A 55942-nucleotide genomic window follows, 5' to 3' on the forward strand; every position below is an offset into this window, starting at 1 on the left:
CTGCAGCGCCAACCCCAAGGCCAGCACCAGTGCCACAAGCCCCAGCGCCGCCCGCACCACCGGTTTGCGCCAGAAGGCCTTGCGCCGCGCGGCGACCACGAAGCTGACCTCCTGCCCGGCACCATGGGCCTCTTCGTCATCCTGCTCATCCTGTTCATCCGGATGCGCCCGGTCGGATGCAGGCGTGCGCGCACGGGCCAACAGCACGGCAGCCGGGGAATCATCTGCCGCAAGATCCAATGCGGCAGGCGGCACCACCTCCTCCTCCCCAGGCGGCTGCACAAAATCCACCGAAGGCAGGGGCTCCGGCACGGGCTCCACAGCCGGGAGCGGAGCTGGAAGGGGACCGTCTAACGGCGCGGAAGGCGCGACGGGGGCCAGCTCTTGCACCAGAGCATCCCCTTCGGCTTCTGGCAGGGCCATGGCGGCCTGCGCCACAGCACCCCCATCCTCGGCAGCCTCTGCGGCCGCCAGATCTGCGGGCCAGCCGGAGTCCTGCACATCGGCCGCAGGAAGCTCATACCCGCCCCGCAAGGCCTCCGTCGCCTTGGCCGCATCGGCGGCCCCAGGCGGCCCTGCAGACAAGGGCAGATCCTCGGCAAACCACACCGACGCAGCATCCCCCGCGCCCGAAGCCGCGACCTCCCGCCCCAGCGGCGGCGGGTTGGGGGGCGCCGCCTCCGCAAGCAATGGAGAGGGGGCAGGCCGCCAGGCAAACGGCACCGCCGGTGCAAGGCTCAACGTGTTTTCATGGGCGGCCGCAGCCCCTGCGGCCAAGAACGCAGGCACGGTCGGGGCGGGAATCTCCAGCACTGGCGTTGTTGCCAAGGGCGCCGACACCATGGGCGAGGCAGCACCCGCGTGGCCTTCTGCGTCAGCGTGCACCGTGGTGCGCAGCGCGCCTCCAACCCCCGCCGCCCCAAGGGCCAGGCCCTCCCCCGACACGGGCCCAGGCACAACGCCGCCGCCCCATGCGCGCGCGGTATCGGCCCTACGGGCCACGGGCGCAGGCGGAGGCCGCACGTCCGTCAGGGACACATCGGGCAAGAGCGCCTGCGGGGCCACAGGCAGCAAATGTGCAGAGGCATCAAACACCTCCTTGCATTGGCCGCACCGCACCCATCCTTCCGAGATGCGCAATTGGTCTGCCACCACCTTGAAAGAGGTGGCGCAGGACGGGCAGCGAGTGATCTGGCTCATCAGCGGTGGATTGTAGGGGCCATGCCGCCTGGGCCCGGGCAGGACAGGCGCAGGCTCAGGCTCAGCGCTGGGCGGTCATCAAGATCCAGCCGTCTTCGGCATCCGCCACTTCCAGCCGAACCCATGGCGCATAGGCTTCTTTCAGCTCGTCGGCCTGGCGCTCCAGAATGCCCGCGAGCACCAGGTGGCCACCAGGCGCCACGTGGTTGCACAGCAGCGGCGCGAGCACGCGCAGTGGGGTGGCCAGGATGTTGGCCAGCACCGTCTGGTACTCACCCCGGGCCTTGTCGGGCAGGCCGGCACTCAGCTGCACGCTGTTGGCCTGCGCGTTCTGTGCCGTCGATTCCACCGCAGCGGGGTCGATGTCCACCGCATCGATGTCCGTGGCGCCAAACTTGGCGGCACCGATGGCCAGGATGCCCGAGCCACAGCCATAGTCCAGCACCCGGCCCAGCGGATTGCCCGCCCCGGGCTGCACCGCCCCGTTGCGCGCAATCCAGCGCAGGCACATGCGCGTCGTCGGGTGGGTGCCCGTCCCAAAGGCCAGGCCGGGGTCCAGGCGGATGCTGCGCACCGCCTGGGCGGGCATCTCGTGCCAAGTCGGCACGATCCAGAAATCCGGCGTGATGTCCACGGGCGCAAATTGCGACTGCGTGAGCCGCACCCAGTCCTGCTCGGCCACCTGCGCCACACCCAGCACCTGGCAGCCCACAAAGAAGTCCTGCACCACCAGCAATTGCTGCGCTTCGCGCGCCGCCACCTCGGACGGGAACAACGCGACCACGCGGCTGCGCTGCCAGCCATCCTTGGGCGGCGGCATGCCCGGCTCGCCGAACAGCGCCTGCTCGGCATCGGTCTGGGCATCGGCATCCTCCACGGACACGGAGAGCGCATCGAGCGCATCCAGCGCATCGCTGACCGGCTCGATACAGTCCTCAGGGCACATCAGACTCAGCTCAAACATAGACGCCTCTCAGAAAAATGAAATGCTGACCCCCGTTGCCAAGGGCCAGCATATGTAACCGCCGAATGCTGTCTTCAGCGCTTGTGCTGCGACAGCCACTCTTCCAGGTAGTGGATGTTGGTGCCACCGGCCATGAACTTGGCATCCACCATCAGCTCACGGTGCAGCGGCACATTGGTGTTGATGCCTTCGATCACGGTCTCGGACAGCGCCGTGCGCATGCGGGCCAGGGCCTGCTCGCGCGTGTCGCCGTGCACGATGATCTTGCCGATCATCGAGTCGTAGTTGGGCGGCACGAAGTAATTGGTGTAGGCGTGCGAATCCACGCGCACGCCCGGGCCGCCTGGGGGATGCCAGGTGGTGATGCGCCCCGGCGACGGGATGAACTTGTAAGGGTCTTCCGCGTTCACCCGGCACTCGATGGCATGGCCCCGGATTTCGATCTGGCGCTGGGTGAAGGGCAGCTTTTCGCCCGCCGCCACCATGATCTGCGTCTTCACGATGTCCACGCCGGTGATCCATTCGGTCACCGGGTGCTCCACCTGCACGCGGGTGTTCATCTCGATGAAGTAGAACTCGCCATTTTCGTACAGGAACTCGAACGTGCCCGCACCGCGGTAGCCGATCTTCTTGCAGGCGGCCACGCAGCGCTCGCCGATCTTCTCGATCAGCTTGCGGGGGATGCCCGGGGCCGGCGCCTCTTCGATCACCTTCTGGTGGCGGCGCTGCATGGAGCAGTCGCGCTCGCCCAAGTACACCGCGTTGCGGTGCTTGTCGGCCAGCACCTGGATTTCGATGTGGCGGGGGTTCTGGAGGAACTTCTCCATGTACACCGCAGGATTGCCAAACGCAGCGCCCGCTTCGGCCTTGGTCATCTGCACGGCATTGACCAGCGCGGCTTCGGTGTGCACCACACGCATGCCACGGCCACCGCCGCCGCCAGCGGCCTTGATGATCACGGGGTAGCCCACGGCCTTGGCGATGCGGCGGATCTGCACCGGATCATCGGGCAGCTCGCCCTCAGAGCCCGGCACGCAAGGCACGCCCGCCTTGATCATGGCTTGCTTGGCCGACACCTTGTCGCCCATGGTGCGGATGTTGTCGGGTGTGGGGCCGATGAACTGGAAGCCGCTCTTTTCCACGCGCTCGGCAAAGTCGGCGTTCTCCGACAGGAAACCGTAGCCAGGGTGGATGGCCTCGGCGTCGGTCACCTCGGCGGCCGAGATGATGGCCGGCATGTTGAGATAGGACAGCGGCGAGGGCGCGGGGCCAATGCACACGGCCTCTTCGGCCAGCTTGACGTACTTGGCGTCGCGGTCGGCTTCGGAGTAGACCATCACGGCCTTCACACCCAGCTCATGGCACGCGCGCTGGATGCGCAGAGCGATCTCTCCGCGATTCGCAACGAGAATCTTCTTGAACATGGGTGCCTTATTCGATGACGAACAGCGGCTGTCCGTATTCCACGGCCTGGCCGTTCTCGCCCATGATGCGGGTGACCGTGCCCGACTTGTCGGCCTCGATCTCGTTGAGGATCTTCATGGCCTCGATGATGCAGATGGTCTCGCCTTCCTTGACCTGGCTGCCGACTTCGACAAACGCCTTGGCGCCGGGGCTGGACGAGCGGTAGAAGGTGCCGACCATGGGCGATTTGACGACATGGCCTGCAGGAACCGCTGGCGGAGCCGGCAGCTCTGCCACAGGGGCCGCGGCTGCTGGTGCGGCCGCTACTGGGGCTTGCATGGGGGCCGGGACATACTGCTGAACCACGGCACCGCCGCTCTTGACGATGCGGACTTTGCCCTCGGCCTCCGTGATTTCGAGTTCGGACACATTCGACTCGGACACGAGATCGATGAGGGTTTTGAGTTTTCGCAGATCCATGGAAGCTCCAACGGCTATAAAACTGAATAGGGCGCGAATTTACTCCAATTTCACCCTACCGCAGTCTTCCACATGCTTTTTCCATGAACTTCATCATGGAAATAGGGGCCAGCGCCACCCAAAATCACGGCGCCATCGCTGTGCCAACCAGGCAAACAGCGGCCACAGGCCTCAACGCAAGGAGGCCCACAGTTGCAGATCCTGCGGGGTTACCTGCCCCATTTTACGATGCAGCACCCGCCCCACCCCGCCCAACACCACGGTGAAGGGCAGTCCACCGGTCAGGTTGCCCAGCGAGCGCCCCAAGTCCGTGCCCCCCAACCCCGCCAGCCCGACGGGAAACTCCAGCGGAATGCGCGCCAGGAACTTGCGCACCGCCGAAGGCTGGTCAATCGCCAGCCCCAGAACTTGCCAGCCTTTGGCGGCATGTTCGCGGTAGAAAGCGTTGAGCATCGGCAACTCCTCCACACAGGGCGGACACCAGGTGGCCCAGAAGTTGAGCAGCAGCGGCTTGCCGGCAAAAGCCTTCAGAACCACCGCACCACCGTCAGGCTTTTCAAACTCCATGCCCCACAGCGCCTGCTCCGCCCCCGCCTCCATGGCATGCGGCTGAAACTTCCACCACGCCAAGCCCGCCCCACCCAAAGCCGCAGCCCCAGCCACACCGGCATACAGCAGGCGGCGGCGCGCGGGCGATGGGGCCATGGACTCAGGCGCAGATTCGGGCAAGTTGGAGGGGGTCTTCGTCGTCATGGGGCACTGGTTTCCTGGAGCAGGCGGCGCACGGCCGTCATGTCGCCGCGCGGGGTGCGGCCTTTGGCATCGGGCTTCAAGGCGCCCCGCAGATCGTCAAGGTCGTAAATCAGCAGATGCACCCCGATCATCTCATTGAGCTCCGGCGACTTGCTGCCCAGGCTAAGGGCCTCGACCGATTCCCCATGAAAACCCGTCACCGTGCGGGGCTCATAGTCCACATGGTGGTCAATCAGCGCGATCTCCGCAGATTTGGAGTCATCACAAAACAACTGCAAATAAATATCCGACAAGCGCGTGGCGGTACCATGCCAAACCGCCCCCGCCAAATGCGGACGAAATGCCGCCATGCGCTCCATCCAGACCAGCGCCAGCTGGCGCAGGGCCCGCAACTCGCGCGGCTGCGTATCGGCGCAGAAGAGCTGGATGTATTCGCGCACGGCCGCCTCGACCTGGTCGTTGTCGGGCAACGGGGTGCGTGCCGGCAGCCCCATCTGGCGCAAGGCCCGGCGCTTGGCAGGCCCCCATTCAAGCCCTTCCTCGACCACCAGGCGTGCCGTGGTGTGGGCGATTTCGTCGCTCAAAGGTGTGTGCATGGCAGTGGAAGACAACGGAGGAGCCCGCATTGTGCGCGTGATCCATGGGCGCGGCCCCGCCCCCGCACAACACCCACGATCACTCCATGCATTGCGCCACAGAGAATGCTACATATTCAATAGCACATAGCGCTTATGGAGCGCGCGTGAATAGGCATTTTCAGCAAGAAAAACCGACCTTGCGGCGGCCTTAGAATCAGCGCCCATGCACATACACATACTAGGGATCTGCGGCACATTCATGGGAGGCCTTGCTGCGCTGGCCCGCGAAGCAGGCCACAAGGTGACCGGTTGCGACGCCGGCGTCTACCCTCCCATGAGCGACCAGCTCCGGGCACTGGGCATCGACCTGATTGAGGGTTTTGGTGCCGACCAGATGGCGCTGCAGCCCGACGTCTTTGTGATCGGCAACGTGGTCAGCCGCGCCCGTCTACCCGATGGCACCCCCAAGTTTCCCCTGATGGAGGCCATTCTGGACGCCGGCCTGCCCTACACCAGCGGCCCCCAGTGGCTGGCCGAACATGTGCTGCAGGGGCGCCATGTGCTGGCCGTGGCAGGCACCCATGGCAAGACCACCACGACTTCGATGCTGGCCTGGATCCTGGACAGCGCAGGCCAGCAGCCTGGCTTTCTGATTGGTGGCGTGCCGCTGAACTTCGGTCTGTCCGCCCGGCTGGGGGCGGCCCAACGCCCCGCACCAGCATCCACGCCGCTGGGCGCGGCACCGCTGTTTGTGATCGAGGCGGACGAATACGACACCGCCTTCTTCGACAAGCGCAGCAAGTTCGTGCACTACCGGCCCCGCACCGCCGTGCTCAACAACCTCGAATTCGACCACGCCGACATCTTTGACGACCTGGCCGCCATCGAACGCCAGTTCCACCACCTGGTACGCACCGTGCCCCCTTCGGGCCGCGTGGTGGCCAACGGGTTGGAGGAAAGCCTGGCCCGGGTGCTGCATACCGGATGCTGGAGTGAAGTGACCAGCTTCGGCGCGGCCGTGAGCGATTTCTACAGCGTGGGCAACCCCCAGGCGTTTGATGTCATGCACCAGGGCCGCGCCGTGGCCCGCGTGGAATGGGCGCTCACGGGCGTACACAACCAGCTCAACGCGCTGGCAGCCATCGCGGCCGCCCACCATGTCGGTGTGCCCCCTGAGCAGGCCGCCAGCGCCCTCGCCACCTTCCAGAACGTCAAACGGCGCATGGAACTGCGTGGCACCGTCGGCGGCGTGGCCGTGTACGACGACTTTGCACACCACCCGACGGCACTGCGCACCACCCTGGACGGCCTGCGCCGCAGCCTGGGCAGCAGCGCGCGAATCCTCGCCGTGTTCGAGCCCCGCAGCAACACCATGAAACTGGGCGCCATGAAAAGCCAACTGCCCTGGGCCCTGGAACCCGCCGATCTGGCGTTCTGCCACACGGCGGGGCTGGACTGGGATGCCGCGCTGGCCCTGGCCCCCATGGGCGTGGGCCCAGGCCAGCGCGCGCAAACCGCTGCCGACATCGACACCCTGGTGGCCCAGGTCGTGCAGTCAGCCCGGCCGGGGGATCACGTGGTGTGCATGAGCAATGGCGGGTTTGGGGGCATCCACGCCAAATTGCTGCAGGCCCTCTCAAAGTAACTGCGACAGGCGCTACCTCATTCCATCAGCGCCTTGCCACCCCAACCGACCTGCGACGGCAAGCTCAAAACGTCACGGCCATGCCCGGCACATCCACGCGCACGATGGATTTGGCCAGCGCGGCGCTGGCGGCGCGTGCAAAGTCGCGCGACCAGGCCGGGTCTTGCATCAGCGGGGCACCGGCGGCGCGGGCCACGGTGAGCACCTTGTCGGCCAGCAGCACCTTGCCGCTGGCGCGCAGGGGTTCGCAGTCCAGGGTGACGAATTGCTCATCCAGCCAGCGCCGCCCGGCCTCGTGGCCCATGGGCTCGACGCCCTCCAGGTCAAAACGGAATTCTTGATTCCCGGTCAACTTGACCGACACTTCGCTGTGCATGGTGACTCGCCTTTCTTCTGAAATCCACGGGCCTGTTCCACAGGCCCATCCCAAAGGCCTGCTGAAGCCCGGAACTGCACGGGATGTGCAGTTTCCACAGGCCTCAGTTTAGGGCCAGTCGCGGCGCTGGGGCTCAGCGTGCGCGGCGCGCCTTCACGGCGTCGGACAGCTCTGCAAGCGCCTGCAGCGAATCGTCCCATCCCAGGCAGGCGTCGGTGATGCTCTTGCCGTATTCCAGCTTGCCAGCGTCGTCCTTGCCTGGCGTGAATTTCTGGGCGCCGGCCGTGAGGTGGCTTTCGATCATGAGGCCGAAAACACTGCGCGAGCCGCCCGACAGCTGCGCCGCGATGTCGCGGGCCACCTCCAGTTGCTTCTCGTGCTGCTTGCTGCTGTTGGCGTGGCTGCAGTCCACCATCAGCGTGGCGGGCAGCTTGGCGGCTTCGAGGTCCTTGCACGCTGCGGCGACGCTGGCAGCGTCGTAGTTGGGCGTCTTGCCGCCGCGCAGGATCACGTGGCAGTCCTTGTTGCCCTTGGTGTTGACGATGGCCACCTGGCCGTTCTTGTGCACCGACAGGAAATGGTGGCCGCGGCTGGCCGACTGGATGGCATCCGTAGCGATGCGGATGTTGCCGTCGGTGCCGTTCTTGAAACCAATGGGGGCCGAGATGCCGGACGCCAGCTCGCGGTGCACCTGGCTTTCGGTGGTGCGTGCGCCAATCGCGCCCCAGCTGATGAGGTCGCCGATGTACTGGGGCGAGATCACGTCGAGGAACTCGCTGCCGGCGGGCATGCCCAGGCGGTTGATCTCGATGAGCAGCTGGCGCGCAATGCGCAGGCCTTCGTCGATGCGGTAGCTCTCGTCCAGGTAGGGGTCGTTGATGAGGCCCTTCCAGCCCACGGTGGTGCGGGGCTTCTCGAAGTACACGCGCATCACGATTTCCAGGGTGTCAGCGTACTGGGTGCGCGCGGCCATCAAGCGGCGTGCGTACTCAACGGCAGCGGCCGGGTCGTGGATGGAGCAGGGGCCGATGATGACCAGCAGGCGGTCATCCTTGCCGGCCATGATGTTGTGGATGTTCTTGCGGGTCTGGGTGATCAGCGTCTCGACCGGCGTGCCACCGATGGGGAAAAAGCGGATCAGATGCTCGGGAGGAGGCAACACGGTGATGTCCTTGATACGTTCGTCGTCGGTCTGGCTGGTTTTCTCGACGCTGCGGTACCAGGCATCGCTGGTGGGGGTGTTGGAGACCGTCATGGTTGCTTCCTCGTGGAGTAGATGGTGTGGTGAATGAAGAAAAACGGGAGGGCAGAAAAACAAAAACCGCCGGGCTTTGCAGCGTCGGCGGTTGGTATGGGGAGGTTGTGTTTGCTTGCGCGTTTTCCTCTCATCCGCCGGGGACCGAGATAAAAAACCAAAAATAAAACGCGCTGCGAACTTGCATGACAGCCAATGTAGCACAGGTGTGCGGCAGTGCAGCAACCCCGCACTGTTGCGATTGCACGACAAACAGGCGGCAAACCGGCCATCGCAGGCGGGCCTGTGGATGGGCTCAGCCCCGCAGGCGATGCAACCAGGCGCGCACGCGCTGCAGCGCGGAGACCTTGCGCGGCGGCGCATCCTGCAGGTCGCTGGGGGGATCGCTCTGGTGCTCGTACATGTCCACCAGCAACAGCGCCTCGCCCAGCGTGCGCCAGGCCAGGAGTTCGAAGTGGTCAAAACTCGCGCTTTCGCGGGTGCTGCGGCGCTCCAGCATCTGCTGCCAGTCGGCAATGGCGCTGCGCAGGTCCCGCAGTGCGCGCTGGTAGGCGCCAAACTCGTACAGCGCATGCCAGGCAGACCCCAGGCCGGTGAGGAACAACTGGTGTTCGCGCGCGCAGTGCGACAGGGTGACGACGCGGCGCGTGATGTCGGCGGTGTCCGTGCTGGTGCGGCGGGCGCGGACCGCCTCGTCGATCTGCATGGACAGGGCGCCCAGGCTGTCGCGCAGCTGGCGCGAATCCTCGTCGGCCACACCTTCGCGCAAAAACCGGCTGATGTCCCCAAACGACTGGAGCGTCAGCAGTTGGCTGGGGCGGGTGGCGGGCATGGTGCTCTCATTTTGCGCCGCCTGCGGGCCTGCGCAGCGCTTTCAGCGCCTGGCCGGCCACAGTTGGTGGGAGCGCGCAACACCTGGGCGCGCCGAGATCGGCGCTGCGAGGTGCAAGGGCCTCAGGCCGTGCCGCCCACCGTCAGTCCCTCGATGCGCAGCGTGGGCTGGCCCACGCCCACGGGCACGCTCTGGCCTTCCTTGCCGCAGGTGCCCACGCCGCTATCGAGGCGCATGTCGTTGCCGATCATGGTGACCTTCTTGAGCGACTCGGGGCCGCTGCCCACGATGGTGGCGCCCTTCACGGGGTACTGGATCTTGCCGTTCTCCACCCAGTAGGCCTCGCTGGCCGAGAACACGAATTTTCCGGAGGTGATGTCCACCTGGCCGCCGCCAAAGTTGGAGGCGTACAGCCCCTTCTTGATGCTGGCAATGATCTCTTGCGGGTCCTTGTCGCCGCCCAGCATGTAGGTGTTGGTCATGCGCGGCATGGGGATGTGGGCATAGCTCTCGCGCCGGCCATTGCCCGTGGGCGCCACGCCCATGAGACGCGCATTGAGACTGTCCTGGATGTAGCCCTTGAGGATGCCGTCCTCGATCAGCACGTTGCGCTGGCTGGCGTGGCCCTCGTCGTCCACGTTGAGCGAGCCGCGCCGGTCGGCGATGGTGCCGTCATCCAGCACCGTGACGCCCTTGGCCGCCACGCGCTGGCCGATGCGGCCGCTGAAGGCGGACGAGCCCTTGCGGTTGAAGTCGCCCTCCAGCCCGTGGCCCACGGCCTCGTGCAGCAGGATGCCGGGCCAGCCCGAGCCCAGCACCACGGTCATCTCACCCGCGGGCGCAGGGCGCGACTCCAGGTTGACCAGGGCCGCATTCACGGCCTCATCCACATACTTGCCCATTTGCTCGTCGTCGAAATAGGCCAGGCCGAAGCGGCCGCCGCCGCCGGCCGAGCCCATCTCGCGGCGTCCGTTCTGCTCGGCGATCACTGTGACCGACAGGCGCACCAGCGGGCGCACATCGGCAGCCAGGGTGCCGTCGGCACGGGCCACCAGCACCACGTCGTATTCGCTGGCCAGGCCGGCCATGACCTGGGCCACGCGCGGGTCCTTGGCGCGGGCACGTTGTTCCAGCCGCTCCAGCAGCGCCACCTTGGCCGTGCTGTCCAACGAGGCAATGGGGTCCACACCGGGGTACAGGCTGCGGCCAGGCGCTACTTTTTTAGGAGCAACTCGGACTTTACCAATCTGCGCTGCAGCCGAAATTGACCGCACCGTGCGGGCCGCATCCAGCAGCGAGGCCTCGGAAATGTCGTCCGAGTACGCAAAAGCCGTCTTCTCGCCACTGACTGCGCGCACGCCCACGCCCTGGTCGATGCTGAAGGACCCCGTCTTGACGATGCCTTCCTCCAGGCTCCAGCCCTCGCTGCGCGTGTACTGGAAGTACAGATCGGCATCGTCCACCTGGTGAGTTCGGATTTCAGCCAGGGCCCGGGACAGGTGGCCTTCGTCGAGGCCGAACGGGGTCAGCAGCAGTTCACGGGCAACATCGATGCGCTGGCTGGTTGCCGCGCGCTGGGGGGCGGCAGTGGGGGTGCGGAAAGTCATCAAGGCATTTTAGGCGCCTGGCCATCCCCGCCGGGGTGCAGGGGCACGCCGGGGCACGGCGCCACCCCATGGGTTACGCCGGTCAGCCTGCGTCCGTGAGGTCGCTGGTCGCCGCGCCGGGCGCGTTGTGCTGCACGGACTCGATGCCCGCATCCCGCGCCTTGGCGCCGGAATACATCTGGCTTTGCCCGATCACCTGGCCGTTGGCCGCCTTGAGGGTGAAGTACGGCGAGCCGTCCTTGGCGCTGAGCCGGCCATACCGGCCATCGTTGGGGGCATTCTTCCTGACGGATTCGATGCCGTTGAGCGCGCTCGCCTTGGAGTCATACATCTCGCTGGTCAGGATGACCTGCCCATTGCCCGCCAGAAGGTTGAACACAAACTTGTCGTTTCTGGACTTCTTCAGCTCGAACTTCGACGCCATGGGAGCACCTCCAGAGGTTGCCAAAGCAGGGTTGGCAGCCGCTTTGTAACCGGAAGCCCCGGCGCACGCAACGCCGCACAAACCCCTGCCGGGCTGCAGAGCCTGTTGACGATCTCGCAGGGGATCGTCAACAGGCTCTTGGGGCTACAGCGCCGGGCGCGGGTCCTTGGTGTCCTGCTTCTGCGCCCGCGCCACCGACATCAGAATGCCCAGCGCCAGCCCCAGCGTGACCATGGCCGTGCCGCCGTAGCTGATGAAGGGCAGCGGCACCCCCACCACCGGCAGGATGCCGCTGACCATGCCCATGTTCACGAAGGCGTAGGTGAAAAAGATCATCGACACGGCCCCCGCCATCAGGCGCCCGAACAGGGTGGTGGCGCCCACGGCAATCGCCAGGCCCCGCCAGACCAGCAGCAGAAAGCAGACGATCAGGAACAGGTTGCCCGCCAGCCCGAACTCCTCGGAAAAGGCGGCGAAGATGAAGTCGGTGGTGCGCTCGGGGATGAATTCCAGGTGCGTCTGCGTACCGGCCATGAAGCCCTTGCCCCACAGGCCTCCCGAGCCGATGGCGATCATGCCCTGGATGATGTGAAACCCCTTGCCCAGCGGGTCGCGGGTCGGGTCCAGCAGCGTGCAGATGCGCTGCTGCTGGTAATCATGCAGCACGGGCCAGCGCACCCCGTCTGCGCACCAGGCGTCGCCCATGACCACCAGGATGGCAATGCCCAGGCCGCCGACCAGCACCGGCGGCAGCACCAGCTTCCAGGGCAGGCCCGCAAAAAAGATCACCGACAGCCCCGCCGCCAGCACCAGGAGCGACGTGCCCAGGTCGGGCTGCTTCATGATGAGCCCCACCGGCACGACCAGCAGCGCACCGGCCGCCGCAAAGTCCAGCGGGCGCAGCGCGCCTTCGCGCTTCTGGAACCACCAGGCCAGCATCAGCGGCATGGCGATCTTGAGGATTTCGCTGGGCTGGATGACGATGCCCACGTTGATCCAGCGGGTCGCCCCCTTCTTGGTGATACCGAACAGCGCCACGGCCACCAAAAGCGCCACGCCCGCCGCGTACAGCGGCACGGCCGAGGCCATGATCTTCTGCGGCGGCACCTGGGCCACCAGGAACAGGATGGTGCCCGCAATCAGCATGTTGCGCCCATGGTCCACAAAACGCGTGCCATGGTCGAACCCCGATGAGTACATGGCCAGCAAACCCGCGCAGGCCAGCAGCACCACCAGCAGGATGAGCGGAAGGTCGAACCCGCGAAACAGGGGAACGAGGCGCTGGGAGAGCGTGGGCTTTTCAAATACGACGGCCATCCCCCGATTATCGGATGGCCGTCACCCCGCCTGCCGGAAAGCCATCACCGCCTGGTTGCGCAGGGTGCGCAGCAGGCCCAGGGCCTTGTCGTCCACCACGATGCCGCCTGCCACCGACTGGTCGGCATAGATCAAGGCAAAAGGCTGGCCCTTGATCTGCAGCGGCAGCAGCAGGAACGAGGGGGCATTGAGCCCCGTGCGGTACCACGGCGGCAGGCGAGCCTGCATGCGCGGCTCGGTGGCGTCGTTGATCAGCGTGTCGGCGCCACGCAGGCACACGGCGGCAAACAGGTCGCCCTGGGCCTTGAGAGGTACCTTCATGGCGCGCACGGCGGCCTCGCTGCCCTCGCCCAGGCCAAAACGGCCGGTCAGCACCTCCGTCTTGGCATCGCGCAGGCAAAACACCATGCGCCGAAAACCCAGCGCACGGAACATGGTCTCCAGGATCATGCGCAGCACGTCGTTGAGCTGGAAGCTCTCGACCATGGCATTCGTGATGTCCTGGATGCCCGCCGCCAGCACTTCGTTGACCTGCGCCACCGACACCGCGCCCCCCGCCTGGGATTCGAGCACGGCGGGCAGGGGCGGGGTTTCGCTGGCGCGCAGCTCGTGCGAGCCCAGGGCATCCTCGGGCGCCGCCGGGATGCCGGCCGGCTGCGGCAGCCGCAGCAGCCGCGCGGCGGGGGTGTCGGGCGCCACCCGCAGGTCCAGCGCCTCGGCCAGCGCCACCAGCTTGTGGCGCGCACGCAGGGTGGCCTCGGCAATGGCGTCGGCCGACAGGGCCAGCGTGCGCGCGTACCGGGTGCCGACCTGGCCCAACTGGGCCTCCATCTGGGCGGGCTCGCCAAACAGCAGCGTGCTGGCCACCTCGTTGGCGGCCATGGCGGCCCAGCGCAGGCGCTCCACGCCCTGCTCGGGCGCGTGCTGCGTGGGCGAACCCAGCGGCTTGCGCATGCAGCGCTGCAGGCTCTCGGGCAAGCCCCAGACGCGGGCCACGCCCACGCCCAGGTCCTCGAACCCCAGCCCCAGCACCTGCAGGGCGGCCGATTCCTCGCCCCCCTCCATGCGCCCCGAGGCCAACAGGCTGCGCACCTGCCGGGCCTCCTCGGGAAAATAGAACTCGCACAGCATGCGCCCCAGGTTCTGGAACATGGCGCCGATGAAGGCCTCTTCGGTGGACTGGCCCGCCCCGCACAACTCGGCCGCCACCGAGCCGGCCATCATGGCGCGCAGAAACTCCTCGCGCATCTGGCTCGCGTGCTGCCTGTCCTGCATGTGGTCCAGCAGCACCAGGCTCAGCGCCATGTTGCGCACCGCGTTGAAGCCCACCAGGCTCACCGCGCGCGACACCGTGCTGATGGTGCCCCGGCTGGCATGCGCGAAATGCACGCTGTTGACCAGGCGCAGCAGCTTGTTGGTCAGCGCCACGTCCTTGAGGATCTCGTGCGTGAGGTCGCTGATGCTGTCGTCTTCCGAGTTGGCCACATGCTGGATGCGGGCCACCGAGTCCGACAGCGCCGGGAAATCGCTCTTGTGGCGCATGCGCCGCAGCAAGAAATCCAGCGTGGCATTGCTCGCCGCCGTGGGGGCGCTCGCCGGGGCCGCCCAGGCGCGCAGCGCATCCCGGAACTCTGCCGCCGACGCAAAGCGCTGGCCGGGGTCGCGCGCCATGCCCCGCTGCAGGATGGCGCGCAGGCCGTCGTCCACGCCCGGCCCCAGGTCATCGGGCAGCGCCAGGCCCTCGTTGGCAATGCGGTACAGCGCCTGCCAGGTGTCCTTCTGGTGAATGAGCGGCCGCCCCGTGAGCAGCTCGATCAGCACCAGCGCCGCGGAATACACATCCATCGCCGGGGCGGGCGCGGCGCCTGCGGCGGCCTCCGGGGCCATGTAGGCGGGCGTGCCGCTGGCCAGTTGCGCATCGGGTTCGGCCTGCACGGGGGCGGCCAGGCCAAAGTCCATCACCCGCGCGTGGCGGTGGGCATCGACCATGATGTTGGAGGGCTTGAGGTCGCGGTGCACGATGCCCGCCTGGTGGGCCGCCTGCAGGCCGTCGAGCACATCCACCATCAGCGCCACGGCATCGTGCGGCGTGCACCGCCCCTGCTGGGCCAGGTGCTCGGCCAGCGTGCGGCCGGGCACGTACTCGAACACGATGTAGGGCTGCAGGCCCTGCACGTCGGCCTCGAACACCGGCACGATGTATGGGTGGGCCAGGCGCCCCACGTGGCGCGCCTCGCGCAGCCACTGCTCCAGCACCGACGGGTCCTGGTCCTGCAGCGGACGCATGAGCTTGATGGCCACCTCGCGCTGCAGGCGCGGGTCCACCGCCAGCCAGACCGTGGCCTGGGCGCCCCGGCCCAGCTGCTTTTTCAGCTCAAACCGGCCCAGCGTGGCGGGAGGCTTGTCGCCCGGTCCGAGCGCCCAACGTCGGGTGGTGGAGAGCGGGGCAAAATCGGGCATGGTGCAGGTGGCAAATCAAGGCGCCGTGCGGCATGGCGCCTTGTGGTTACGATTTGATACCACATATCTTATGCCTGCAAAGCCCTCTCTGGAGCAGTGATTCCCCTGCCCCGCGTTTTTCCCCTGTCCGATGACCACCACCCACCTTCTGTACCTGCACGGCTTTCGGTCCTCGCCCCTGTCGGCCAAGGCCCGCCTGATGGCGGCCCATGTGGCCCGGCACCACCCGGCCGCCACCTTCTGGTGCCCGCAATTGCCCCCCTCCCCGCAGGCGGCTATGGCGCTGGTGGCGCAAGGCATTGCCGACTGGCCCCGCGCGGCCATGGCCGTGGTCGGGTCGTCGCTGGGCGGGTTCTACGCCAGCTGGGTGGCCCAGCAGGCGCGCTGCCCCAGCGTGATGCTGAACCCCGCCGTGGACCCGGCCCGCGACCTGGCCCGCTACATCGGCGAGCAGACCACCTGGCAGAACCCGGAGGAGCGTTTCTTTTTTCTGCCCGAATACATCGCTGAACTGCAGGCCCTGGACATGCGTGGCCGCCCACCGGCCGCCCCGGAGCTGGCCATCATCGCCCAGGGCGACGAAGTGCTCGACTGGCGCGAGATGGCGGCGCGCTACCCCGAGGCCCGGCAGATCGTGCAGGAGGACGGGGACCATGCGCTCGGCAATTTTGCGGACTACCTGCCGCAGGTGGCGGCGTTCCTGGACCTGGCCTGAACACCGGCCTCCGGCAGAAAACACCTACGGCGCCCGCGAAGCCCCTGCGCGGCCAGCCCCCTTCCAGCGCTCGTATTCCCCCGGGTAGGCAATGCGGTAGCGCTTCATGTGGAAGGCGGCCTCGTCGTCCCGGCCCAGCAGCACGGCGCTTTCGATCATGGCCTCGATGACGCGGGGCTCGGGCGAGAAGTGCAGCAGCGCCGTGGCCAGGACATGCACCTGCGGCGCCGTCTCGCGCGTGATCGGGGTGGTGGTCAAGAGCGCAAAGTCCACCTGGTCCGAGAAGAACACGGTGTTGGAGACCTTGGCCGCCGTGTCGTCCCGGTAGGCGGCGGGCCGCAGCGGCAGGGGCCGGTACAGCAGGCTGACCCGGTAGTAGTCCCAGGCCACCGCCCCGCCCAGCGCCACCGCGCCCGCCAAAGCGATGGCCGCGGCCGCTTTCACGGCCGGCAGCGCCGCCCAGCGCGGCAGCGCGCCCTGCCACAGCAGGGCCACGGCCAGTACGGTGACCACCTGGAAAGGGCCGTACCACAGGGGAAACTCCAGCAGGCTGTGCACACCGACGATGGCCAGGATGCCCCAGGCGAGCTGGCGCACCGGGTCCGTTTCGCGCCAGGGTTTGGCACGCGCCACCCAGACGCCCAGCGTGGCGCACACCAGCCCCGCCACCGGCAGGCCCAGTTCCACGGCCAGTTGCAGGGGCAGGTTGTGGGCGTTGTCGAGCAGCACGCAAAACCGCTCACCGGGGAACAGGGTGACGTAGTGCGCATAGTCCAGCTCGCCCCAGCCCCAGCCCAGCCACGGCTTTTGTGCGATCAGGTAGAGCACATTCGTCCAGAGAACGCGGCGGCTGTTGCACCCCTGCTCGTCGCCCAGGATGCGCGTGAACAGGCCATCGGTGGTGAACCCGGTCCAGTCCAGCAGCAGGCGGGGCAGCAGCCAGGCGGCGGCGGCGTACAGCAAGACCCCCGCCAGCGAGAGCCCCAGCGCCACGCGGCCGCTACTGCCCCGCCAGAGCACCAGCAGGCCCACCACCAGCAGCCACTGCGCGGCCCCCGTGCGCGAGGCCGTGGCCGCGCTGGCCGTGGCCAGCAGCGTGAGCCCCCAGGCCAGCAGCAGCCCCACCAGCCACGAGGGCCAGGGCCGCCCCCCGCCCAGCAAGACCTCTTGCACCAGCGCGGACTTGCCCCCGGCATCCAGCCGCGCCTGGATCTGCGCCAGGATCCACAGCAGGGCCCAGACCCCCAGGCTCAGCAACGATGCCTGCTGGTTGCGCTGGCGCAGGTTGCCAATCGCCTGGCCCGGCGTGGACGCCTGCACCCAGGGCGACAGCCCCACATCCCCCGCAAAATACTGCACCAGCCCGATGACGCTGCCCAGCAGCCCCGCCAGCAACAGCCCGGCAGCCAGTTGGGTGCCGATGAACACGCGCCCGTCCGCCCCGCCCACAGGCTGTTGCGCCACGCCACCACCCGCACGCCGGCTGCGCCACCACCACAGCAGCAGCATGACCAGGCCGCAGGCCCAGGAGGCCATCACGGGCCAGAAGTTGGAGCTGGGGGGCTGGGTGTAGCCGAACACAAACGGCAGCGTCAGGGCCACCAGAAACAGCGGTGCGGCAACGGCATCAAAAAGCATGGGGCTCACTCAATCGGTACGGATGCATGCAGCGGTTGGGCAGCGCCGCCAGGGTGCTGCGCATCATAGGGGCTGGCTGTGCCGGCACGGCGGGGCCAGGAGCCCGAGGGCAGCGCCGGGGTGTACCGGGAGGGGCCGTGGCTCCATGGGACAATCCCCGCCATGCATGCACTGTTTGAAGAAGCCGGCAAATTCATGGCCGGCCGTATCCTGTCGGAAGCCGACACATCCGCCCAGGTCGAGCTCGATTCGGGCAAGCGGGTCAAGGTCAAGGCCGCCCACATCCTTCTGAAGTTCGAAAAACCCGCCCCGGCCGAACTCATCGCCCAGGCCCAGGCCGTGGCCGAGACCATCGAGCTGGACCTGGCCTGGGAGTTCGCGCCCGAAGACGAATTCGGCTTTGCCGACCTGGCGCGCGACTACTTCTCCGACAACGCCACGCTGGCCCAGCAGGCGGGCGCGCTGTTCCGCCTGTACGACGCGCCGCACTACTTCCGCCGCGCGGGCAAGGGCCGCTTCAAGAAGGCCTCGGCCGAGATCCTGCAGCAGGCGCTGGCCGCCATCGAGAAGAAAAAGGCCCTCCTCGCGCAGATCGACGAGTGGGCCGCGCAACTGGGCCGGGGCGAATGCCCGCAGCCCATCCGCGACCAGCTCTACAAGATCCTGTTCAAGCCCGACAAGAACGCGCCCGAATACAAGGCCGTGGTCGACGCCAGCCGCGCCACGCACACCGCGCCGCTGGACCTGCTGCAAAAGGCCGGCGCCATCGACTCGGCCTACCAGTTCCACTGGAAACGCTTCCTGTTCGAGAACTTCCCCAAGGGCACGGGCTTCCCGGCCGTCACGGCGCCCGTCATTGCCGACGAGCTGCCGCTGTCCACCGCGCAGGCGTACTCCATCGACGACTCGCAGACCACTGAAATCGACGATGCGCTGTCCGTCCAGGGCCTGGGCACCGGCACCGTGGTGCTGGGCATCCACATCGCGGCGCCCGGCCTGGCCATCCAGCCCGGCAGCGCCATCGACCAGTTGGGCCGTGCGCGCCTGTCCACGGTGTACATGCCGGGCTACAAGATCACCATGCTGCCCGACGACGTGGTGCAGACCTACACGCTGGACGAAGGCCGTGCCAACCCAGCCGTGTCGCTGTATGTGACCATCGACGAAGCCACGCTGGAGTTCAAGGGCTCCGAGACCAAGCTCGAGCGCGTGCACGTGGCGGCCAACCTGCGCCACGACCAGCTCGACAGCGTGGTGACGGAGGAATGGCTCAGCAACCCGGCGTTTGAGCATCAAAACGACCCGCAGCGCCTGTCTGACCTGCGCCCCCAGCTATCCCTTTTGCACCGCCTGGCCAAGGACCTCAAGGCCCGCCGCGAAGTCGTGCGCGGCAAGCCCGAGAACTTCAACCGGCCGGACTACAACTTCCGCCTCGTGGGCAACAACGGCGCCGAGCCCACGGGCGGCGAGCAGGTGCAGATCAGCGTGCGCCAGCGCGGCGCGCCGCTTGACCTGATCGTGGCCGAGGCCATGATCGTGGCCAACAGCACCTGGGGCAGCTGGATGGCCGAGCTGGGCGTGCCCGGCATCTACCGCAGCCAGGCCAGCATGGCGCCGGGCGTGAAGGTGCGCATGGGCACCAAGGCGCTGCCGCATGCGGGCATCGGCGTCAAAGCCTATTCGTGGGCCACCTCGCCCCTGCGCCGCTACACCGACCTGGTCAACCAGTGGCAGATCATTGCCTGCGCGCGCCACGGCAAGACGGCCGCGCTGGCCGCGCCCTTCAAGCCCAAGGACGCCGACCTGTTCTCCATCATCAGCAGCTTTGACGCCGCCTACAGCGCCTACAACGGCTACCAGGCCGGCATGGAACGCTTCTGGACGCTCAAATACGTGGAGCAAAACGGCATCACCGAGCTGAACGCCACCGTGTTCAAGGAAGGCCCGGGCGGCAGCTTTTTGGTGCGGGCGGACGACATTCCGCTGGTCTTCCCCGTGCTGGGCGCGCAGAACCTGCCGCGCGGCGCGCGCCTGAAGGTGAAACTGGGCGAGGTGGACGAGATCACGCTGGACATCCACGGCACCGTGATCGAGCGCCTGGACGACCCGGCCGACAGCAGCGACGACGGGCCGGTGGAGGACGCCGAGGAAGACGACGACACCGTGGCCGGGCCGATTGCCATTGCGGTGGACGTGAACGAAGCGCCCGCCGAAACCGCTGCGGCCGCCCCCGCACCCTGATCCAGCCCCTGATAATCACCGGCGATGAAACTCCCCGCCTTCCTCCGCACCTTCAGCACGCTGCAGCTCGCGCTGGGCGTTTCGGTGGCTGTGCACGCCGCACTCATCTCGGTGCGTTTTATCGACCCCGAGGGCTTCAACCGCGTGTTCCAGGACACGCCGCTCGAAGTCATCCTGGTCAACGCCAAATCGAACGAGCGCCCCGACAAGGCCCAGGCGATTGCCCAGGCCAACCTGGCGGGCGGCGGCGATGCCGAGAAGGGCCGCGCCACCAGCCCCTTGCCCTACACGGCCCTCACGGCCGTGGGTGACGATTACGAAGACGCGCAGCGCAAGATGGACGCGATGCAGGAGCAGCAGGCCCAGATGCTGGCCCAGTTGCGCAAGCAGCTGGCCACCATGCCCGAGCCCGACCCGCGCAAGGCGAGCCAGAGCGCCGACCAGGCCAACGAACAGGAAAAGCGCCGCCAGCTCGTCAAGCTGCTGGCCGAGATCGAAAAGCGCATCAACGAAGAAAACTCGCGCCCCAAGAAGCGCTACATCAGCCCCGCCACGCGCGAAGAGGCCTATGCCGTGTACTACGACGCACTGCGCCGCAAGGTCGAGGACAAGGGCACCGAGAACTTCCCAGAGCAGGCCGGCCGCAAGCTGTATGGCGAGCTGACCATGATCGTCACCGTCAACCACGACGGCCGCGTGCTGGGCACCGAAATCGTGCAAGGCTCGGGCAACAGCACCCTGGACCGCCGCGCCGAGGCCATCGCCCGTGCCGCCGGGCCTTTCGGCAGCTTCGGCAACGACATGCGCAAGAAGGCCGACCAGATCGCCATGGTGGCGCGCTTCAAGTTCACCCGCGACCAGACCCTAGAAACCACCGTCCGGTAGTTCCCGGCGCGGCCCCGCGCGGGGCCACCCGCACAAGCTTTTGTCATGAGCCAAACCCCCGACCTGTACTGCGTGATGGGCAACCCCGTGGCCCACAGCCGCTCGCCCGCCATCCACACCCGTTTTGCCGAACTGACGGGCGAACCCATCGCCTACGAACGCCGCCTGGTGCCCATGGACGGCTTTGCCCAGGGCGTGCGCGCGTTCGCAGCCGAAGGCGGACACGGCTGCAACGTCACCGTCCCCTTCAAGACCGAGGTGCCCGGCCTGGCCTCCGAATGCAGCGCACGCGTGCAGCTGGCGGGCGCGGCCAACACCCTCACCTTCCGCGCCGACGGCAGCCTGTACGCCGACAACACCGACGGCCTGGGCCTGGTGGCCGACATCACCCGCAACGCCGGTGTGCCGCTGGCCGGGCGCGATGTGCTGCTGGTGGGCGCAGGGGGCGCCGCCGCCGGCGTGCTGGGCCCGCTGCTGCTGGCCGGGGCGCGCCACATCACCGTGGCCAACCGCACCCTGGCCAAGGCGCAGGCGCTGGTGCAATCCCACAGCGCCCTTGCAACGCTACAAAAAGCAGAGCTGATAGCGCAAGAGCCACAAGCCGTAGGCCGCAATTTCGACATCATCATCAACGCCACGGCCAGCAGCCTGGCGGGCGCCGGCGTGCCCGTGCCCGCCACCGTGCTGCGCCCGGGCAGCCTGGCCTACGACATGATGTACGGCCCCGCCGCCCAGGGGTTTCTGGACTGGGCGCGCCACCATGGCGCCGTACCACGCGACGGCCTGGGCATGCTGGTGGAACAGGCGGCCGAGGCCTTTTTGCTGTGGCGCGGCGTGCGCCCGCCCTCGGCCCAGGTGCTGGCCGAAATGCAGCAGGCCACCTGAACGATGAGTCGGCATGACCTTGCAGCACCGTTCGGGCTGAGCCCTTCGACAGGCTCAGGACAGGCTTGCCGAAGCCTCGCGCGGCGCTTCGACCCGCTCAGCGTGAACGGTTCTGGTAGGTGCATGCCCACTCACAAGCAACACCACACACCAGGAGACACGCCGCCATGAAAGCCGTGCTGCGCTGGCTGGGCCTCGTGCTGCTCGCCCTGGTGGCGCTGCAGCTGTTCTTCGTGCTGCGCATCGCCACCATGGCGGTGCTCAACCCCGATTCCACCACCTTCCAGCGCTCCGAAGCCTGGACCCTGCTCGCCACCACGGGCCATGTGCCCTGGCGCCAGCAGTGGGTGCCCTATGCCGGCATCTCCGACCACCTCAAGCGCGCCGTGATCGCCTCGGAGGACGATGGTTTCGTCAACCACGACGGCGTGGACTGGAACGCCATCGAAAAGGCCTGGGAGCGCAATGCCAAGGCCGAAGCCCAGGCCAACAAGGCCCAGGCCCGCGCCCCCGACCGCCCGGTGCGCGCGGCCAAGATCCGGGGCGGCTCCACCATCACCCAGCAGCTGGCCAAGAACCTGCTGCTGTCGGGCGAGCGCACCCTGCTGCGCAAGGGGCAGGAATTTGTGCTCACCCTGGCGCTGGAGCGCTTGCTCTCCAAGCAGCGCATCCTGGAGATCTACCTCAACAACGTGGAATGGGGCGAAGGCGTGTTCGGCGCCGAGGCCGCCGCGCAGCACTACTTCCGCAAAAGCGCCAGCCGCCTGAGCGCCGCCGAGGCCGCCCGCCTGGCGGTGATGCTGCCTGCGCCCAAGCGCTTCGAAAAGACGCCCGGGTCGGCCTACCTGGCGGGGCGCACGCGCACGATCCTGGGGCGGATGAGCGGTGCAGAACTGCCCTGACACCGGCCACCGGCAGCGCCGCCCACCGCACACTGGCGCTGTTCACGGCCTTGGCTGCGCCTCGCGCCGCTGCAGCCACAGCGCAGACGCCCCGTCCGGCCGCAGCGTCACCTGCAGCCTTGGCGCTCCCACCGCGCCCCCAGTCGGCAACCGCACCGTGTACCGCTGCAGCAGCATGGCCGCCAGCAGCGTCATCTCCAACATCGCAAAATGCTGCCCAATGCACACGCGCGGGCCCAGGCCGAACGGGATCCAGGCGCCCCGGGGGATGGGCGGCGCGCCGTCCAGGAACCGCTCGGGCCGGAAGCAATCTGGCTCGGCGAACCAGCGCGCATCGCGGTGCAGCACCCAGGGGGTGATGCGCAGCATGGCACCCTGGGGCACGTCCACCCCACCCAGCGTGATGGGGGCGGTGATGCGCCGGCTCATCAGCGCGGAAACCGGGGGGTACAGGCGCAGCGCTTCCTTCAGCGTGGCGCCCAGCCAGGGCAGCTGGGCCACATGCTCGGGGCCGGGCGTTCCGCCCTGCAGCACGGCATCGACCTCGGCCTGGGCGCGCTGGGCGGCTTCGGGGTGCCGGGCCATGAGCAGGGTCCACCACAGCAAGGTCGTGGCGCTGGTTTCGTGCCCGGCCTGGAAGCTGACGACGCACTGGTCGAACACCTCCTGCGCAGACAAGGCCTCGCCGGTTTGCTCGTCGCGCAGGGCCAGCAGCATGTGCAGCAGGTCCGTGCGCGCCGGGGCATCGGGCGCTGGTGCTTCTTCGGCTTGGCGGGCGTGGATGTGGCGCCACACCAGCCCTTTCAACGACCGGATCGCGCGCCGCTTGGCCGCCTTGCCGGGCAGGGGCAGCCAGTCGGGCAGCGTGAAGGGCATGAACATCTCCTGGTAGGCCGTGGCCCCCAGCGTCTGCGTGGCCCAGGCCGCCTCGCGCGCGTCGCCCTGCGCAGCGGTGCTGAACAGCGTGCGCAGGATCACGTCCATGGCCACATCCGTCCACAGCGTGTCCACGGCCACCTGCGCACCGGGCTGGCCGGGGGGCACGGCGGCGTCGAGCGCGCGGCGGGCGGCATCGGTCATCAGCTGCGCATAGCCCGCCACGCGCTTGGGGGTGAAGGCGGGCATCAGCATGCGGCGCTGGCGCTGCCAGGTGGCGCCCTCGGTCACCAGCACGCTCTGGCCAAACACCTGCTCGAACACCGCGATGCCGCGCTCCCAACGGATGAGCTGGTCGGCATGGGTGATGAGCGCCTCGCGCACCAGGTCGGGGTGCATCAGGTCCCACGCATCTTCGTACCCCAGGCGCATGCGGGTGAGGTCGCCATGCTCGTGCCGCAGCCGGGTGACAAAGCCCAGGTAGTCGGCCCGCATGGCGCGCAGCAGCGGCAGGCCCCACCAGCGGTTGCGCGGGCCGCTTGGCCGGGCCGCCAGGGGTTGAATGGAAGGCGCGTCAGCGGGAGGCGTTGTGGTGGTCGTTGGGTTCATGCCCGCATGCTGCAGCGCAGCAGCACTGCGGTATTGAACGATTGCGACAGGGCCCGTCGCCTACACTCGCGCCCCATGGCACGCTTGGCCCCACCCTCCCCACGGCACCCCGCCGGGTTGATCCCTTCGGGCGAGCTGTGGCTGCCGCGCGCCAGCCTCACGGCCTGCCTGCGCGCCGCCATGGCGCGCAGCACGGTGGGCTACCCGCTCAGCGACGCGCAGCGCATCAACCGCTTTCCCGCATCGCCCCTGTGCAGCCTGAGCTGGTGGTTTGAAGGCCGCAGCGTGGCCCTGGTGGCCGAGCGCCCCGACACCATGGCCACGGTGCACAGCCCGCGCGAGGCCTACCCCGGCCGCTGGGTGCTGGCGGGCCCGCAGACCCGCCCCACGTCCAGCTTCTGCGCCGAGCCCACGCACGCCATGATGGTGATGTTCATGCCCGACGCGCTGCACCAGCTCACCGGCGTGGACCCGGGCGCCTTGGCCGACCGCATGGTGGACGCACGCACCCTGCTGCCCCCCGACTGGCTGGACCTGTGCGAGGCGGTGCAGAACCTGCCCGACAACGCGGCCCGCATGCAGTGCCTGGAAGAATTTCTGGAACCCCGCTGGCAGGCCTGCCGCCCCGCCCAGGCGCTGCCCACACAGCGCTATGGCGACTGGGCTGCGCACCTGGCGCAGCGCGCCGCCCTGTCGGCCCCCGGCCGCAGCCTGCGCCAGCTGGAGCGGCGCATCAAGCGCTGGGCCGGGCTGCCGCTGCGCGAGCTGCGCGGCTTCGGCAAGGCCGAGCAGGCGTTCTTCGACACCATCGCGGCGGATGCGGCACAAGGCTCCGTCAAATGGGCCGACGTGGCCGCAGGCGCGGGGTTTTCGGACCAGTCGCACCTGTGCCGCGTCACGCGGCGCATCACCGGCTACGCGCCGCAGGCGCTGTACGACGGCATCTACGGCGACGAGGCGTTCTGGGCGTACCGCATCTGGGTGTAGACGGGCGCTGTGGCGCTGTGGCGGCCCGCCACGACGCTGGGCGGCGCAGGCCATACCGCCCCGTATGATCCGCCCCATGCTTGCCAAGTTGATGAGTTTTATCCTGCTGGGGATCGTGCGGTTTCTGACCGGCTCCCAGGCCCGCTGGTACGGCTGCCCGCCCAAGGCCGAGCAGCGCATCTATTTCGCCAACCACCAGAGCCACGCCGACATGGTGCTGATCTGGGCCGCGCTGCCCGAGGAGCTGCGCAGCATCACCCGGCCCATCGCCGCCAAGGACTACTGGACCAAGACGCCGTTCCGGCAGTGGATCACTACCGCCGTGTTCAACGCCGTGTATGTGGACCGCCAGGCCACGCCCGCGCGCCCGCCCGCCCCTGTGGCTGCCGGCCCCGTGGGCGCGGTGACCGGCGCCACGGCCACCGCGTCTGCTGACGCCGACACCGCCATGGCGGGCGGCCCCGACCCCTCGCCCGAAGCGCCACCGCGTGCGCCCACGCCCGAAGAACTGCGCGCCGCCCTGCCCGAATCCGACCCGCTGGCACCGCTGGTGCGGGCGCTGGCCAGCGGCGACTCCATCGTGATCTTCCCCGAGGGCACGCGCGGCCACGGCGACGAGCCGCAGTCGTTCAAATCCGGTCTGTTCAAGCTGGCCCAGATGTTCCCGCAGGTGGTGCTGGTGCCCGCCTGGATCAACAACGTGCAGCGCGTGATGCCCAAGGGCGAAGTGGTGCCCGTGCCCATCCTGTGCTCGGTGACCTTTGGCGCGCCGATCCATCTGGAAGCGGGTGAAGAACGCCGCCCCTTCCTGGATCGCGCACGCCGCGCGGTGATCGCCTTGAGGGAAGTCTGAATATGGCCCCCACGCTCATCGCTTCGCGTATCGCTGCCCCCCGGGGGGACGCGTCATTGCCTTCGGGCGGCCGGGCGGCAACGACATGAACAACTTCCTTCGCAACCTCACCGCCACCCAGCAGATCGGTGCCCTCTTCATCGCCGCATTCGGCATCCTGTCCATCGTCACTTTGTGGGCCTTTGTGCGCAATCTGCGCGAGCATGCGAGTGACGACCCCGCGTCCGAAGCTCGCATGCTGGAGGCCAAACGCTTCTGGGGCCTGCTCAAGACCTCGTGGATGATGGCCACCGTGTTCTGGGTGGGCTGGGTGCTGGGCGACACCGTGGCCACCGTGCTGTTTGCCATCGTGGCGTTTTTTGCGCTGCGCGAGTTCATCACGCTCTCGCCCACGCGCCGGGGCGACCACCGCAGCCTGGTGCTGGCGTTCTTCGTGGTGCTGCCGCTGCAGTTCTGGATCGTGGGCAGCAAGATGTTCGACCTGTTCACGGTCTTCATCCCGGTCTATGTGTTCCTCGCGCTGCCGGTGGTGAGCGCGCTGGCCAACGACCCGCAGCGCTTTCTGGAGCGCAATGCCAAGCTGCAGTGGGGCATCATGGTCTGCGTGTACGGCATGAGCCACGTGCCTGCGCTGCTGCTGCTCGACTTCCCGGACTACCGCGACAAGGGCGCATTCCTGGTGTTCTTCCTGGTCTTCGTGGTGCAGACCTGCATGGTCGTGCAGCACCTGCTGGGACGGCGCTTTTCGCACAAGCCCGTGGCTCCGCAAGTGAGCCAGAGCTTTCAGTGGACCAGCTGGCTGGCCGGCGTGGCCGTGGGCGGGCTGGTGGGTGCGTTGCTCACCTTCATCACCCCGTTCAAGCCCGGCCAGGCGCTGGGTATGGCGCTGCTGGCCTGTGTGGCCGGCAGCCTGGGGCACCTGGTGATGAAGGCATTGAAGCGCGACCGGGGCATCACCAGCTGGGGCATGCAGGGCATGTCCGTCACCGGCGCGGGCGGCCTGCTCGACCGCGTGGACGCGCTGTGCTTTGCGGCGCCCGTGTTCTTCCACTCCGTCCGCTGGTACTTCGGCCTTTAATAGAAATCAGCCGCTAGCGCCTTACCAACAAGCGCAAGCAGCTATCAATTTAATAGCAAATGCGCATTCTTGGCATCGACCCCGGCCTGCAGACCACGGGCTTTGGCGTGGTGGACATGGACGGCCACAAGCTCAGCTACGTGGCCAGCGGCACCATCCGCACCACCACGCTCGCGCTGGGCGACCTGCCTGGGCGCCTGAAGATCCTGTTCGACGGCATCACCGAAGTCGCGGCCCGCTACGAGCCCGATGTGGCCTCGGTCGAAATCGTGTTCGTCAACGTCAACCCCCAGTCCACCCTGCTGCTGGGCCAGGCGCGCGGCGCCGCCATCACGGCCCTGGTGGCCAGCAACCTGCCCGTGGCCGAATACACCGCCCTGCAGATGAAAAAAGCCGTGGTCGGCCATGGCCGCGCGGCCAAGAGCCAGGTGCAGGAGATGGTGCGGCGGCTGCTGCAGCTGCCCGGGCTGCCGGGCACCGATGCGGCTGACGGCCTGGGCATGGCCATCACACATGCCCATGCAGGCGCGGCGATGGGCCGGCTGGGCGAAGCGGCCACGCTGAACCGGCGCCAGCACGCGATGTACAAGGGGGGGCGGAGCTACTAGGGCGGAGGCCCTCAAGGCGCCGACTTGCCCAGCCCGCGCTTGAGTTCTTTGAGCAGCAGCAGCACCTGGTTGGACGCATGCCGGCAACTGCCGTTGAGCAACTGCACGGCCTTGGGCTGGTCGCCCGTTTGAAAGGCCGCCACCACCTCGGCCGCCTGCTGGTGGAAGTATTTGTGCCGGGCCACCAGCATGTCGAACGCGGGGTAATGCCCCAGCCGCACACGCCCGGTGCCATACAGCCAGCGGCCCAGGTCGCAGCGGTCGTCCTGGCAGACGCGCTCGGGCCGCATGACCTCGTCCGAGCGGCCGTTGACCATGTCCTGCAGCTGCAGGCGCCAGCGCTCGTGGCTGGCAATGGCCGCGTCGATGTCGATCTCGGTCATGAGCGTGGCCGCGTACTCGGCGTCCAGCACCAGTTCGCTGCCGTTGTCCTCCATGGCCCAGGTGGTGTCGGGGCTGCTCGGGTCCTGCTCTCTGATCTTGAACAAACGGCTGAAAAAGCCCATCGTCGTCCCTTCAACGGCCACTGTCCGCGCACACCGGAACATGCCCGCGCGGTAGCGTCTGGAAACATTCTGTGGCGCCGTCGCCGTTTTGGCTACCAAAAAATCGCCCAGCCGTAAAAATCGCGCCAGGCAACCCTTCACGCCCTGCCAGCTCTGCCCGGGCGCCAGCACGAAGGCCGCTGCAGCCAGACAATGGGCCCATGACTTCTTCCTCCTCCCGCCGCCCCGCCCTGTCGATGCTGGATCTGGTGGCCGTCCGCGAGGGCGGCACCGTGGCCGACGCTCTGCGGATTGCGCTCTCCACCGCGCAGCATGCCGAACAACTGGGTTTTGCCCGCTACTGGCTGGCCGAGCACCACAACATGGCAGGCATTGCCAGTTCGGCCACCGCCGTGCTGGTGGGCCACATTGCCGGCGGCACCTCGCGCATCCGCGTGGGCTCGGGCGGTGTGATGCTGCCCAACCATGCGCCGCTGGTGGTAGCCGAGGCCTTTGGCACGCTGGCCGAGTTGTACCCAGGCCGCATCGACCTGGGCCTGGGCCGCGCCCCCGGCACCGACCCCACCACCATGCGCGCGCTGCGCCGCAGCCGGGTCGAAACCGCCGATGATTTTCCGCAGGACGTGGCCGAGCTGCAGCGCCTGCTGGCCCCCGCCGAGCCCGGCCAGCGCCTGATCGCCATGCCGGGCGCAGGCACCAATGTGCCCATCTGGCTGCTGGGCTCCAGCTTGTTCTCTGCGCAGCTGGCGGCCGAGCGCGGCCTGCCCTATGCGTTTGCCTCGCACTTTGCACCGCGCCTGCTGCACCAGGCCATCGACCTGTACCGCCGGCTGTTCCGCCCCTCTGCCGCCTGGCCCAAACCCTATGTGGTGATTGGCGTGCCACTGATCGCAGCGCCCACCGATGATGAAGCGGAGTTTCTGGCCAGCAGCACCTACCAGCGGGTGCTGGGCATTCTGACGGGCGATCGGCGCCGCCTGCTGCCGCCCATCGAGCACTACGCCGCGCGCCTGCAGCCGCAGGAGCGCGCCGCGATTGGCGACTTTCTGGCGGCTGCGGTCATCGGCGGGCCGGAGACGGTGCGTGCGGGCCTGGCGCAACTCAGCGCGGCCACCGGGGCCGATGAGCTGATGCTGGTGAGCGATGTGTACGACCCGGCGCTGCGCCTGCGCTCGCTGGACATCGCCGCGCAAGCCCACAGCGCCCTGGGGACCACAGGCCCGGCGGTGTCTGCCTGAGACAAGGTGTGAACGCTCAGCGCGCCAGGTAGCCGCCATCCACGGGGTAGTACGCCCCGGTCACGAACGATGCCTTGCCGGAGGCCAGCCAGGCCACCAGCTCGGCCACCTCTTCGGGCTGCCCCAGGCGGCCGACAGGGTGCGCGCCCACCAGCATCGCGTGGATGCCCGGGTTCTGCTCCAGCCCGCTGATCATGGGCGTGTGGATGAAGGCCGGCCCCACGGCGTTGATGCGCACACCCAGCGCGCTGTATTCCAGGGCCGCCGCCTTGGTGAGCCCCACCACGCCGTGTTTGGCGGCGGTGTAGGCCGGCGCCGTGGCAAAACCGACCGTGCCCAGGATGGACGCCATGTTGATGACCGCGCCACCGCCGCCCTGGAGCATGGCCGCGATCTGGTACTTCATGCCGTAGAACACGCCCGACAGATTGGTGTTGATGACCTGCGCCCAGCCATCAAGCGGGTAGTCGGCCGTGGGCGCCTGCGGGCCGCCAATGCCGGCGTTGTTGCAGGCCACATCCAGGCGGCCAAAGTGGGCCACGGTGCGGCTCACCAGGGCTTCGCAGTCTTCGGGCCGGCCCACGTCGGCCGCCACAAACAGGGCATCGCCCCCAGCGGCCCGCACCAGGGCCGCCGTTTCTTCACCCGCCTGCACGTTCACGTCCGACACCACCACCTGGGCGCCCTCGCGGGCCCACACCAGGGCAATCGCACGCCCGATGCCCGACGAAGCCCCCGTGACCAACGCGACCTTGTTCTTCAGCATGAAAGACTCCTTGTCCGTCCTGAACGCCTGCAGCCCGATGCCGCAGACCGCGTTTTATTCTGCGCGCCCGGTGTGTCTGCGCCTTGACCTGGGTCATGGCCCAAACCGGGGCCCGGACGCCGCCACGGCATGCCCGCCAGGCGCCACAGGGAGCCGCTACCATCGGGGGCTGCCGGTTCCCAATTCCAGCCCAGGTGCGCCGCTGGCGCCGTCCATCGGCAGCCCGCCCGCACCGCCCTACCGCCCTACCGCCCTTTCGCACCGCATGCCCGCTTTTTCCTTTGAAGCCCTGGACGCCCAGGGCCAGACCCGCAAGGGCCTCATGGAGGCCGACACCGCCAAGGCGGCGCGCAGCCTGCTGCGGGCCCAGGCCCTGGTGCCGCTGGCGGTGGACCTGGTGCAGACCGGCCAGTCGCGGGACGGCCGCTCGGCCAGCCTGGGCCAGCGCCTGTTCACCCGACCCGTGTTCAGCGCCACCGCCCTGGCCATCTGGACGCGGCAGATCGCCGGGCTGGTCTCGTCGGGCCTGCCGCTGGAGCGTGCGCTCACGGCCCTGTCCGAAGAAGCCGACGACGAACGCCAGCGCCACCTGGTGGCCGCGCTGCGCGCCGAGGTCAATGCCGGCGCCACGTTTGCCCGCGCGCTGTCGCAGCACCCGCGCGAGTTCTCGGACATCTACTGCGCCGTGATCGGTGCGGGCGAGCACAGCGGCAACCTGGGCCTGGTGCTGGAGCGCCTGGCCGACGATCTGGAGGAGCGCCAGGCGCTCAAGGCCAAGCTGGTGGGCGCCGCACTGTACCCGGCCATCGTCACGCTGGTGGCCATCGTCATCGTGCTGTTTTTGGTGGGCTACGTGGTGCCCCAGGTGGCCAGCGTGTTCGCAGGCTCCAAGCGGGCGCTGCCGTTCCTGACGGTGGCCATGCTGGGCCTGAGCGCCTTTGTGCGCAACTATGGCTGGGTGATGCTGATAGCTACCATTTTGATAGCTATTGGGGCACGATGGGCGCTCGCTATCGGGCATATCCGCGAGAAGTTCGATGCCGCCTGGCTGACCCTGCCGCTGGTGGGCAAGCTGGCCCGAGGCTACAACGCTGCGCGCTTTGCGGGCACGCTGGCCATGCTCTCGGGCGCGGGCGTGCCCATCCTCAAGGCCCTGCAGGCCGCCGCCGAGACCCTGAGCAACCGCGCCCTGCGCGCCGATGCGCTGGACGCCCTGGTGCTGGTGCGCGAAGGCGCGCCCCTGGCCTCGGCGCTGGCGCAGAAAAAGCGCTTCCCCGGCCTGCTGTCGATGTTCGCGCGCCTGGGCGAGCAAACCGGCCAGTTGCCCGTGATGCTGCAGCGCGCAGCCCGCCAGCTCTCCACCGAAGTGCAGCGCCGCGCCATGCAACTGGCCACCATCCTGGAGCCGCTGCTCATCGTGGGCATGGGCGGCATCGTGATGCTGATCGTGCTGGCGGTGCTGCTGCCTATCATTCAACTGAATCAGTTTGTGAAGTGACTGTATGGCCGTGACCTTGGACGACAAGCTGGTGGTGGCGATCTCCTCGCGGGCGCTGTTCAATTTTGAGGAAGAGAACCACGTCTTCGAGAAGGACAACGACCGTGCCTACGTGGACCTGCAGCGCCAGCGGCTGGATGTGCCCGCCGCGCCGGGCGTGGCGTTCTCGCTGGTGCGCAAGCTGCTCGCCTTCAACACCCCGGAGCACCAGCGGGTGGAGGTGGTGCTGCTCTCGCGCAACGACCCCGTGAGCGGCATGCGCGTGTTCCGCTCGTGCCACGCCCATGGGCTGCCGACCATCCAGCGTGGCGTGTTCACGCAGGGGCGCGATCCGTTCCGCTACCTGCGGCCCCTGGGCGCCCACCTGTTCCTGTCGGCCAACGAGGCCGACGTGCGCGAGGCCCTGCACCTGGGCTACCCGGCCGCGCGCGTGGTGACCGAATCCGTGCGGGCCGGGGACTCCAACCCGAACGAGGTGCGCATTGCCTTCGACGGCGATGCGGTCCTGTTCTCAGACGAAGCCGAGCGCGTGTACCAGGCCGAAGGCCTGGCCGCCTTTCAGCAGCACGAAACCGACAAGGCCACGCTGCCCCTGCCCGACGGCCCGTTCAAACCCTTGCTGGCAGCACTGCACCGCCTGCAGTCGGCGGGTGTGAAGCAGGAAGAAGGGGGCACCGGCATGCGCATCCGCACCGCCCTGGTCACTGCCCGCAGCGCCCCCGCACACGAACGCGCCATCCGCACGTTGATGGACTGGAACATCGACGTGGACGAGGCCATGTTCCTGGGCGGCCTGCCCAAGGGCGAGTTCCTGCGCGAGTTCGAGCCCGACTTCTTCTTCGACGACCAGACCGGCCATGTCACATCCGCGGCCCGCCATGTGCCGGCCGGGCATGTGAACAGCGGTATCTCGAATCCGCAGCGTTCCAGGCTGGCCGCGTCCGAGCCGTAGCACCGGGGGCGGCAGCCCTACCGTGCCCGCGCCGCGCCCGCCTCGTACCAGCCCCGGGACGCATTCACGACCCGCACCACCACCAGCATCACCGGCACCTCGATGAGCACGCCGACCACGGTGGCCAGGGCCGCGCCCGACTCGAAGCCAAACAGGCTGATGGCCGTGGCCACGGCCAGCTCGAAGAAATTGGATGCGCCGATGAGGGCCGATGGACACGCCACGGCGTGCTTCTCGCCCGCCACGCGATTGAGCCCGTAGGCCAGCGCCGAATTGAAGAACACCTGGATCAGGATGGGCACGGCCAGCAGCGCAATCACCAGGGGCTGGCGCAGGATGGCCTCGCCCTGGAACGCGAACAGCAGCACCAGCGTGAGCAGCAGCGCGGCCATGGACCAGGGGCCAATGCGCTGCAGCGCAGCATCAAACGTGGCCTGACCGCGTGCCAGCAAGGCGCGGCGCAGCCACTGGGCCAGCACCACCGGGATCAGGATGTAGAGCACCACCGACGTGAGCAGCGTGTCCCACGGCACCGCGATGGCCGACAGGCCCAGCAGGAAGGCCACAAGCGGCGCGAACGCCACGACCATGATGCTGTCGTTCAGCGCCACCTGGGACAAGGTGAACAACGGGTCCCCCCCGGTCAGGCGGCTCCATACGAACACCATGGCCGTACACGGGGCGGCGGCCAACAAGATCAGCCCGGCGATGTAGCTGTCGAGCTGGTCGGCCGGCAGGTAGGGCGCAAACCACTGGCGGATGAACAGCCAGCCCAGCAAGGCCATGGAGAACGGCTTGACCAGCCAGTTCACGAACAGCGTGACCGCGATGCCCCGCACGTGGTGCCGCACCTCGCCCAGGGCGGCGAAGTCCACCTTGAGCAGCATGGGGATGACCATCACCCAGATGAGCAGGCCCACGGGCAGGTTCACACGGGCCACCTCCCACGCACCAATCGTGCGGGCCGCACCGGGGAACACCTGGCCCAGCCCGATGCCCACCACGATGCACAGCATCACCCACACGGTGAGATAGCGCTCGAACACGCTCATGCCGGACTTCTGCATCACACCCTTTCAGTGGGCCTGGGCCAGTTGGCGGGCCGAGGCCTGCAGCACCGCCGCGCCGAGCTTGTCTTGCGGCAGGTTCACCAACAGCTCCAGGCGGCGCTTGAGGGCATGCAGCGTCAGGCGGAAAGCTTCGAGCTTTTGCGCGTCCGTGCCATCGCCTTCGCTGGGGTCGGCATAGCCCCAATGGGCCGTGGCAGGGTGGCCTGGCCAAAAGGGGCAGACCTCGCCCGCTGCGTTGTCGCAGACGGTGATGATCAGGTCCATGGGGGGCGCACCAGGCACGGCGAACTCATCCCAGCTCTTGCTGCGCAGGCCTGCGGTGGAAATCCCGGCGTTCTGCAGCACCTGCAGACCCAAGGGGTTGGGCTGCTGGTTCTCGCGCGGGCTGCTGCCGGCCGAGTAGGCCAGGAACCGGCCCTGCCCCATGTCGTTGAGCAGGGCTTCGGCCAGGATGCTGCGCGCCGAGTTGTGCGTGCACAGGAACAGGACGTTCAGGGGGGGGCTGCTATCGCTCATCATGGACTCCGCTCAGCAGCATTTGCTGGGGCTGGTGGCCGTGGGGCCGCAGCAGGCCGCCTTGCCGGGCTCGGGGGCCGAGGGTGCGCCCGTGGGGCAGCAGGCCGCCGCTGGCGCGGCATTAGCCGCCTCGGCTTCATTGAACAGCGGGATGCTGCCCAGCGTATGGAAGTGCTCCCAGGCCACGCCCTGCGGGTCGGTCACCCAGTGCTTTTCGCTGCGGGCATAGCAGCAGGTCGTGGCCCCTTCATCGAGCAGCGCCATGTCGGCGGCCTGTGCACGGCCCTTGAGCTCGGCCAGTTCATCGGCACCATCCACCTGAAAACCCAGGTGGTCCAGCCCCGGTTGGTGGCCCCGGGTCGAAATGGCAAAGTTCAACCGGGGGTCTTCGAGCATCCATTTGGCGTAGTCCTGCTCGATGCGCGCGGGCTGGGCGGCGAACAGTTTGGAATAGAACGCGATGCTCTGGTCGAGATCGCTCACATGCATGTGGACATGGAATCGCTTCATGGTGGCTTCCTTTCAGCAGTTGCAGGAGGTGGCGGGATCGGTAAGGCAGGCAGAAGTGCCCTGGCAGCAGTTCTCGGTCAGGTAGGCCAGCAGGGCGTTCATGGACTGAAACGAAGCGCGGTAGACCAGGTTGCGGCCCTGGCGCTCCTGGCTGACCAGGTCGGCATGCGCCAGCTCCTTGAGGTGGAACGACAGGGTGTTGGGCGCAATGCCCAATTGCTCGCACAAGACGCTGGGCGTAAGGCCCTCCTGGCCCGCCACGACGAGCGCCCGGAAGACCCGCAGGCGGATTTCCTGCGCCAAGGCAGCCAGAGATCGGATGGCGGTTGTTTCATTCATGATTCGATAATACAACGAATATTGAATTATTGTCAGAAAGAGTCCCACGGTACCTGCGCACCCCTTCCCCCTCGTCACCATGATGCAAGCCCCCCCCTGCAACACCAAGTGAGAGCCTGCCTTGCCCCGGTTGCAAACCGTCACCACGCGCCCAACTGTGCAAACATCGTGGCCCAACCCGCATGGAAGGAGCATGTTTTGCGCAAGAGAATTTCCCTGAGCGCCTGTGTGATGGGCGCCCTGTGGGCCCCCCTGGGCGGCGCCGCGCTGGCCCAGGCCCCAGCCGCCGCCACGCCGGCCGAGCCGGTCGCCAAAGCGGCCACGGAATCCGAGGCCGCCCTGACCCCCGGTGAAATCAAGGCCCGGCGCGAATTCAAGCTGCTGGACAGCAACGGCGACGGCAAACTCAGCCGGTCGGAGGTCAAGCTGTTCCCCCGCCTGTCGGCCGCCTTTGACGAAGCCGACACCGACGGCGATGGTTTTGTGTCGTATGAAGAAGTCCGGGCCTTTGCGGCCAAGGTCCGCGCACAGCGGGACCGCCAAAGGGCGGCGCAGGCCGCAGCACAAGCGGCCACCACCACCACCACCACCACACCGACCGCCCCCGCAGCACCAGAAACCCGGCCCTGACGCCCCTGCGGACCACTGTCAGCACGGCCTGGGGAGCGGGTCCACAGAAGCAAAAACCCAGCCCGGCGCTTATCCAATAAGCGCTTACAGCTATCTTTTCAGGAGTGGATCCAACCCACAGGGAACAGAGCGTTCCGGGTTGGCAATGGGGTTCTGCAGACGCCCAGTCTGCCAGACGAGCGGGCACTCCCGCAGACCGCCTCATGCTCCATCACATCCCAGGGCATAGAACACACAGGCACCACCCACCGCGTTGCACGGCGGGAGGCTTACAAGCCTCCTGTGCGCTTGACCTTGGGGTCGGTGTAGGTCAGCGGCTCGTTCTTGGCCTGCTGGGCCAGGCGCTCCTGCAGGGTCATCTTGTTGATGTCCTGCGCCACTTCCACGGCACTGCCACTGGCGCGCCACATGGACTGGATGAGTTCCAGAAGCTGCTTGTAGATGGGCTCCTTGGGCGGCTCCGGCGGCTCCTCGACCGTGTCTTTCTTCTTGACGGCGGTCCAGTCACGGTTGGGCGCCTCGGGGGCGGAGGGCTTGTCCGGCTCGCGCACGATCGCGCCCTCGCCCATCCGGTCCATGGACTCGACGGGGTTGGGTGCGTTGATGGGACGCACCGGGGGCGCACCGGAGGCGCCAGTGGAATACAAATCAGCGCCCTGAGGACGCCAACTCGGCGATCGATCGACAGGTGGCATTTGCATGGCAATGGCCCGTAGTAAAGAAAAAGTACAGAGGGTGTTTCGGCCTCTTCGTACATTCATTACGGCAAAAAGAAGGGGAAATTTAGGTCTTTTTGACCGATTGCCAAAAATTTAGGGTTTTCCTCCAGAAAAATCCACCCTGCAAGGCGGGCCTCCCCTCTCTCCAAGGGGTCACAGGGCTGAAAAATGCCCAAAAAATGAACATCCGGCCCGGGCGCACGCCCGCAGCACCGCCCGCCAAGGGGCGCGCAGCCTGTGGCGGGGAGGTCAAAATGGGGTGCAGGAGGGGGCGCGGGTGCAGGGGGCAGGCCCGCAAAAACGCAGGAAAGCCCCTGGGCCAGGGGCCACAGGGGTGCGGTCGGCAATGGCCACAGCAACTGCCTCGGTCGTCCTCCGCACCGCTGGCAGAAAGCCGCGGCAGCCAACGGTGGCCTTTCAGCCCCGGCGCCGCCGAGGCATCACAAGAAGCGTTCGAGCAACCGGCGCGAATGCCGGTCCAGTGCGGTGGTGTCCTTGACGCGGAACTGCATGCCGTCGCCGCCCGCGATCAGCAGGCGCGTGCGTCCACCCAGGCGGCGGATGTCCTCTTCGGCCTTGAGCACCAACCGCGCCGGGCCCCGGTCAGTCTCCACATCCCAGGTGCTGGGTGTCGAAAAGCTAGAGACGGCGACAATTTTTTCGATAGTGGGCACAAACTCGCGCACTTCGAGTTCTTCCTCGATGAGTTGCCGGGCGGGCCCTGCCACCAGCTCCAGGCGGGGAATCCACACCAGCTCGTGGCCATCCGCCCCCACCAGCGAGAGCCCCTCGCCGGGCGCAGCGATAGGAAAGGCGCGCACGGGCGTAATGCCCTCGTGCGCCGTGCCATCGGCCAGAGTCAAAACCAGCCGGCCATGCGGGTTGCGCGCCAATTGAAAGGCGGGGGTGGCGGGCGACGGGGAAAGGGGTGCGTTCATGGCGGGGCCGTTCACTTCTCAGCGTCTCAGGAGTTGCCAGCGGGGTGCGCCGGGTGCAGCAGGCTGCTGTCGATGATCACGCCAGCCGCCTGGGCGTCTTCTTCGGCGCGGCGGGCCTGGGCTTCGTACAGCCGCCAGTAGGCGCCCTGCTTTTCCATCAGTTCGTCGTGGGGGCCCACTTCCACCACCTCACCACGGTCCATCACCACCAGGCGGTCGGCCTTGCGCAGGGTGGACAGGCGGTGGGCAATGGCGATGGTGGTGCGGCCTTGCACTAGGTTGTCCAGGGCCTTCTGGATTTCCTTCTCGGTCTCGGTGTCCACCGCCGAGGTGGCCTCGTCCAGGATCAGGATGCGCGGGTCGATCAGCAGCGCGCGCGCAATGCTGATGCGCTGGCGCTCGCCCCCCGACAGGCCCTGGCCGCGCTCGCCCACCAGCGAGTCGTAGCCGTGCGGCAGGCGCAGGATGAACTCATGCGCATGGGCAGCGCGGGCGGCGGCCACGATCTCTTCGCGCGTGGCCTCGGGCTTGCCGTAGGCGATGTTCTCGGCGATGGTGCCAAAGAACAAAAAGGGCTCCTGCAGCACCAGGCCAATGTGGCGGCGGTAGTCGGCCACGGCAAAGCGGCGGATGTCGATGCCATCGACCTGGATGGAGCCGTCGCTCACGTCATAGAAGCGGCTGATCAGATTGACCAGCGTGCTCTTGCCCGAGCCGCTGTGGCCCACCAGGCCGATCATCTCGCCGGGGCGAATATCGAGGTCCAGCCCCTTGATGACCGCGCGGCTGCCATAGCGGAAGCCCACGCCCTGCATGCTGATGGCGCCCTGCACCTTGTCCACCTTCACGGGCTGGGCCGGGTCAGGCACGTTGCTCACGTGGTCCAGGATGTCAAAAATGCGCTTGGCACCCGCGGCGGCCTTTTGTGTGACCGAGACGATGCGGCTCATCGAGTCCAGCCGCCCATAAAAGCGCCCGATGTAGGCGATGAAGGCCGTGAGCACACCGACGGTGATCTGGTTGCGTGACACCAGCCAGATACCGAAGGCCCACACCACCAGCAGGCCGATTTCGGTCAGCAGCGACACCGTGGGCGTGAACAGGCTCCAGGTCTTGTTGAGCTTGTCGTTGACTTCCAGGTTGTGCTGGTTGGCGTCACGGAAGCGCTGGGCCTCACGCTTTTCCTGGGCAAAGGCTTTCACCACGCGGATGCCGGGGATGGTGTCGGCCAGCACATTGGTCACCTCGCTCCACACCCGGTCGATCTTTTCAAACCCGGTGCGCAGTCGGTCGCGCACGGTGTGGATCATCCAGCCGATGAAGGGCAGCGGCACCAGCGTGACCAGCGCCAGCCAGGGGTTGATGGAGAACAGGATGGCCGCCGTCATGCAGATCATGAGCACGTCGGTGATGAAATCCAGTGCGTGCAGCGACAAGAAGACGTTGATGCGGTCCGTCTCGGAGCCAATCCGCGCCATCAGGTCGCCCGTGCGCTTGCCGCCGAAGTAGTCGAGCGACAGGCGCAGCAGGTGCTCGTAGGTGGTGGTGCGCAGATCGGCGCCGATGCGCTCGGACACCAGGGCCAAGATGTAGGTGCGCGCCCAGCTCAATCCCCAGGCGGCCAGGGCCGACAGCAGCAGGCCGCTTAAATACAGCAGCACCAGGCCGGGCTCGATCTGCTTGCCGTTCTGGAACGGGATCAGGATGTCGTCCATCAGCGGGATGGTGAGGTAGGGCGGCACCAGCGTGGCGGCGGTGGAGGCCAGCGTGAGCGCAAAGCCCGCCGCCAGCTGCTTGCGGTAGGGCCGCGCAAAGCGCCACAAGCGCAGCAGCACCCAAGTGGAGGTCTGCGGCGGCTGGGCGCGGGCGCAGGCCGGACATTCATCGGTGTCGGGCGGCAGGGGCGTGTGGCAGGTGGGGCAGGCGGGCTCTTCGTCCTCCTCGTCGGCAGCGCTCCCCCCCCGGGCGACCTGCTGCTCAAAACGCTGCACCAGGCGCAGGGCCTGCGCATGGTGTGCCAGCGTGAAGCGCCACAGCGCCAGGCGCTCCTGGGGGGCATGCAGTTCGAGCGAGCCCACGCCCCCATGGTCGTGCAGGCGCAGGGCCAGGCCATCGCCCAGGGGCCAGCTGCGCCAGGCTGTGGCGCCCGGGTCGCAGGCCAGCAGCCGCTCGGACGTCACCACCACCCACCCCGTCGCAAACCGCAACGCCGTGCTCAGGTCAACCTGTAACGCAGCCAGCACGTTCTCTTTGGAAGCGAGCATGGCCCGCAAATCGGCCCCCACAGGGCCAGAAAAGACACCCGAGGCGTCCACAGAATGGTGATGTTGCATTTTTGGTTGGTATTTCCGTCACCGGCGGCCTGCGGTGGCCGAACTCGCGAAAGCGAGAATTCTCACCGATACTGCACGCCACGGTGCGACGGCATCCTCCTGTAACGCCTGCGCAAGCCATTTGGCTGACACTGCATACAGGCTCCGGACTGGCGCACAATCATCGTCCAGCAAAGTTCCCTTCCCCCTTTCGTCCCCTTTTTCCACGCAAAGCCCTCACAAGGCCGGAAACACACCCGCTGCAATCCATGGCGAAACTCAACGACATCCAACTGCTTCGCATCAACTACCTGCGCGGCCCCAACATCTGGACCTACCGGCCGGTCCTGGAAGTCTGGCTGGACCTGGGCGAGCTGGAGGACCACCCCTCCAACGCCCTGCCCGGCTTCAATGACCGCCTCACGGCCTGGCTGCCGGCGCTGATCGAGCACCACTGCGGCGTGGGCGAGCGCGGCGGTTTCCTGCAGCGCCTGCAGGAGGGCACCTGGTGCGGCCATGTGCTGGAGCACATCGTGATCGAGCTGCTGAACCTGGCGGGCATGCCCACCGGCTTTGGCCAGACCCGCAGCACCAGCCAGCGCGGCGTGTACCGCATGGTGTTCCGCGCCCGCGACGAAAGCGTGGCCCGCGTGGCGCTGGCCCAGGGCCATGCGCTCATCATGGCGGCCATCAACGACGAACCCTTTGACGTGGCGGCCGCCGTGGCCCGCGTGCGCACCGAGGTGGACGACCAGTACCTGGGCCCCAGCACCGCCTGCATCGTCACGGCCGCCACCGACCGGGGCATCCCGCACATCCGCCTGAACGATGGCAACCTGGTGCAACTGGGCTACGGTGCCAGCCAGCGCCGCATCTGGACGGCCGAGACCGAATTCACCAGCGCCATCGCCGAAGGCATCGCCAGCGACAAGGACCTGACCAAGGGCCTGCTCAAGTCGTGTGGCGTGCCCATCCCCGAAGGCCAGGTCGTCAACAGCCCCGCAGAAGCCTGGGAGGCCGCGCAGGACATCGGCCTGCCCGTGGTGGTCAAACCGTCTGACGGCAACCATGGCCGGGGCGTGACACTGGACCTGCGCAAGCAGGAAGACATCGAGGCCGCCTACCACGTGGCCTACCCCGAAGGCAGCGACGTGATGGTCGAGCGCTTCATCCCCGGCGACGAGCACCGCATCCTGGTGGTCGGCGGCAAGGTGGTGGCTGCCGCGCGCGGCGAGGTGGTCAGCATCACCGGCAATGGCCGCTCCACCGTCAAGGAACTGGTCGACACCCAGCTCAATTCCGACCCGCGCCGGGGCTACGAGGAAGAGTACCCGCTGGAAATCATCGACCTGGCCACCGACACCAAGGTGCAGCTCGAACTCAAGCGCCAGGACCTGGACGCCAGCTCCGTGCCCGCCGCGGGCCGCCAGGTGGTGGTGCAGCGCAACGGCAATGTGGCCGTGGACTGCACGGACGACGTGCATCCCGAGGTGGCCTACATCGCCCAGCTGGCTGCCAAGGTCGTGGGCCTGGACATCGCCGGCATCGACATGGTGGCGCGCGATATTTCCAAGCCCCTGCACACCCAGGGCGGCGCGATTGTGGAAGTGAACGCCGGCCCCGGCCTGCTCATGCACCTCAAGCCCGCCGTGGGCGCGCCCCGCCCCGTGGGCCAGGCGATTGCCGAGCACCTGTTCCCCTCCGAGGGCGACGATGAAGGCCGATCTGTGGGGATAGGTCGCATCCCCCTGGTGGGCGTGGCTGGCACGCGCAACACCGCCACCATCTCGCGCGTGGTGGCCTGGCTGCTGCACCTGAGCGGGCACCACACGGGCCTGGCCTGCCGCGACGGCCTGTTCCTGGACCGCCGCCGCGTGGAAGCCACCGACTGCGCCCACTGGGAAGCCGCCCACCGCCTGCTCATGAACAAGATGGTGCAGGCCGCCGTGATCGAAAGCGATGCCCGCACCATCCTGCGCGACGGCCTGGCCTACGACCGCTGCCAGGTGGGCGTGGTGACCGACATGGACGGCGTGGGCACGCTGGCCGAGTTCGACGTGCATGAGCAAGACCAGATGACCAAGGTGATGCGCACCCAGGTGGACGTGGTGCTGGCCGAGGGCGCTGCCGTGCTCAATGCCGCCATCGCCCAGGTGGCCGACCTGGCCCCGCTGTCGGACGGCGACGTGGTGCTGTATGCGCAGGACGGAACACTGCCCGCCATCGTGGAACACCGCGCCAAGGACAACGGCCGCGCCGTCTTCGTGAAGAACGGCCGCGTGGTGCTGGCCACGGGCAGTGCCGAGCATGTGCTGGGCGCCCTGGCGGACCTCACCTTCGGCCGCAACGCCGTGGTGCCCGACACCGAGGCCCTGCTGGCCGCCGTGGGCACCGCCTGGGCGCTGGACATTGCCCCCGACCTGATCGGCGCGGGCATCAAGACCTTCGAGCCCGAACTGCCCGCGGCCCCAGGCCAGCGTGCCTGACGGCCTGAGGGCCCCGAGTACCTTTGCTTTTGTTCTGAACCCCATCAGCCCCCGATCTGAACGGGGCCCCGGCGCCCCGATGGACCACTGAAAGAGACTTCCATGGATGTATCCCGCACCCGGGCCCTGCGTGGCCCCAACCTCTGGAGCCGCCACATGGCCATCGAGGCCGTGGTGACCTGTGCCGAGCAAGAGCGCGCCGTGGGCCAGATGGCCGGGTTTGAAGCCCGGCTGCGCGCCCTGTTCCCCGCCATCGGCGCACTGCACCCCGAAACCGGTGGCGGCGATGTTTCGCTGGCCCATGTGCTGCAGACCGCAGCGCTGGCCCTGCAGGCGCAGGCGGGCTGCCCCGTGACCTTTGCACGCACCACCGCCACCACCGACGCGGGCGTGTACCAGGTGGTCGTCGAATACAGCGAAGAGGCCGTGGGCCGCAAAGCGTTTGAATACGCGCAACAGCTCATCCAGGCCGCGCTGGGCAACGGCAGCTTTGATGCCAACGCGGTCATTGCCGACCTGCGCGAGCTGGACGAAGACGAGCGCCTGGGCCCTAGCACCGGCTCCATCGTCGAAGCCGCCGTGGCCCGAGGCATCCCCTACCGCCGCCTCACGCGCGGCAGCATGGTGCAGTTTGGCTGGGGCTCCAAGCAGCGCCGCATCCAGGCCGCCGAGGTCGATTCGACCAGCGCCGTGGCCGAGTCCATCGGCCAGGACAAGGACCTGACCAAGCGCCTGCTGCACGCCGCCGGTGTGCCCGTGCCCCTGGGCAAGCCGGTCGAGACCGTGGACGAGGCCTGGGAAGTCGCCCTCAAGGTCGGGCTGCCCGTGGTGGTCAAGCCCCAGGACGGCAACCAGGGCAAGGGCGTCACCGTCAACATCACCGACCGCGCCCAGCTCGAAGAGGCCTACAAGAACGCCGCCGACTACGGCACCGTGATGGTCGAGCGCTTTTTGCCCGGCCACGACTTCCGCCTGCTGGTGGTGGGTGACCAGCTGGTGGCCGCCGCCCGCCGCGAACCGCCCCAGGTGCTGGGCGATGGCGAACACACCGTGCGCGAGCTGGTGGATGTGGTCAACCAGGACCCGCGCCGTGGCGAAGGCCATGCCACCTCGCTGACCAAGATCCGCCTCGACGACATCGCCGTGGCCCGCCTGGCCATGCAGAACCTGACACCCGACTCCGTGCCGCCCAAAGGCCAGCGCGTGATCCTGCGCAACAACGCCAACCTGTCCACCGGCGGCACCGCCACCGACGTGACCGACGACGTGCACCCCGATGTCGCGGCCCGCGCCGTGGCCGCCGCACAGATGGTGGGCCTGCACATCTGCGGCGTGGACATGGTGGCCGAAACCGTGCTGCGCCCGCTCGAAGAACAAGGTGGCGGCTTTGTGGAAGTGAACGCCGCCCCCGGCCTGCGCATGCACCTGGCGCCCAGCTACGGCAAGCCCCGCAACGTGGGCCAGGCCATGGTCGACAAGTTGTATGCCCATGGTGACGACGGCCGCATCCCCACCGTGGCCGTCACCGGCACCAACGGCAAGACCACCACGGCCCGCCTGATCGCCCACCTGTTCACCGCGCAAGGCCTGCGCGTGGGCATGACCAACACCGACGGCGTGTACGTGAACGGCCGCCAGATCGACAGCGGCGACTGCAGCGGCCCCAAGAGCGCGCGCAACGTGCTGCTGCACCCCGAGGTGGATGCCGCCGTGTTCGAGACCGCCCGTGGCGGCATCCTGCGCGAAGGCCTGGGTTTTGACCGCTGCCAGGTGGCCGTGGTCACCAACATCGGCGCGGGCGACCACCTGGGCCTGAACTACATCACCACGGTGGAAGACCTGGCCGTGCTCAAGCGCGTGATCGTGCAGAACGTGGCCCCCACGGGCTACGCGGTGCTCAACGCCGCCGACCCCATCGTGGCCGCCATGGCCTCGGCCTGCCCCGGCAAGGTGATCTACTTTGCCAGCGACCGCCACCACCCCGTGATGGTCACGCACCGCGCCCAGGGCCACCGCACCGTGTATGTGGATGGCGACTCCATCGTGGCCTCGGAAGGCTCGTGGCGCGAGACCATCCACCTGCGCGATGTGCCCATCACCCGCAACGGCAAGATCGGCTTCCAGGTCGAGAACGTCATGGCCTCTGTGGCCGCCGTCTGGGGCGTGGGCATGCCCTGGCAGACCATTCGCCGGGGCCTGTCGGGCTTTGTGAACGACAGCGACAACGCCCCCGGCCGCTTCAACATCATGGACTACCGGGGTGCCACCGTGATCGCCGACTACGGCCACAACCCCGACGCCATGCGCGCCCTGGTGCAGGCCGTGGACGCCCTGCCCGGCAACCGCCGCAGCGTGGTGATCAGCGGTGCGGGCGACCGGCGCGACGAAGACATCCGCGAGCAGACCGTGATCCTGGGCGCCGCGTTTGACGACGTGATCCTGTACCAGGACGCTGCCCAGCGCGGCCGCGCTGACGGCGAAGTGATGGCCCTGCTGCGCGAAGGCCTGGCCGGTGCGCCCCGCACCAAGCATGTGGAAGAGATCCGTGGCGAGTTCATCGCCATCGACGCCGCCCTGGAACGCCTGCAGCCCGGCGACCTGTGCCTGGTGCTGGTGGACCAGGTCGAAGAAGCCCTGGCCCACCTGGCCCAGCGCTGCACCGAAGCCGGGGCCGCTGCGTGATGGCGGCGGGCACGCCCGGCCACCAGGCCGCCCGCAGGGTGGCCGCCGTGCTGCTCGCCTTCGCAGGCGCGGCCGGTGCGGCTAGCCTGGCCCATGCCGCAACGGGCGAAAAGATCGGCACCGTGGACACCGCCTTCCAGTGGATCGGCCGCGACCACGACATCATCGTCGAGGCCTACGACGACCCCGGCGTGCAAGGCGTGACCTGCTACGTCTCGCGCGCCCGCGTCGGCGGCATCAAGGGCACGCTGGGCCTGGCCGAAGACCGCGCCGAAGCCTCCATCGCCTGCCGCCAGGTCGGGGCCATCAGCTTCCCCGAGCCGCTCAAGAAACAGGAAGAAGTGTTCAGCGAACGCATGTCCATCCTGTTCAAGCGCCTGCGCATCGTGCGCATGGTGGACCCGGCGCGCAACACCTTGGTGTACCTCACCTACTCCGAAAAGCTCATCGATGGCTCGCCGCAAAACAGCGTGACCGCTGTGCCCGTGGACCGCGCCACCGCCATCCCGCTGCGCAAGTGAGTTGGCACACTGGCGGGCCATGTGCCACGCGTGTGCCACGCAGACATCAAAAAAGGGGCCTCGGCCCCCTTTTTTGATCGTACAAGCCGGTAGCGCTAGTGCAACATGCCCAAGCAGCTATTAAATAAATAGCAATCAACCCTGCGCGGCAATCTGCCGCAGTGCCTGCTCAAACACCTCCACCGGCTGCCCGCCCTGGATCAGGTGGCGCTCGTTGATGATGATGGCGGGCACCGAATGGATACCGTTTTGCAGATAGAACTGCTCACGCTCACGCACCGCGTCAGCGTAGCGGTCTGAGGCCAGCAAAGCCCGCGCTTCGGCCACATCCAGCCCCACCTCCTCCGCCACGTTCACCAGCACCTCGTGGTCGCTGGGGTTCTGTCCGTCCGAAAAATACGCCGTAAACAACGCATGTTTGAGCTGGGGTTGCAGGCCCTTTTCTTCGGCCCAGTGCAGCAGCCGGTGCGCGTCAAAGGTGTTGTAGATGCGGCTGCGCTTGTCCATGCTGAAGGTGAACCCCAGCGCCGCTCCACGCGCCGCGATGGCCTCGCGGTTCTTCTGGCTCTGCTCGGGCGTGGCACCGTATTTTTCTTGCAGGTGCTCGCCAATGTCCTGGCCCTCGGGCGCCATCTGCGGGTTCAGTTCGAAGGGCTGAAAGTGCAGGTCCAGCGCCACCTCGCCCTGCAACCGGTCCGCCGCCTGCTCCAGCGCCTTGAGGCCGATGATGCACCAGGGGCAGGAGACATCGGAGACGAAATCGATTTTGAGGGTGGTGGGCATGGGAGGGGTTCCTGCGGGCAAAGAGGGGAATGGTAGGCGGGGTGGGTTAACCGTGGGGGTGGCGGGTTTCTGGCGCACCGAATGGGGGATTTGGGCCCGGAGCCGAAGTCAACAAAGCGGCATAGATTGAGCCACTTCTCGACGACGGTCTGCGTCATTTGTCTAGGGCCACACCAGCGCTGCTAGCCAAAGAGCCTGAAAAAGAAAATACAAGCGAGCGCAGCCAAGAACACCGCGAGGCATTCCACTGCACACAAGCCAACCCAAAATCTCAGTGTCTCATTAGCTCTAAACGACATGCTCGTTCTTGTGCGAACGACGCCTGCTTTAAGTGCAACGATGGGGACAATGATCGGAAGGGCGATCCAGCAAAAAAGCCCGAAATAGCCAGCTACTGTGCGAGCTGAGCCGAGTGGAAGCCTGGTCACTATCACAGGCAACGCGATTGCCCCCAACACGCACAGCACACCCGGCCAGTAGATGCGAGTCGCCGTGGGCACGAAGAATCTGCGAATACGCTGAGATGCCGACATATAAAGTGAAAATAGGAATGTCCGGTTCCACCGCCGAAATTAGCCGTCCAGTTTAGACGCCACCACCTCCATCCCCCGCAACTCCGTCTTCAACACCTTCCCGTAACTGTTCTTCGGCAACCCCACCACCCACCGGTATTCCTTGGGCCTTTTGAACCGCGCAATGTGTTCCAGACACAAGGCATCCAGCACCGTATCCGCCACCGCCCCGCCCTCGCCCGCGACGAGGAAGGCGACTACCACCTCGCCCCATTCCGCATCGCGCTGCCCCACCACGGCGACCTCGCGCACCTGGGGGTGGAGCAGCAGCACCTCTTCCACCTCGCGCGGGTAGATGTTGCTGCCGCCGGAGATGATCACGTCCTTGGAGCGGTCCTTGAGCGTGAGAAAACCATCGGCATCCAGCGCGCCCATGTCGCCGGTGTTGAGCCAGCCGCCCTGCAGCGTCTGCGCCGTGGCAGTGGGGTTGTTCCAGTAGCCGGGCATCACGGTGTCGCCACGCACCACCACCTCGCCGGTCTCTCCGGTGGGCACAGGCTGGCCTGCGGCATCGACCACGCGCACCTCCACCAGCGACTGCGCCACGCCGACGGACACCATGCGCTCGGCCCAGCGGGGGTGGTCGCGGTCGGCCAGCTGGGCGCGCTGCAGGGCGGTGATGGTCATGGGGCTTTCGCCCTGGCCGTAGATCTGTGCAAAACGGTTGCCCATCACGGCCAGGGCGTTGCGCAGGTCGTCGGCGTACATGGGGCCACCGCCGTAGACGATGGTCTTGAAGCCGCTCACATCAGCACCCGTGGCGCGCACATGGTCCACCAGGCGGTGCACCATGGTGGGTGCGGCAAACAGCGTGAGCTGGCCCACGCTGGCCGCGAGCTGTACCAGCTCGGCAGGCTCGAAGCCGCCCGACAGCGGCACCACATGCCGCCCGCCGCGCAGCACCTGGGCGTAGTTGTACAGGCCCGCGCCGTGCGACATGGGTGCGGCGTAGACCATGGCGTCGCCGGGCAGCACATCGTCCACATCGGTGAAGTAGCAGGCCGTCATGGCCAGCAGGTTGCGGTGGGTCTGCATCACTCCCTTGGGGCGGCCGGTGGTGCCCGAGGTGTAGAACAGCGATGCCAGATCGTCCGGAGCGCGGTCGCACACGGGCATGGGGGCGTGCAATACGGCGGCCTGGTAGGCCTCGGAGCCCAGCACCAGTGTGTGGACGGGGTCGGCACCGGCCTCGTGTGCGGCAGCAAGCAAGGCCTCGGACACCAGCACCACGCGCGCGCCAGAGTCGGCCAGCACATAGGCCAGCTCTTTGGCGTGCAGCTTGTAGTTGACGGGCACGGACACAGCACCCGCCCACAGGATGGCGTGCAGCGCCTCCAGGTACTCCGGCGCGTTGGCGGCGTAAATGGCCACGCGGTCGCCTGGCAACACGCCGTGGCGCTCGCGCAGGCAGGCGGCCAGCGCGGCGGTGCGGGCGCCCAGCGCCTGGTAGGTGAGCAGCAGTTGATCGCCGTGCAGCACGGCGGGCTGTGCGGAATAGAGCTGCGCGCTGCGGCGCAGCAGGTGGGCGATGTTCATCGTGTGTCCCCCATCGGGGCAGAGTTGCCCACACCACTTCCTATCGCTGCCAGCCGCATGCCGTGTCTCCTTCTTGCCATGAGACAGCCACTGTATGCAAACCCGGCAACGCCGCCCAGTCGATCAACTACGCAAGGAGAAACCCGCATCGGCCCGCCCCACAGACGGAGCGCGGTACAGAGGGTTACCAGATTCCGGCAATTCCCCACACACCGTGGCGTTGAAAGCCTGCGGCCTAGACTGCATCTGAACCCCAGCCCCGCAGCCCTGCGCCGCCGTTGCGCACTCTGCGGAATCGCTCCTTTCATTTGGCTTTTGGCCCCACCGCATGAATACCGAACAGCAAAAATCCATCCTCACCATTGCCTTGCTGGCCGCCTTTGCGGATGGCACCAAGGACGACGCCGAGCGCGAGGAGATCCGCCGCATCGCGCAGTCGCTCGCGGGCGACAGCGGCATGGCCGACCTGCCGCGCATCTACCAGGATGTGCTGCTGAAGCGCACCAGCGTGCAGGCCGCTACCGCCGCGCTGAGCGACCCGGCCCACCGCCAGCTGGCCTACGAGATGGCCGTGTGCGTGTGTGATGTGGATGGGCGGCAGACAGCGGCGGAGGCGCAGTTTCTGGCCACGCTCAAGGCCGCACTGCAGCTGGGCGCGCAGCAGACGGCGGCGTTTGAGCACGATGCCGATGCGCTGGTGGAGGTGGTGGAAAAATCCGCCCCCTCGGCCACGCCCTGGGGGGCGGCGGGCGCTGCGGCCTATGCTGCGGCGGCACCGGCCCCTGCAGCCACCACGCCCCCCGGCCCGGCCGATGCCGCGCTGGACAAGTCCATCCTCCACTACGCGCTGCTCAACGGCGCGCTGGAGCTGCTGCCGCAGTCCTGGGCGTCGATGGCCATCATTCCCTTGCAGGTGAAGATGGTGTACGGCATCGGCAAGGCGCACGGCGTGGAGCTGGACCAGGGCCACATCAAGGAGTTCATCGCCGCTGCGGGCGTGGGCATGACCTCGCAGTACCTGGAGCAGTTTGGCCGCAAGCTGCTGGGCGGCCTGCTGGGCAAGGTGGCGGGCCGGACCGTAGGCGGCATGGGCAGCGCGGCCACGGGCATGGCGTTTTCTTTTGCCACCACCTATGCACTGGGCCAGGTGGCCAAGCGCTACTACGCCGGGGGCCGCGTGATGAGCACGGCCATGCTGCGCGAGAGCTTCCAGAACCTGCTGGGGCCCGCCAAGCAGATGCAGTCGCAGTACCTGCCGCAGATCCAGCAGCAGGCCGCGACGCTGGACGCGGCCAAGGTCATGGCCCTGGTGCGGGGCGGCTGAGCGGGTTCACGGCCGAATAAGAAGCTATATTTTTGATAGCCTCCAGCGCTTGATGGACAAGCGCAAGGTGCCCATACAAGCATCAAGAAAACTCCGTGATACATGAGCGCCCCAAGGGGTGCATGGGTGCGGACGCGCCCTGGCAGGGGCCCGAATGCGGCGGGCCCGCAACACCGCCGCGCCTTGCGGCAAACCATGTGGCGCGCGCGGCAGCCCATGACAGAATCGGCCCATGCTCGACCACACGGACCCTGTCGCCTCCATCATCCCGGCCATGTCGCTCGACTCCCCGTCCGACAACGCCATGACCGCGCTGTCCCGCCTGGCGCTGGGGCCCGTCAACACCGACTATTACCTGGCTGTCTTCGAGCGTTTTGACAGCACCGGCCGCACGACCACCACCTGGAACTGGGCCGCCTGCCTGGCCACGCTGAACTGGATGGTGTTCCGCCAGCTCTGGGGCGCGGCCCTGGTCTACGTGGCGGCGGCCGAGGGGCTGGCCCTGATCGTGTTCGGCATCGGCCGGTCCTTCCTGCACTGGCCGCCGGGCGTGGAGCTGGGCGTGCTGGGCGCGTTTGCGTTGCTGGCCTTTGCGGTGCCGGGGCTGTATGGCAACGCCCTTTTGCATGCCGACATCCGCAAGCGCATCGCACGGGCGCTGGCGGCCTCGCGCACCGTGCCCGAGGCCTGCGCGCTGCTGGAGAAGCAGGCCAGCTCGCGCAAGCGCCTGCAGATGGTGGTGCTAGCCAATGGGGTGCTGGGCGTGGCGGCCCTGCTGGCCTACCTGGCCTGGTCGCCATCAGACACCCCGCCCCTGGCGCTGGAGCCCGCCGTGACCGTGGCCCAGGCCACGGCAGCCGCCACAGCAGCGTCGAACCCCACCCGGGCTATCGGCCAGGCCGAGCCCGCGTCGAGCGCCCTGCCCGAACCCACACCTGTGGCCGAATCCCGGCCCGACCCGGCGGCACCGACACAGGCCTCCACGCCCACGCCCACGCCCACGCCCACGCCGGCACCGGTGGCCGCAGCGGCCAAGGCGGCGGCCCCTTCCCAGGCTTCCGCCTCCGTGGCCCCGGCCTCTGCCCCCACCCCGCCGCCCCCTGTTGCGGCACCGGCCGAGCCCTCCCCTGCGGCGCGGCCCGCCTCTACCGCCCCCGCCAAGGCAACGGCACCGGGCAAAGCCGCAACACCGGCAGCATCCGGCCGCGCATCGGCCCCCACGGCTTCGGCCGCCAGCGCACCCGCACCACGGCGCGAAGCCGCCAGCCGCGCCAGCGCCAGCACCAAACCCAAGGCCCCGGCGTCAGCCACGGCCGCAGCGGGGGCCGATGCCCCGCTGCCCACGGTGGGCGCGGCGGCGGGCTACTACATCAATGTGGGCCTGTTTGCCGAAGAAGCCAACGCACGCAAGACACAGGCACGTCTGCTCAACGAGGGCCTGCCCGCCTTCCGGCAGGCGCTGGACGGCGCCAAGGGGCGGCGCATCCGCGTGCGCGTGGGGCCCTACGACACGCGCGCGCAGGCCGACGCAGCGGCAGAAAGCATCCGCGCCATGGCCCTGGAGGCCGTGGTGTTCAAGCAGCCGTAAGCCGCCCACACCGGTGTGCATTCAACAAGGTAAAACCGTTCACACGAAGTCCGCCCTCCGACAAGCCGATGACAGGCGGGTCGAAGCGCCGCGCAAGGCTTCGACAAGCTCAGCCCGAACGGCCTTTGATGGACTGAACCCCAATCCACTTCAATTGCGGCCCAGCGCCCACTGCCGCACCTGCGCCACCACCCAGGCCGGGTCGTCCAGCGGCAGGTCGTGGCCTGCAAACGGGTGCATCACCAGGGGCAGGTTCCACGCGGCAGCCAGCGCTTGTGAACAGGCACTTGCCACCAACGGGTCATGGCGGCTGGCCAGCAGCAGCAAGGAGGGCTGCGGTGCGGTGGCCGGGGCCCGGTAGCGCGCGGCGGCCAGCAACTGGCGCAGCGCGTTGCTGGCCGACACCGGCCGCTGCCGGCGCACGGCCGCCCAGTGCGCCAGCACCGGGGCGCGCTCTGCAGCCAGGTTGCTCGTCATCGCCAGCACCTGCTGCTCCACCGCTTCGGCCGGGCGGGGCAACAGCACCAGCCGCAGCAGGGCGCCATAGTTGCGCGGCCGCAGCCGGTGGTAGAACGGGCTGAACGGGCGCAGGCTGGTGTTGACCAGCACGCCGCTGGCGATCTCTGCCGGGGCCCCATGCGCCCATTCCACCGCCACCATGGCGCCCAGGGACATGGCCAGCAGGTGGTAGGGCGGCACCAGGCCGCGCGCCGCCAGCTCGGCGCGGCAGGCCTGCACCATGCCCGGCACCGTGGTCGGTGACGGGCGGTGGTGCCACCGGCCATTGCCGGGCAGATCGACCGCCAGCACGGCATCCCCCGGCAGCGCCTGCTGCAGGTCGGCCACCAGCCCGCCCCAGTGGGCACTCTCGCGGGTCAGTCCGCGCAGCAGGATCCATTGGCGCATGGTGCAGCGCTCCGTTTCAGTACCAGGCCGCGAGCGCATCGGCGCGGCGCTGTGCGCGCTGATCGGGCGCGGGCACCCAGCGCGCATGGCTGCAGGCCGCACGCGCCAGGAAGTCGAGCAGCGACAGGTGCCGCCGCAGCACGCGCTGCTGGCGGTGGTCGATGAGCGGGTTGAAGATGCCGTTGCGCGAGAACAGCTGCCGGGGGTTCTTCTTGATCCACAGCCACGACCCCATCTCCAGCGTGAGCGGCAGGAAGGTGTGCGTGGGCACGGCCTGGCAGGCCTGCAGGTACAGGTGGTCCCACAGGTCGCCGTGCGCCAAGTACTGCGTGCTTTGGGGTTCGATGATGTAGGGGTGGTGGCTGTGGGCCTGCAAAAAGATCTCCTGCAGCGCATGCAGCTCGGCCAGGTGGGCGATGGGCTTGCGCGTGTGCGCAAACGGAAACCACAGCCGGTCCTTCACGCCAAAGCCCGAGTGGCAGTCCAGCGCCATGCTGAAGGGCCGCGCCAACAGCTGCGCCGTGGCCACCTCGCACAGCGCCTGGCTCTCGGCCTCCATGGGGTCGCCCAGGCGCCCCCGGTACCAGGGCAGGCCCGCGCTCACCCGCTGCCCGCCCACCCACAACGGCACCCGGTCCACGGCGTCCACCGGCGCATTGCGCATGAGGTCCACGCCACGCGGATTGGCCCGCGTGGCCGACCACATGCCGCCGGGGTTGACGATGGGCATGAAAACCAGGCGCACCTGCTCCAGCTGCCGGTGCAAGGTGGTGTCCCACTGCAGGCGCATGACCACGTTCTGCAGGTAGGCGATGACCACCTCGGCCCCGATGCGCTCCAGCCCGTGCACACCACCAAAGAAGCCCACGGCCGGCACGTCCAGCCCCGGGTTGCCCACGCCGATGGCGTAGACCGGAAAACGCTCGCCCGAAACCACCTGCACTTGCCGCACCACCTGCACATCCAGGTGGGGCGCCCCCTGCTCCAGGATCTTTTCCAGCGCCAGAAGCTCGGGCAGCATGCGGTTGTGGGAGGTTTTTGAAGAAGACGGGGGCCGGGTTTCACCGCGAGGATAGCGCCCGCCGGCCCGCACCGGGTGGGCCACCGCGGCACATGGGCGCGCCTGTGGGGTTTGCGCCAATCGACGCGAAACCGTCACACAAGGGCGCTACCTTGCCCGAAGTCACCACCTTTGGAAGAGGCACACATGCTCTGGAAATTGCTCGGATTGCAGCGGCTGCTGGATGAGCTGTTCGATGAACGGGGCTGGCTGAGTTTTGACCTGCCCCGCACCCACGAGTGGGCCTGCGACGATGCCCCGGCCGCTGCGCAGGACTGAGGCCTACCGCTGGGCCGTGGGCCGCGGCATGCTGGTGTGCGCCCTGGCCTGGGGACTGGTGGAGCTGCTGGCGCTGCAGCGCTCGCGCTACCAGCAGTGGCGCCAGCGGCAGCAGGCCCCCGCGCTCAAGTGATGGGGGTGGTGGCGGCCACCGCCCGGTTGCGCCCCGCGTTTTTGGCCTGGTACATCGCCACGTCGGCGGCCGACAGCAACGCATCGATCCCCCACCCCAGCCGCGCGGAATCCGCAATGCCCAGGCTCACCGTCACGCGCACGCCGGGGTCTGCGGCGCCCAGCACCTGCGCATCGGCGACCCGGGCGCGCAAGCGCTCCGCGAATTTCAGCCCCTGCGCGCTGTCGCAATGGCTGAGCAGCAGCACGAATTCCTCGCCGCCAAACCGGGCCGCCAGGTCGCCCTCGCGCAGTTCGGCGCGGACCACGTCCGCCACCACCTGCAAGGCCCGGTCGCCCGCCGCATGGCCCAGGCTGTCGTTGAGCTGCTTGAACCAGTCGATGTCCAGCACCAGCACGGCCACATCGAAGCGGTAGCGCATGGCCTGCGCCAGCACACTGCGCGCCTTCGTGATGAACGCGCGGCGGTTGGGCAGGCCAGTGAGGTAGTCGGTTTCAGACTGTTCCTTGAGCTTTTCGATGAGCCGGTCCCGCTCGCGCTCCAGGTCCTGGCGCCGGCGGGTCTGGCTTTGCAGCGAGCGCACCGCACCGATGACGGCGGCCATTTCATCGTCGGCCACGGGGTCGGGCAAAGGCGCTTGCAGGTCATCGTTGGCCAGCGCCTTCAGCGCCCGCGTGGTCTTGGCCAGGGGCTGCAGCACGCGGTGCTGGATCACATACAGCGCGCCCCCCAGCACCAGCAGCAGCACCCCGGAGCCCACCAGCGCCCAGACCAGCACGCGCAGGGCGCGCTGGTACTCCTGCGATGCGCGTGCACGGGCCTGCACCAAGAGCGCGTCGCGCAACGCCAGGAGGGGGTTCATCTCGGGCACATACCGGGCCGCGAACTCGGCGGCCGACAGGCCATAGCGCCCGTCCCCATCGCCCTGCGCCAGCACCTGGCCCAGCAGCTCCTGGGCCACGCCAAAGTAGCGCGCCTCCACCGCATCCCAGGCCTGCGCGACCTCGGGGGCCTTGTCGGGCAACTGCAGCCGCAGCTCCACCAGCGCGCGCAGCTGCGCAATGCGCCCCCGTGTCTCGTCGATGGCGCGGCGCTCTGCCGGTGAAAACGGCTGGCCCTTGACCACGGCCGCCGTGAAGTGGGAGCCCAGCAGGCCGGCATATTCACGCAGCCCGGCCGCCAGGCGCGCGCCCTGCACGTCGTCACCCAACGCGGGGTAGGCGTGCTGGGCTGCACTGGCCAGGGCATTGCTCACCGGCGACAGCAGGGGCACCACCGCCACCATGCCGTAGACCGCATCGCGGATGGCCTCGGCCGAGCGCTGGGGCTGCGGCAGTGCCAGCACCAGGTCCACCCCCGCACGGGCCTGCGCCAGCGCGCTGTGCGCGGTCTGCAGGCTCTGCACCAGGTCGATGCCGTCTGCCCTGGGGCGGGGGGCCGCAGCCACGGCCTGCCGCAAGGCCTCGAACGCCTGGTCGGTGCGGGCCCGCGCCTCGTGCAGCGCCTGGGCCCGGGGCTGCGCCATGGGCAGCGCATCGCCGAGTGCCCCGTTGGTGGGCCCGCGTTCGCGCGACACCATCTCCACCGCCACCAGCCCCAGTTGCAACTGCTCCAGCCAGCGCAGGCTCTGCGACGCCTTGTGCACGGATTGCCATTCGGTGGTGGCCAAACGCCCCACCAGCGCCATCGTTGCCACAAGAACGAGGGCGCCCAGCAGGTGGAGCATTCGATGGAGTTGCATGAACGGACGGCAAGCGCTAGGCAGGAACCACACCCAAAACAGAAAGCAGGAAAGCCGCACCCGCGGCGCCAAGGCCGGCACGGCGTGCTGCGGCCTGCAGGGATTGTATGAAGATGTGTCTGCCCGCTATCTGCCCGCCACCTGCGCACAGCCTGCCCGCCCGCTGCCAGCCATGGGGCCACGCCGCCAGAGCCCGAGGCCCCGGCCTTTCAGCACCCCAAACGCCCGCGGTGACCGGCCCCGGTGCGCCCTTTGCGCGGGCCGCACAGAAGCCTCAGGCGCTGGCAGGGCATGCACTCTATCGGTCCGGGCGCTCTCGCACCTAAAATCACGCAGGCCCTCGACACATGGAGAGGGCCGATCGCAATTCAAACCAACGAAGAAACAATCATGGCAACTGCAAAAAAAGCTCCAGCACCCGCAAAGAAAGCCGCCGCCAAGGCCGCAGCACCCGCCGCCAAAAAGGCAGCTCCGGCCAAGAAGGCTGCAGCGCCTGCCAAGAAGGCCGCAGCCCCCGCGGCCAAGCCCGCAGCCGCAGCCGCCGCCGTGCTCAAGCCGATCAAGACAGCGTTCAACAAGACCACGCTGGTGGCCCACCTGGTCGAGCAATCGGGCGTGGAACCCAAGGCCGCCAAGGCCGTGCTGGCCGCCCTCGAAGCCGCCATCCTGGGTTCGGTGCACAAGAAGGGCTCTGGCGAATTCACGCTGCCCGGCGTGCTGAAGATCGGCCTGCAGCAAGTGCCCGCCAAGAAGAAGCGCTTCGGC

Annotated in this window: 51 protein-coding genes (2 of these 51 only partly in view); 22 read left to right on the forward strand and 29 right to left on the reverse strand. The window is 67.9% G+C overall.

Annotation, left to right across the window (positions count from 1 at the left end; translation table 11 throughout):
- The 6 genes from DBV10_RS06050 to DBV10_RS06075 form a co-directional block, all read right to left on the reverse strand.
- Positions 1-1200: the 5' portion of a zinc-ribbon and DUF3426 domain-containing protein gene (locus DBV10_RS06050; protein WP_124511592.1), read on the reverse strand. The gene continues 402 nt to the left of window position 1, outside the view; only the first 1200 of its 1602 coding nucleotides appear in the window; its start codon is at positions 1198-1200; its stop codon lies beyond the left edge, outside the window.
- A gap of 61 nt (positions 1201-1261) precedes the next feature.
- Positions 1262-2164: a 50S ribosomal protein L11 methyltransferase gene (prmA, locus tag DBV10_RS06055; protein ID WP_124511594.1), complete on the reverse strand. Its 903-nt coding sequence runs from the start codon at positions 2162-2164 to the stop codon at positions 1262-1264.
- 74 nt (positions 2165-2238) lie between these two features.
- On the reverse strand, positions 2239-3588 hold the full coding sequence (gene accC, locus DBV10_RS06060) for an acetyl-CoA carboxylase biotin carboxylase subunit (protein WP_124511596.1): 1350 nt from the start codon (positions 3586-3588) through the stop codon (positions 2239-2241).
- Between the two features lie 7 nt (positions 3589-3595).
- Complete coding sequence (gene accB, locus DBV10_RS06065; RefSeq protein ID WP_124511598.1) at positions 3596-4048, reverse strand: acetyl-CoA carboxylase biotin carboxyl carrier protein; 453 nt, start codon at positions 4046-4048, stop codon at positions 3596-3598.
- 171 nt (positions 4049-4219) lie between these two features.
- Entirely contained in the window at positions 4220-4801 is a 582-nt protein-coding gene (locus tag DBV10_RS06070) for a TlpA disulfide reductase family protein (protein WP_124511600.1), read from the reverse strand.
- Complete coding sequence (locus tag DBV10_RS06075; protein ID WP_124511602.1) at positions 4798-5397, reverse strand: hypothetical protein; 600 nt, start codon at positions 5395-5397, stop codon at positions 4798-4800. Before DBV10_RS06075 ends, DBV10_RS06070 begins: the two co-directional genes overlap by 4 nt.
- A 205-nt stretch (positions 5398-5602) precedes the next feature.
- Between DBV10_RS06075 and mpl the strand changes: the two genes are divergently transcribed.
- Complete coding sequence (gene mpl / locus DBV10_RS06080; protein ID WP_124511604.1) at positions 5603-7024, forward strand: UDP-N-acetylmuramate:L-alanyl-gamma-D-glutamyl-meso-diaminopimelate ligase; 1422 nt, start codon at positions 5603-5605, stop codon at positions 7022-7024.
- Positions 7025-7088: 64 nt separating this feature from the next.
- Here the strand turns inward: mpl and DBV10_RS06085 are convergent, their stop codons facing one another.
- The 7 genes from DBV10_RS06085 to DBV10_RS06115 all read right to left on the reverse strand — a co-directional run bounded on the left by DBV10_RS06085 (position 7089) and on the right by DBV10_RS06115 (position 15295).
- Entirely contained in the window at positions 7089-7400 is a 312-nt protein-coding gene (locus tag DBV10_RS06085) for a hypothetical protein (protein ID WP_124511606.1), read from the reverse strand.
- Positions 7401-7533: 133 nt separating this feature from the next.
- On the reverse strand, positions 7534-8655 hold the full coding sequence (locus tag DBV10_RS06090; RefSeq protein WP_124511608.1) for a 3-deoxy-7-phosphoheptulonate synthase: 1122 nt from the start codon (positions 8653-8655) through the stop codon (positions 7534-7536).
- 295 nt (positions 8656-8950) lie between these two features.
- Positions 8951-9487 carry a hypothetical protein gene (locus DBV10_RS06095; protein WP_124511610.1) on the reverse strand — a complete coding sequence of 179 codons (537 nt, stop codon included), beginning with the start codon at positions 9485-9487 and terminating at the stop codon, positions 8951-8953.
- Between the two features lie 122 nt (positions 9488-9609).
- On the reverse strand, positions 9610-11094 hold the full coding sequence (tldD, locus tag DBV10_RS06100) for a metalloprotease TldD (RefSeq protein ID WP_124511612.1): 1485 nt from the start codon (positions 11092-11094) through the stop codon (positions 9610-9612).
- An 82-nt stretch (positions 11095-11176) separates the two neighbouring features.
- Entirely contained in the window at positions 11177-11518 is a 342-nt protein-coding gene (locus DBV10_RS06105; protein ID WP_124511614.1) for a YegP family protein, read from the reverse strand.
- Between the two features lie 144 nt (positions 11519-11662).
- Positions 11663-12835 carry a rod shape-determining protein RodA gene (gene rodA / locus DBV10_RS06110; protein ID WP_124511616.1) on the reverse strand — a complete coding sequence of 391 codons (1173 nt, stop codon included), beginning with the start codon at positions 12833-12835 and terminating at the stop codon, positions 11663-11665.
- 21 nt (positions 12836-12856) lie between these two features.
- Positions 12857-15295, reverse strand: coding sequence for a serine/threonine protein kinase (locus DBV10_RS06115; protein ID WP_124511618.1), 2439 nt, complete (start codon positions 15293-15295; stop codon positions 12857-12859).
- Positions 15296-15425: 130 nt separating this feature from the next.
- Between DBV10_RS06115 and DBV10_RS06120 the strand changes: the two genes are divergently transcribed.
- A complete protein-coding gene (locus tag DBV10_RS06120; protein ID WP_124511620.1) occupies positions 15426-16010 on the forward strand; it encodes a YqiA/YcfP family alpha/beta fold hydrolase in 585 nt (194 codons plus the stop codon).
- Positions 16011-16034: 24 nt separating this feature from the next.
- Here DBV10_RS06120 and DBV10_RS06125 read toward each other — a convergent pair whose 3' ends face one another.
- Positions 16035-17648, reverse strand: coding sequence for a Wzy polymerase domain-containing protein (locus DBV10_RS06125; protein WP_124511622.1), 1614 nt, complete (start codon positions 17646-17648; stop codon positions 16035-16037).
- Between the two features lie 162 nt (positions 17649-17810).
- Between DBV10_RS06125 and DBV10_RS06130 the strand changes: the two genes are divergently transcribed.
- The 4 genes from DBV10_RS06130 to mtgA all read left to right on the forward strand — a co-directional run bounded on the left by DBV10_RS06130 (position 17811) and on the right by mtgA (position 22561).
- Positions 17811-19889 carry an RNB domain-containing ribonuclease gene (locus DBV10_RS06130; protein ID WP_124511623.1) on the forward strand — a complete coding sequence of 693 codons (2079 nt, stop codon included), beginning with the start codon at positions 17811-17813 and terminating at the stop codon, positions 19887-19889.
- 24 nt (positions 19890-19913) lie between these two features.
- Complete coding sequence (locus DBV10_RS06135; RefSeq protein ID WP_124511624.1) at positions 19914-20774, forward strand: energy transducer TonB; 861 nt, start codon at positions 19914-19916, stop codon at positions 20772-20774.
- A gap of 45 nt (positions 20775-20819) precedes the next feature.
- Positions 20820-21659, forward strand: a complete 840-nt coding sequence (aroE, locus tag DBV10_RS06140; protein WP_124511625.1) for a shikimate dehydrogenase — start codon at positions 20820-20822, stop codon at positions 21657-21659.
- A gap of 167 nt (positions 21660-21826) precedes the next feature.
- Positions 21827-22561, forward strand: a complete 735-nt coding sequence (gene mtgA, locus DBV10_RS06145) for a monofunctional biosynthetic peptidoglycan transglycosylase (RefSeq protein WP_124511627.1) — start codon at positions 21827-21829, stop codon at positions 22559-22561.
- Positions 22562-22603: 42 nt separating this feature from the next.
- Here mtgA and DBV10_RS06150 read toward each other — a convergent pair whose 3' ends face one another.
- A complete protein-coding gene (locus DBV10_RS06150) occupies positions 22604-24046 on the reverse strand; it encodes a cytochrome P450 (protein ID WP_233589816.1) in 1443 nt (480 codons plus the stop codon).
- Positions 24047-24121: 75 nt separating this feature from the next.
- On the opposite strand from DBV10_RS06150, the gene DBV10_RS06155 reads away from it, so the two are divergent.
- The 4 genes from DBV10_RS06155 (at position 24122) to ruvC (ending at position 27572) form a co-directional block, all read left to right on the forward strand.
- Positions 24122-25033 carry an AraC family transcriptional regulator gene (locus tag DBV10_RS06155; RefSeq protein WP_233589817.1) on the forward strand — a complete coding sequence of 304 codons (912 nt, stop codon included), beginning with the start codon at positions 24122-24124 and terminating at the stop codon, positions 25031-25033.
- A 76-nt stretch (positions 25034-25109) separates the two neighbouring features.
- The gene (locus DBV10_RS06160; protein ID WP_124511631.1) at positions 25110-25886 is read left to right on the forward strand and encodes a 1-acyl-sn-glycerol-3-phosphate acyltransferase; all 777 of its coding nucleotides are present in this window, start codon (positions 25110-25112) and stop codon (positions 25884-25886) included.
- Positions 25887-25971: 85 nt separating this feature from the next.
- Entirely contained in the window at positions 25972-26964 is a 993-nt protein-coding gene (locus tag DBV10_RS06165) for a phosphatidate cytidylyltransferase (RefSeq protein WP_124511633.1), read from the forward strand.
- A gap of 59 nt (positions 26965-27023) precedes the next feature.
- Complete coding sequence (ruvC, locus tag DBV10_RS06170; protein ID WP_124511635.1) at positions 27024-27572, forward strand: crossover junction endodeoxyribonuclease RuvC; 549 nt, start codon at positions 27024-27026, stop codon at positions 27570-27572.
- An 11-nt stretch (positions 27573-27583) separates the two neighbouring features.
- On the opposite strand, the gene DBV10_RS06175 is transcribed toward ruvC, so the two are convergent.
- The gene (locus DBV10_RS06175; protein WP_124511637.1) at positions 27584-28078 is read right to left on the reverse strand and encodes a CZB domain-containing protein; all 495 of its coding nucleotides are present in this window, start codon (positions 28076-28078) and stop codon (positions 27584-27586) included.
- Positions 28079-28278: 200 nt separating this feature from the next.
- Here DBV10_RS06175 and DBV10_RS06180 point away from each other — a divergent pair, with 200 nt between their 5' ends.
- Entirely contained in the window at positions 28279-29316 is a 1038-nt protein-coding gene (locus DBV10_RS06180; RefSeq protein ID WP_124511639.1) for an LLM class flavin-dependent oxidoreductase, read from the forward strand.
- Positions 29317-29332: 16 nt separating this feature from the next.
- Here the strand turns inward: DBV10_RS06180 and DBV10_RS06185 are convergent, their stop codons facing one another.
- A complete protein-coding gene (locus tag DBV10_RS06185; protein WP_124511641.1) occupies positions 29333-30082 on the reverse strand; it encodes an SDR family NAD(P)-dependent oxidoreductase in 750 nt (249 codons plus the stop codon).
- Positions 30083-30347: 265 nt separating this feature from the next.
- Between DBV10_RS06185 and gspF the strand changes: the two genes are divergently transcribed.
- Both gspF and DBV10_RS06195 read left to right on the forward strand, forming a co-directional pair.
- On the forward strand, positions 30348-31580 hold the full coding sequence (gspF, locus tag DBV10_RS06190; protein WP_124511643.1) for a type II secretion system inner membrane protein GspF: 1233 nt from the start codon (positions 30348-30350) through the stop codon (positions 31578-31580).
- Positions 31581-31584: 4 nt separating this feature from the next.
- Entirely contained in the window at positions 31585-32532 is a 948-nt protein-coding gene (locus DBV10_RS06195) for a 5'-nucleotidase (RefSeq protein WP_124511645.1), read from the forward strand.
- A gap of 17 nt (positions 32533-32549) precedes the next feature.
- On the opposite strand, the gene arsB is transcribed toward DBV10_RS06195, so the two are convergent.
- From arsB to DBV10_RS06215, 4 genes are read right to left on the reverse strand one after another with little or no spacing between them, the layout of a single operon-like run.
- Positions 32550-33599, reverse strand: a complete 1050-nt coding sequence (gene arsB / locus DBV10_RS06200) for an ACR3 family arsenite efflux transporter (protein WP_124511647.1) — start codon at positions 33597-33599, stop codon at positions 32550-32552.
- A gap of 9 nt (positions 33600-33608) precedes the next feature.
- The gene (locus tag DBV10_RS06205) at positions 33609-34118 is read right to left on the reverse strand and encodes an arsenate reductase ArsC (RefSeq protein WP_124511649.1); all 510 of its coding nucleotides are present in this window, start codon (positions 34116-34118) and stop codon (positions 33609-33611) included.
- A gap of 12 nt (positions 34119-34130) precedes the next feature.
- Complete coding sequence (locus DBV10_RS06210) at positions 34131-34628, reverse strand: ArsI/CadI family heavy metal resistance metalloenzyme (RefSeq protein WP_124511651.1); 498 nt, start codon at positions 34626-34628, stop codon at positions 34131-34133.
- A gap of 12 nt (positions 34629-34640) precedes the next feature.
- Positions 34641-34967, reverse strand: a complete 327-nt coding sequence (locus DBV10_RS06215; protein WP_124511653.1) for a helix-turn-helix transcriptional regulator — start codon at positions 34965-34967, stop codon at positions 34641-34643.
- Positions 34968-35165: 198 nt separating this feature from the next.
- Between DBV10_RS06215 and DBV10_RS06220 the strand changes: the two genes are divergently transcribed.
- Positions 35166-35597, forward strand: a complete 432-nt coding sequence (locus tag DBV10_RS06220) for an EF-hand domain-containing protein (protein ID WP_233589818.1) — start codon at positions 35166-35168, stop codon at positions 35595-35597.
- Between the two features lie 269 nt (positions 35598-35866).
- Here the strand turns inward: DBV10_RS06220 and DBV10_RS06225 are convergent, their stop codons facing one another.
- The 3 genes from DBV10_RS06225 to DBV10_RS06235 form a co-directional block, all read right to left on the reverse strand.
- Positions 35867-36298 carry a hypothetical protein gene (locus DBV10_RS06225; RefSeq protein ID WP_124511655.1) on the reverse strand — a complete coding sequence of 144 codons (432 nt, stop codon included), beginning with the start codon at positions 36296-36298 and terminating at the stop codon, positions 35867-35869.
- 458 nt (positions 36299-36756) lie between these two features.
- Positions 36757-37254, reverse strand: a complete 498-nt coding sequence (locus tag DBV10_RS06230; protein WP_124511657.1) for a DUF1854 domain-containing protein — start codon at positions 37252-37254, stop codon at positions 36757-36759.
- 26 nt (positions 37255-37280) lie between these two features.
- Positions 37281-39587 carry an ABC transporter ATP-binding protein gene (locus tag DBV10_RS06235; RefSeq protein WP_124511659.1) on the reverse strand — a complete coding sequence of 769 codons (2307 nt, stop codon included), beginning with the start codon at positions 39585-39587 and terminating at the stop codon, positions 37281-37283.
- A gap of 248 nt (positions 39588-39835) precedes the next feature.
- On the opposite strand from DBV10_RS06235, the gene cphA (DBV10_RS06240) reads away from it, so the two are divergent.
- The 3 genes from cphA (DBV10_RS06240) (at position 39836) to DBV10_RS06250 (ending at position 45255) form a co-directional block, all read left to right on the forward strand.
- Positions 39836-42052, forward strand: coding sequence for a cyanophycin synthetase (cphA, locus tag DBV10_RS06240; RefSeq protein ID WP_124511660.1), 2217 nt, complete (start codon positions 39836-39838; stop codon positions 42050-42052).
- 102 nt (positions 42053-42154) lie between these two features.
- Positions 42155-44734, forward strand: a complete 2580-nt coding sequence (gene cphA / locus DBV10_RS06245) for a cyanophycin synthetase (RefSeq protein WP_124511662.1) — start codon at positions 42155-42157, stop codon at positions 44732-44734.
- On the forward strand, positions 44734-45255 hold the full coding sequence (locus DBV10_RS06250) for a CreA family protein (RefSeq protein WP_124511664.1): 522 nt from the start codon (positions 44734-44736) through the stop codon (positions 45253-45255). Before cphA (DBV10_RS06245) ends, DBV10_RS06250 begins: the two co-directional genes overlap by 1 nt.
- Before the next feature lie 135 nt (positions 45256-45390).
- Here DBV10_RS06250 and DBV10_RS06255 read toward each other — a convergent pair whose 3' ends face one another.
- Both DBV10_RS06255 and DBV10_RS06260 read right to left on the reverse strand, forming a co-directional pair.
- A complete protein-coding gene (locus DBV10_RS06255) occupies positions 45391-46038 on the reverse strand; it encodes a DsbA family oxidoreductase (protein ID WP_124511666.1) in 648 nt (215 codons plus the stop codon).
- Between the two features lie 572 nt (positions 46039-46610).
- The gene (locus DBV10_RS06260; protein WP_124511668.1) at positions 46611-48146 is read right to left on the reverse strand and encodes an AMP-binding protein; all 1536 of its coding nucleotides are present in this window, start codon (positions 48144-48146) and stop codon (positions 46611-46613) included.
- A 328-nt stretch (positions 48147-48474) separates the two neighbouring features.
- Between DBV10_RS06260 and DBV10_RS06265 the strand changes: the two genes are divergently transcribed.
- Both DBV10_RS06265 and DBV10_RS06270 read left to right on the forward strand, forming a co-directional pair.
- The gene (locus DBV10_RS06265) at positions 48475-49470 is read left to right on the forward strand and encodes a YcjF family protein (RefSeq protein ID WP_124511670.1); all 996 of its coding nucleotides are present in this window, start codon (positions 48475-48477) and stop codon (positions 49468-49470) included.
- A gap of 232 nt (positions 49471-49702) precedes the next feature.
- Positions 49703-51058 (forward strand): SPOR domain-containing protein, encoded by a 1356-nt coding sequence (locus DBV10_RS06270; protein WP_124511672.1) that lies wholly within the window; start codon positions 49703-49705, stop codon positions 51056-51058.
- Positions 51059-51208: 150 nt separating this feature from the next.
- On the opposite strand, the gene DBV10_RS06275 is transcribed toward DBV10_RS06270, so the two are convergent.
- Both DBV10_RS06275 and DBV10_RS06280 read right to left on the reverse strand, forming a co-directional pair.
- On the reverse strand, positions 51209-51964 hold the full coding sequence (locus tag DBV10_RS06275; RefSeq protein ID WP_124511674.1) for an alpha/beta fold hydrolase: 756 nt from the start codon (positions 51962-51964) through the stop codon (positions 51209-51211).
- A gap of 16 nt (positions 51965-51980) precedes the next feature.
- Positions 51981-52985 carry a M14 family zinc carboxypeptidase gene (locus DBV10_RS06280; RefSeq protein WP_124511676.1) on the reverse strand — a complete coding sequence of 335 codons (1005 nt, stop codon included), beginning with the start codon at positions 52983-52985 and terminating at the stop codon, positions 51981-51983.
- A 186-nt stretch (positions 52986-53171) separates the two neighbouring features.
- Between DBV10_RS06280 and DBV10_RS23305 the strand changes: the two genes are divergently transcribed.
- Positions 53172-53303, forward strand: a complete 132-nt coding sequence (locus tag DBV10_RS23305) for a hypothetical protein (protein ID WP_255424825.1) — start codon at positions 53172-53174, stop codon at positions 53301-53303.
- Entirely contained in the window at positions 53278-53436 is a 159-nt protein-coding gene (locus DBV10_RS22855) for a hypothetical protein (RefSeq protein ID WP_199740051.1), read from the forward strand. The genes DBV10_RS23305 and DBV10_RS22855 overlap by 26 nt, the downstream gene beginning before the upstream one ends.
- Here the strand turns inward: DBV10_RS22855 and DBV10_RS06285 are convergent.
- Positions 53429-55177: a diguanylate cyclase gene (locus tag DBV10_RS06285; protein ID WP_124511678.1), complete on the reverse strand. Its 1749-nt coding sequence runs from the start codon at positions 55175-55177 to the stop codon at positions 53429-53431. The genes DBV10_RS22855 and DBV10_RS06285 overlap by 8 nt on opposite strands.
- A gap of 390 nt (positions 55178-55567) precedes the next feature.
- Between DBV10_RS06285 and DBV10_RS06290 the strand changes: the two genes are divergently transcribed.
- Positions 55568-55942: the 5' portion of an HU family DNA-binding protein gene (locus DBV10_RS06290; RefSeq protein ID WP_124511680.1), read on the forward strand. 102 nt of this gene lie beyond the right edge of the window; the window shows 375 of its 477 coding nt (coding positions 1-375); the start codon lies at positions 55568-55570; its stop codon lies beyond the right edge, outside the window.

Origin of the sequence: Acidovorax sp. FJL06 (assembly GCF_003852545.1) — a bacterium.
Classification (GTDB): Bacteria; Pseudomonadota; Gammaproteobacteria; order Burkholderiales; family Burkholderiaceae_C; genus Acidovorax.

Coding starts and splice junctions, on each gene's coding strand:
- prmA (WP_124511594.1), bottom strand. CDS start 2,164: ATGTTTGAGCTGAGTCTGATGTGCCCTGAGGACTGTATCGAGCCGGTC.
- accC (WP_124511596.1), bottom strand. CDS start 3,588: ATGTTCAAGAAGATTCTCGTTGCGAATCGCGGAGAGATCGCTCTGCGC.
- accB (WP_124511598.1), bottom strand. CDS start 4,048: ATGGATCTGCGAAAACTCAAAACCCTCATCGATCTCGTGTCCGAGTCG.
- DBV10_RS06070 (WP_124511600.1), bottom strand. CDS start 4,801: ATGACGACGAAGACCCCCTCCAACTTGCCCGAATCTGCGCCTGAGTCC.
- DBV10_RS06075 (WP_124511602.1), bottom strand. CDS start 5,397: ATGCACACACCTTTGAGCGACGAAATCGCCCACACCACGGCACGCCTG.
- mpl (WP_124511604.1), top strand. CDS start 5,603: ATGCACATACACATACTAGGGATCTGCGGCACATTCATGGGAGGCCTT.
- DBV10_RS06085 (WP_124511606.1), bottom strand. CDS start 7,400: ATGCACAGCGAAGTGTCGGTCAAGTTGACCGGGAATCAAGAATTCCGT.
- DBV10_RS06090 (WP_124511608.1), bottom strand. CDS start 8,655: ATGACGGTCTCCAACACCCCCACCAGCGATGCCTGGTACCGCAGCGTC.
- DBV10_RS06095 (WP_124511610.1), bottom strand. CDS start 9,487: ATGCCCGCCACCCGCCCCAGCCAACTGCTGACGCTCCAGTCGTTTGGG.
- tldD (WP_124511612.1), bottom strand. CDS start 11,094: ATGACTTTCCGCACCCCCACTGCCGCCCCCCAGCGCGCGGCAACCAGC.
- DBV10_RS06105 (WP_124511614.1), bottom strand. CDS start 11,518: ATGGCGTCGAAGTTCGAGCTGAAGAAGTCCAGAAACGACAAGTTTGTG.
- rodA (WP_124511616.1), bottom strand. CDS start 12,835: ATGGCCGTCGTATTTGAAAAGCCCACGCTCTCCCAGCGCCTCGTTCCC.
- DBV10_RS06115 (WP_124511618.1), bottom strand. CDS start 15,295: ATGCCCGATTTTGCCCCGCTCTCCACCACCCGACGTTGGGCGCTCGGA.
- DBV10_RS06120 (WP_124511620.1), top strand. CDS start 15,426: ATGACCACCACCCACCTTCTGTACCTGCACGGCTTTCGGTCCTCGCCC.
- DBV10_RS06125 (WP_124511622.1), bottom strand. CDS start 17,648: ATGCTTTTTGATGCCGTTGCCGCACCGCTGTTTCTGGTGGCCCTGACG.
- DBV10_RS06130 (WP_124511623.1), top strand. CDS start 17,811: ATGCATGCACTGTTTGAAGAAGCCGGCAAATTCATGGCCGGCCGTATC.
- DBV10_RS06135 (WP_124511624.1), top strand. CDS start 19,914: ATGAAACTCCCCGCCTTCCTCCGCACCTTCAGCACGCTGCAGCTCGCG.
- aroE (WP_124511625.1), top strand. CDS start 20,820: ATGAGCCAAACCCCCGACCTGTACTGCGTGATGGGCAACCCCGTGGCC.
- mtgA (WP_124511627.1), top strand. CDS start 21,827: ATGAAAGCCGTGCTGCGCTGGCTGGGCCTCGTGCTGCTCGCCCTGGTG.
- DBV10_RS06150 (WP_233589816.1), bottom strand. CDS start 24,046: ATGAACCCAACGACCACCACAACGCCTCCCGCTGACGCGCCTTCCATT.
- DBV10_RS06155 (WP_233589817.1), top strand. CDS start 24,122: ATGGCACGCTTGGCCCCACCCTCCCCACGGCACCCCGCCGGGTTGATC.
- DBV10_RS06160 (WP_124511631.1), top strand. CDS start 25,110: ATGCTTGCCAAGTTGATGAGTTTTATCCTGCTGGGGATCGTGCGGTTT.
- DBV10_RS06165 (WP_124511633.1), top strand. CDS start 25,972: ATGAACAACTTCCTTCGCAACCTCACCGCCACCCAGCAGATCGGTGCC.
- ruvC (WP_124511635.1), top strand. CDS start 27,024: ATGCGCATTCTTGGCATCGACCCCGGCCTGCAGACCACGGGCTTTGGC.
- DBV10_RS06175 (WP_124511637.1), bottom strand. CDS start 28,078: ATGGGCTTTTTCAGCCGTTTGTTCAAGATCAGAGAGCAGGACCCGAGC.
- DBV10_RS06180 (WP_124511639.1), top strand. CDS start 28,279: ATGACTTCTTCCTCCTCCCGCCGCCCCGCCCTGTCGATGCTGGATCTG.
- DBV10_RS06185 (WP_124511641.1), bottom strand. CDS start 30,082: ATGCTGAAGAACAAGGTCGCGTTGGTCACGGGGGCTTCGTCGGGCATC.
- gspF (WP_124511643.1), top strand. CDS start 30,348: ATGCCCGCTTTTTCCTTTGAAGCCCTGGACGCCCAGGGCCAGACCCGC.
- DBV10_RS06195 (WP_124511645.1), top strand. CDS start 31,585: ATGGCCGTGACCTTGGACGACAAGCTGGTGGTGGCGATCTCCTCGCGG.
- arsB (WP_124511647.1), bottom strand. CDS start 33,599: ATGCAGAAGTCCGGCATGAGCGTGTTCGAGCGCTATCTCACCGTGTGG.
- DBV10_RS06205 (WP_124511649.1), bottom strand. CDS start 34,118: ATGAGCGATAGCAGCCCCCCCCTGAACGTCCTGTTCCTGTGCACGCAC.
- DBV10_RS06210 (WP_124511651.1), bottom strand. CDS start 34,628: ATGAAGCGATTCCATGTCCACATGCATGTGAGCGATCTCGACCAGAGC.
- DBV10_RS06215 (WP_124511653.1), bottom strand. CDS start 34,967: ATGAATGAAACAACCGCCATCCGATCTCTGGCTGCCTTGGCGCAGGAA.
- DBV10_RS06225 (WP_124511655.1), bottom strand. CDS start 36,298: ATGCAAATGCCACCTGTCGATCGATCGCCGAGTTGGCGTCCTCAGGGC.
- DBV10_RS06230 (WP_124511657.1), bottom strand. CDS start 37,254: ATGAACGCACCCCTTTCCCCGTCGCCCGCCACCCCCGCCTTTCAATTG.
- DBV10_RS06235 (WP_124511659.1), bottom strand. CDS start 39,587: ATGCAACATCACCATTCTGTGGACGCCTCGGGTGTCTTTTCTGGCCCT.
- cphA (WP_124511660.1), top strand. CDS start 39,836: ATGGCGAAACTCAACGACATCCAACTGCTTCGCATCAACTACCTGCGC.
- cphA (WP_124511662.1), top strand. CDS start 42,155: ATGGATGTATCCCGCACCCGGGCCCTGCGTGGCCCCAACCTCTGGAGC.
- DBV10_RS06250 (WP_124511664.1), top strand. CDS start 44,734: ATGGCGGCGGGCACGCCCGGCCACCAGGCCGCCCGCAGGGTGGCCGCC.
- DBV10_RS06255 (WP_124511666.1), bottom strand. CDS start 46,038: ATGCCCACCACCCTCAAAATCGATTTCGTCTCCGATGTCTCCTGCCCC.
- DBV10_RS06260 (WP_124511668.1), bottom strand. CDS start 48,146: ATGAACATCGCCCACCTGCTGCGCCGCAGCGCGCAGCTCTATTCCGCA.
- DBV10_RS06265 (WP_124511670.1), top strand. CDS start 48,475: ATGAATACCGAACAGCAAAAATCCATCCTCACCATTGCCTTGCTGGCC.
- DBV10_RS06270 (WP_124511672.1), top strand. CDS start 49,703: ATGCTCGACCACACGGACCCTGTCGCCTCCATCATCCCGGCCATGTCG.
- DBV10_RS06275 (WP_124511674.1), bottom strand. CDS start 51,964: ATGCGCCAATGGATCCTGCTGCGCGGACTGACCCGCGAGAGTGCCCAC.
- DBV10_RS06280 (WP_124511676.1), bottom strand. CDS start 52,985: ATGCTGCCCGAGCTTCTGGCGCTGGAAAAGATCCTGGAGCAGGGGGCG.
- DBV10_RS23305 (WP_255424825.1), top strand. CDS start 53,172: ATGCTCTGGAAATTGCTCGGATTGCAGCGGCTGCTGGATGAGCTGTTC.
- DBV10_RS22855 (WP_199740051.1), top strand. CDS start 53,278: ATGCCCCGGCCGCTGCGCAGGACTGAGGCCTACCGCTGGGCCGTGGGC.
- DBV10_RS06285 (WP_124511678.1), bottom strand. CDS start 55,177: ATGCAACTCCATCGAATGCTCCACCTGCTGGGCGCCCTCGTTCTTGTG.